General features: G+C 71.0%; 54 protein-coding genes and 1 pseudogene (1 of these 55 cut by a window edge). 16 read left to right on the plus strand and 39 right to left on the minus strand.

The window, feature by feature from the left end; genetic code table 11:
* Window positions 1-327: pseudogene (locus tag EW117_RS07895) on the minus strand (UDP-glucose 6-dehydrogenase); the annotation flags it as partial.
* Window positions 328-478: 151 nt separating this feature from the next.
* Here EW117_RS07895 and EW117_RS07900 point away from each other — a divergent pair.
* Window positions 479-1279: a siderophore-interacting protein gene (locus EW117_RS07900; protein ID WP_242504153.1), complete on the plus strand. Its 801-nt coding sequence runs from the start codon at window positions 479-481 to the stop codon at window positions 1277-1279.
* 23 nt (window positions 1280-1302) lie between these two features.
* Here EW117_RS07900 and EW117_RS07905 read toward each other — a convergent pair whose 3' ends face one another.
* The gene (locus EW117_RS07905; RefSeq protein ID WP_129785444.1) at window positions 1303-1914 is read right to left on the minus strand and encodes a DUF402 domain-containing protein; all 612 of its coding nucleotides are present in this window, start codon (window positions 1912-1914) and stop codon (window positions 1303-1305) included.
* A gap of 139 nt (window positions 1915-2053) precedes the next feature.
* On the opposite strand from EW117_RS07905, the gene EW117_RS07910 reads away from it, so the two are divergent.
* Window positions 2054-4813, plus strand: coding sequence for a glycosyltransferase (locus EW117_RS07910; protein WP_129785446.1), 2760 nt, complete (start codon window positions 2054-2056; stop codon window positions 4811-4813).
* Window positions 4814-4916: 103 nt separating this feature from the next.
* On the opposite strand, the gene deoC is transcribed toward EW117_RS07910, so the two are convergent.
* From deoC to EW117_RS07970, 12 genes are all read right to left on the minus strand, one after another.
* Complete coding sequence (gene deoC / locus EW117_RS07915; protein ID WP_129785448.1) at window positions 4917-5666, minus strand: deoxyribose-phosphate aldolase; 750 nt, start codon at window positions 5664-5666, stop codon at window positions 4917-4919.
* The gene (locus tag EW117_RS07920; protein ID WP_129785450.1) at window positions 5663-6814 is read right to left on the minus strand and encodes an adenosine deaminase; all 1152 of its coding nucleotides are present in this window, start codon (window positions 6812-6814) and stop codon (window positions 5663-5665) included. Before EW117_RS07920 ends, deoC begins: the two co-directional genes overlap by 4 nt.
* A gap of 36 nt (window positions 6815-6850) precedes the next feature.
* Window positions 6851-7120 carry a hypothetical protein gene (locus EW117_RS07925; protein WP_129785452.1) on the minus strand — a complete coding sequence of 90 codons (270 nt, stop codon included), beginning with the start codon at window positions 7118-7120 and terminating at the stop codon, window positions 6851-6853.
* A 13-nt stretch (window positions 7121-7133) separates the two neighbouring features.
* A complete protein-coding gene (locus tag EW117_RS07930) occupies window positions 7134-7949 on the minus strand; it encodes a hypothetical protein (RefSeq protein WP_129785455.1) in 816 nt (271 codons plus the stop codon).
* A 202-nt stretch (window positions 7950-8151) separates the two neighbouring features.
* On the minus strand, window positions 8152-9540 hold the full coding sequence (locus tag EW117_RS07935; protein ID WP_129785457.1) for a thymidine phosphorylase: 1389 nt from the start codon (window positions 9538-9540) through the stop codon (window positions 8152-8154).
* Window positions 9537-9965, minus strand: a complete 429-nt coding sequence (locus EW117_RS07940; protein ID WP_165362575.1) for a cytidine deaminase — start codon at window positions 9963-9965, stop codon at window positions 9537-9539. Before EW117_RS07940 ends, EW117_RS07935 begins: the two co-directional genes overlap by 4 nt.
* 11 nt (window positions 9966-9976) lie before the next feature.
* Window positions 9977-11260, minus strand: coding sequence for an ABC transporter permease (locus EW117_RS07945; protein ID WP_129785865.1), 1284 nt, complete (start codon window positions 11258-11260; stop codon window positions 9977-9979).
* A gap of 11 nt (window positions 11261-11271) precedes the next feature.
* A complete protein-coding gene (locus EW117_RS07950; RefSeq protein ID WP_129785461.1) occupies window positions 11272-12639 on the minus strand; it encodes an ABC transporter permease in 1368 nt (455 codons plus the stop codon).
* Window positions 12636-14165, minus strand: a complete 1530-nt coding sequence (locus EW117_RS07955; protein WP_129785463.1) for an ABC transporter ATP-binding protein — start codon at window positions 14163-14165, stop codon at window positions 12636-12638. Before EW117_RS07955 ends, EW117_RS07950 begins: the two co-directional genes overlap by 4 nt.
* A gap of 124 nt (window positions 14166-14289) precedes the next feature.
* The gene (locus tag EW117_RS07960; RefSeq protein ID WP_129785465.1) at window positions 14290-15366 is read right to left on the minus strand and encodes a BMP family lipoprotein; all 1077 of its coding nucleotides are present in this window, start codon (window positions 15364-15366) and stop codon (window positions 14290-14292) included.
* Window positions 15367-15506: 140 nt separating this feature from the next.
* The gene (locus EW117_RS07965) at window positions 15507-16721 is read right to left on the minus strand and encodes an amidohydrolase (protein WP_242504155.1); all 1215 of its coding nucleotides are present in this window, start codon (window positions 16719-16721) and stop codon (window positions 15507-15509) included.
* 262 nt (window positions 16722-16983) lie between these two features.
* Window positions 16984-18117: a mannose-1-phosphate guanylyltransferase gene (locus EW117_RS07970; protein WP_129785467.1), complete on the minus strand. Its 1134-nt coding sequence runs from the start codon at window positions 18115-18117 to the stop codon at window positions 16984-16986.
* Between the two features lie 268 nt (window positions 18118-18385).
* On the opposite strand from EW117_RS07970, the gene sdhC reads away from it, so the two are divergent.
* From sdhC to EW117_RS07990, 4 genes are read left to right on the plus strand one after another with little or no spacing between them, the layout of a single operon-like run.
* Complete coding sequence (gene sdhC, locus EW117_RS07975) at window positions 18386-18769, plus strand: succinate dehydrogenase, cytochrome b556 subunit (protein ID WP_129785469.1); 384 nt, start codon at window positions 18386-18388, stop codon at window positions 18767-18769.
* The gene (gene sdhD / locus EW117_RS07980; RefSeq protein ID WP_129785471.1) at window positions 18769-19233 is read left to right on the plus strand and encodes a succinate dehydrogenase, hydrophobic membrane anchor protein; all 465 of its coding nucleotides are present in this window, start codon (window positions 18769-18771) and stop codon (window positions 19231-19233) included. Before sdhC ends, sdhD begins: the two co-directional genes overlap by 1 nt.
* A gap of 58 nt (window positions 19234-19291) precedes the next feature.
* Window positions 19292-21124, plus strand: a complete 1833-nt coding sequence (gene sdhA, locus EW117_RS07985; protein WP_129785473.1) for a succinate dehydrogenase flavoprotein subunit — start codon at window positions 19292-19294, stop codon at window positions 21122-21124.
* Window positions 21124-21882 (plus strand): succinate dehydrogenase iron-sulfur subunit, encoded by a 759-nt coding sequence (locus tag EW117_RS07990; protein ID WP_129785475.1) that lies wholly within the window; start codon window positions 21124-21126, stop codon window positions 21880-21882. Before sdhA ends, EW117_RS07990 begins: the two co-directional genes overlap by 1 nt.
* A 226-nt stretch (window positions 21883-22108) precedes the next feature.
* Here EW117_RS07990 and EW117_RS07995 read toward each other — a convergent pair whose 3' ends face one another.
* From EW117_RS07995 to sigE, 7 genes are all read right to left on the minus strand, one after another.
* Window positions 22109-22978 (minus strand): YihY/virulence factor BrkB family protein, encoded by an 870-nt coding sequence (locus tag EW117_RS07995; RefSeq protein WP_129785477.1) that lies wholly within the window; start codon window positions 22976-22978, stop codon window positions 22109-22111.
* 94 nt (window positions 22979-23072) lie between these two features.
* Complete coding sequence (locus tag EW117_RS08000; RefSeq protein ID WP_129785479.1) at window positions 23073-23609, minus strand: 2'-5' RNA ligase family protein; 537 nt, start codon at window positions 23607-23609, stop codon at window positions 23073-23075.
* Window positions 23606-24679, minus strand: coding sequence for a tryptophan--tRNA ligase (gene trpS / locus EW117_RS08005; protein WP_129785481.1), 1074 nt, complete (start codon window positions 24677-24679; stop codon window positions 23606-23608). The genes EW117_RS08000 and trpS overlap by 4 nt, the downstream gene beginning before the upstream one ends.
* Window positions 24680-24719: 40 nt before the next feature.
* Complete coding sequence (locus tag EW117_RS08010) at window positions 24720-25097, minus strand: twin-arginine translocase TatA/TatE family subunit (protein ID WP_129785483.1); 378 nt, start codon at window positions 25095-25097, stop codon at window positions 24720-24722.
* A gap of 55 nt (window positions 25098-25152) precedes the next feature.
* The gene (locus EW117_RS08015) at window positions 25153-26568 is read right to left on the minus strand and encodes a trypsin-like peptidase domain-containing protein (protein ID WP_129785485.1); all 1416 of its coding nucleotides are present in this window, start codon (window positions 26566-26568) and stop codon (window positions 25153-25155) included.
* Complete coding sequence (locus EW117_RS08020) at window positions 26565-27518, minus strand: zf-HC2 domain-containing protein (protein ID WP_129785487.1); 954 nt, start codon at window positions 27516-27518, stop codon at window positions 26565-26567. Before EW117_RS08020 ends, EW117_RS08015 begins: the two co-directional genes overlap by 4 nt.
* Window positions 27515-28048, minus strand: a complete 534-nt coding sequence (gene sigE / locus EW117_RS08025; RefSeq protein ID WP_242504181.1) for an RNA polymerase sigma factor SigE — start codon at window positions 28046-28048, stop codon at window positions 27515-27517. The genes EW117_RS08020 and sigE overlap by 4 nt, the downstream gene beginning before the upstream one ends.
* Window positions 28049-28183: 135 nt before the next feature.
* On the opposite strand from sigE, the gene EW117_RS08030 reads away from it, so the two are divergent.
* On the plus strand, window positions 28184-28870 hold the full coding sequence (locus EW117_RS08030) for an O-methyltransferase (protein WP_207211804.1): 687 nt from the start codon (window positions 28184-28186) through the stop codon (window positions 28868-28870).
* Window positions 28871-28945: 75 nt separating this feature from the next.
* Here the strand turns inward: EW117_RS08030 and EW117_RS08035 are convergent, their stop codons facing one another.
* From EW117_RS08035 to dapE, 4 genes are all read right to left on the minus strand, one after another.
* The gene (locus tag EW117_RS08035) at window positions 28946-29113 is read right to left on the minus strand and encodes a DUF3117 domain-containing protein (protein ID WP_119138860.1); all 168 of its coding nucleotides are present in this window, start codon (window positions 29111-29113) and stop codon (window positions 28946-28948) included.
* A gap of 185 nt (window positions 29114-29298) precedes the next feature.
* Window positions 29299-30285: a dihydropteroate synthase gene (folP, locus tag EW117_RS08040; protein WP_129785491.1), complete on the minus strand. Its 987-nt coding sequence runs from the start codon at window positions 30283-30285 to the stop codon at window positions 29299-29301.
* Complete coding sequence (locus tag EW117_RS08045; protein WP_129785493.1) at window positions 30286-31140, minus strand: LOG family protein; 855 nt, start codon at window positions 31138-31140, stop codon at window positions 30286-30288.
* 9 nt (window positions 31141-31149) lie between these two features.
* Window positions 31150-32277: a succinyl-diaminopimelate desuccinylase gene (dapE, locus tag EW117_RS08050; RefSeq protein ID WP_129785495.1), complete on the minus strand. Its 1128-nt coding sequence runs from the start codon at window positions 32275-32277 to the stop codon at window positions 31150-31152.
* Window positions 32278-32315: 38 nt separating this feature from the next.
* Between dapE and dapD the strand changes: the two genes are divergently transcribed.
* Together dapD and EW117_RS08060 are read left to right on the plus strand one after the other, a co-directional pair.
* Window positions 32316-33263 carry a 2,3,4,5-tetrahydropyridine-2,6-dicarboxylate N-succinyltransferase gene (gene dapD, locus EW117_RS08055; protein ID WP_129785497.1) on the plus strand — a complete coding sequence of 316 codons (948 nt, stop codon included), beginning with the start codon at window positions 32316-32318 and terminating at the stop codon, window positions 33261-33263.
* Window positions 33264-33412: 149 nt separating this feature from the next.
* Complete coding sequence (locus EW117_RS08060) at window positions 33413-34381, plus strand: hypothetical protein (RefSeq protein WP_129785499.1); 969 nt, start codon at window positions 33413-33415, stop codon at window positions 34379-34381.
* A 102-nt stretch (window positions 34382-34483) separates the two neighbouring features.
* Here the strand turns inward: EW117_RS08060 and EW117_RS08065 are convergent, their stop codons facing one another.
* The 5 genes from EW117_RS08065 to EW117_RS08085 all read right to left on the minus strand — a co-directional run bounded on the left by EW117_RS08065 (window position 34484) and on the right by EW117_RS08085 (window position 41550).
* Window positions 34484-36301, minus strand: a complete 1818-nt coding sequence (locus tag EW117_RS08065) for an ABC transporter ATP-binding protein (RefSeq protein WP_129785501.1) — start codon at window positions 36299-36301, stop codon at window positions 34484-34486.
* 2 nt (window positions 36302-36303) lie between these two features.
* The gene (locus tag EW117_RS08070; RefSeq protein ID WP_129785503.1) at window positions 36304-37302 is read right to left on the minus strand and encodes an ABC transporter permease; all 999 of its coding nucleotides are present in this window, start codon (window positions 37300-37302) and stop codon (window positions 36304-36306) included.
* A 27-nt stretch (window positions 37303-37329) separates the two neighbouring features.
* The gene (locus tag EW117_RS08075) at window positions 37330-38850 is read right to left on the minus strand and encodes an ABC transporter permease (RefSeq protein ID WP_129785505.1); all 1521 of its coding nucleotides are present in this window, start codon (window positions 38848-38850) and stop codon (window positions 37330-37332) included.
* A 193-nt stretch (window positions 38851-39043) separates the two neighbouring features.
* Entirely contained in the window at window positions 39044-40861 is a 1818-nt protein-coding gene (locus EW117_RS08080; RefSeq protein WP_129785507.1) for an ABC transporter substrate-binding protein, read from the minus strand.
* Between the two features lie 239 nt (window positions 40862-41100).
* Complete coding sequence (locus EW117_RS08085) at window positions 41101-41550, minus strand: cold-shock protein (RefSeq protein ID WP_129785509.1); 450 nt, start codon at window positions 41548-41550, stop codon at window positions 41101-41103.
* A gap of 217 nt (window positions 41551-41767) precedes the next feature.
* Between EW117_RS08085 and EW117_RS08090 the strand changes: the two genes are divergently transcribed.
* A complete protein-coding gene (locus EW117_RS08090) occupies window positions 41768-42331 on the plus strand; it encodes a histone deacetylase (protein WP_242504156.1) in 564 nt (187 codons plus the stop codon).
* 9 nt (window positions 42332-42340) lie between these two features.
* A complete protein-coding gene (locus tag EW117_RS08095; RefSeq protein WP_129785513.1) occupies window positions 42341-42895 on the plus strand; it encodes a GNAT family N-acetyltransferase in 555 nt (184 codons plus the stop codon).
* Here the strand turns inward: EW117_RS08095 and EW117_RS08100 are convergent.
* On the minus strand, window positions 42855-43643 hold the full coding sequence (locus EW117_RS08100; protein WP_129785515.1) for a GNAT family N-acetyltransferase: 789 nt from the start codon (window positions 43641-43643) through the stop codon (window positions 42855-42857). The two genes, EW117_RS08095 and EW117_RS08100, sit on opposite strands and share 41 nt — an antisense overlap.
* Window positions 43644-43771: 128 nt before the next feature.
* Window positions 43772-45631, minus strand: coding sequence for a BCCT family transporter (locus EW117_RS08105; RefSeq protein WP_129785517.1), 1860 nt, complete (start codon window positions 45629-45631; stop codon window positions 43772-43774).
* 301 nt (window positions 45632-45932) lie between these two features.
* Here EW117_RS08105 and EW117_RS08110 point away from each other — a divergent pair, with 301 nt between their 5' ends.
* Together EW117_RS08110 and EW117_RS08115 are read left to right on the plus strand one after the other, a co-directional pair.
* Entirely contained in the window at window positions 45933-46370 is a 438-nt protein-coding gene (locus EW117_RS08110; protein ID WP_242504157.1) for a ribonuclease domain-containing protein, read from the plus strand.
* A gap of 85 nt (window positions 46371-46455) precedes the next feature.
* Window positions 46456-46866, plus strand: a complete 411-nt coding sequence (locus EW117_RS08115) for a barstar family protein (protein WP_129785518.1) — start codon at window positions 46456-46458, stop codon at window positions 46864-46866.
* 19 nt (window positions 46867-46885) lie between these two features.
* On the opposite strand, the gene EW117_RS08120 is transcribed toward EW117_RS08115, so the two are convergent.
* From EW117_RS08120 to EW117_RS08130, 3 genes are all read right to left on the minus strand, one after another.
* Window positions 46886-49225, minus strand: a complete 2340-nt coding sequence (locus EW117_RS08120; protein WP_129785520.1) for a beta-L-arabinofuranosidase domain-containing protein — start codon at window positions 49223-49225, stop codon at window positions 46886-46888.
* 79 nt (window positions 49226-49304) lie between these two features.
* A complete protein-coding gene (locus EW117_RS08125) occupies window positions 49305-49490 on the minus strand; it encodes a nuclear transport factor 2 family protein (RefSeq protein ID WP_129785522.1) in 186 nt (61 codons plus the stop codon).
* The gene (locus EW117_RS08130; RefSeq protein ID WP_129785524.1) at window positions 49487-50290 is read right to left on the minus strand and encodes a methyltransferase domain-containing protein; all 804 of its coding nucleotides are present in this window, start codon (window positions 50288-50290) and stop codon (window positions 49487-49489) included. Before EW117_RS08130 ends, EW117_RS08125 begins: the two co-directional genes overlap by 4 nt.
* 97 nt (window positions 50291-50387) lie before the next feature.
* Here EW117_RS08130 and EW117_RS08135 point away from each other — a divergent pair, with 97 nt between their 5' ends.
* Window positions 50388-51971: a helix-turn-helix domain-containing protein gene (locus EW117_RS08135; RefSeq protein WP_129785526.1), complete on the plus strand. Its 1584-nt coding sequence runs from the start codon at window positions 50388-50390 to the stop codon at window positions 51969-51971.
* Between the two features lie 657 nt (window positions 51972-52628).
* On the opposite strand, the gene EW117_RS08140 is transcribed toward EW117_RS08135, so the two are convergent.
* Both EW117_RS08140 and EW117_RS08145 read right to left on the minus strand, forming a co-directional pair.
* Window positions 52629-53102, minus strand: a complete 474-nt coding sequence (locus tag EW117_RS08140; protein WP_129785528.1) for a hypothetical protein — start codon at window positions 53100-53102, stop codon at window positions 52629-52631.
* 78 nt (window positions 53103-53180) lie between these two features.
* Window positions 53181-53660 carry a helix-turn-helix transcriptional regulator gene (locus tag EW117_RS08145; protein ID WP_129785530.1) on the minus strand — a complete coding sequence of 160 codons (480 nt, stop codon included), beginning with the start codon at window positions 53658-53660 and terminating at the stop codon, window positions 53181-53183.
* 85 nt (window positions 53661-53745) lie between these two features.
* Between EW117_RS08145 and EW117_RS29360 the strand changes: the two genes are divergently transcribed.
* On the plus strand, window positions 53746-53886 hold the full coding sequence (locus EW117_RS29360; protein ID WP_165362577.1) for a hypothetical protein: 141 nt from the start codon (window positions 53746-53748) through the stop codon (window positions 53884-53886).
* On the opposite strand, the gene EW117_RS08150 is transcribed toward EW117_RS29360, so the two are convergent.
* Window positions 53883-55154: an MFS transporter gene (locus EW117_RS08150; protein WP_129785532.1), complete on the minus strand. Its 1272-nt coding sequence runs from the start codon at window positions 55152-55154 to the stop codon at window positions 53883-53885. The two genes, EW117_RS29360 and EW117_RS08150, sit on opposite strands and share 4 nt — an antisense overlap.
* On the minus strand, window positions 55151-56518 hold the full coding sequence (locus EW117_RS08155) for an MBL fold metallo-hydrolase (protein WP_129785534.1): 1368 nt from the start codon (window positions 56516-56518) through the stop codon (window positions 55151-55153). Before EW117_RS08155 ends, EW117_RS08150 begins: the two co-directional genes overlap by 4 nt.
* Window positions 56519-56611: 93 nt before the next feature.
* Between EW117_RS08155 and EW117_RS08160 the strand changes: the two genes are divergently transcribed.
* On the plus strand, window positions 56612-56806 hold the 5' portion of the coding sequence (locus EW117_RS08160; RefSeq protein WP_242504158.1) for an ArsR/SmtB family transcription factor. Its footprint extends 510 nt past the window's final position; the window shows 195 of its 705 coding nt (coding positions 1-195); its start codon is at window positions 56612-56614; its stop codon lies off the right edge, out of view.

Here is a 56806-nt window from a genome sequence, read left to right on the forward strand (position 1 = left end):
GGGGGCCCAGGCCAGGACGTCATCGATCACGGACTCGACCGACGACGTGTCGAAGAAGTTGGTGACCTCGTCGTAGTTCGTCGGGGTCGCGACGACCACCAGACCGACACCCGCGTACGCCGCGTCCTTGTCGAGCGTGGCGGTCAGGTCCAGCGGCCTGTCCCGCAGGTACTCCTCGAGCTCGGGGTCCGCGATCGGGGAACTGCCCTTGTTCACGAGATCGACCTTGACGGGGTCGATGTCCAGCGCCCACACCTCGTGATGCTGCGCGAGCAGCACCGCATTGGACAGGCCGACATACCCCGTACCGGCAACAGCGATCTTCACGACGGGACTCCTGACAGGAAAGGTCGATGACGGACCCATGCTAAAGCGCCGCGCGCCGCCGCCCCGGCGTCCGGGTGCCGACCAGGGCCTTTCATCCGTGACGCACGCCACACCGGCGCTCGCCCGCTCACGAGGTTAGGCTTACCTCACCATGTCGCAGACCACGAACGCACCGACCGGCAAGCCCCGCAAGGCGGTCCGCACGACGGCGACCGTGACCGCTGTCCGGCACCTCACGCCGCACATGATCCGGGTGACGCTCGGCGGCCAGGCCCTGGCCGACGTCGACCCCACCCCGCAGACGGACCGCTACATCAAGCTCGTGATGGCCGAGTCCCCCGAGCCCGAGGGCCGTCCCGTCCTCCGCACCTACACGATCCGCAACGTCGCCGAGTCCAGCTGGGACATCGACATCGTCACGCACGGCGACGTGGGCTACGGCGGCCCCTGGGCCCAGCGCGTCCAGCCCGGTGAGGAGGTCTCCTTCGTGGGCCCGGGCGGCGACTACGCGCCCTCCCCCGACGCCCCGTGGCACCTCCTGGCCGGCGACGAGTCCGCCCTGCCGGCCATCGCCGCCGCCTGCGAGGCTCTGCCCGACGACGTCGTGGCGCACGTCTTCATCGAGGTGGCCGACACGTCCGAGGAGCAGGAGATCGCGAGCGCCGCGGACCTGCGCCTCACCTGGGTGCACCGGTCCACGGGAGCGAGCCTGGCCGACGTCGTGCAGGCCGCCGAGCTGCCGGACGGCGTGCCCCACACGTTCCTGCACGGCGAGGCCGGCTGCGTGCGCGACCTGCGCCGCTGGGCACGCGGGACGCTGGGCGTGCCGCGCGAGCTGCTGTCGGCGTCGGGCTACTGGCGGCTCGGCCGCGACGACGAGCGGTGGCGCGCCGAGAAGGCCGAGTGGCGAGCCGCGGTGGAGCAGGACGACCTGGTGCTCAGCGCGCACTGAGCTCGGCGCACTGAGCTGAGAGCTCAGAGTGCGTCGAGCACCGCGAACCAGCGCTGGGCGGTCGCGCCGTCGTAGGGCGGCTCCCCGGCTCGGACTGCGGCGAGCAGGGCGTCGGCGTCCGCGCGGACGCGGGCCACGACGTCCGCCGGGTACCCGTACTTCACGGTGTGCTCGGCGAACTCGTCCTCGTCGTCGATGGAGTACTGCTCGCCTCTCTTGCCGTCCACGTGCCCGTCCTTCATCGCGATGACGTCGAGGTCCATGTCGACGCTCGTCGCCTCCCAGGCCGGCGCGCGACCTGCTCGCCCGCCGTCGTACCGCCACTCCGGCACGGTGGCGAGGTCGATGTACACGGCGGTGTCGTGGGGGTGCCCGTTGAACGACGGGACCCAGCCGAAGTCGCCGACGAGCACCACTCCCGGCGACTTCGCGTGGTAGCGCAGCCCAGGCCGCGAGTGGAGCGTCCCGGTCGGGTAGCCCAGCCACGCGCCGTGCTCGTCCGAGCCCAGATATGCACCGTCCAGGACCCAGTGCGGGGTGCCGTCCCACTTGCGAAAGCGCACCCGCACCGGCGTGCCCGGCTCGGTCGGCAGTGACGGCGAAAAGCCCTGGTCAGCAGGTTGTTGCGCAGACATGTCCGGGAGCCTACCGAGGCGTCGCCGGGCCGTAACCCAGGGGCACTACGCTCTGGCCACCGTCGGCTGCTCGCGCACGCTCGGATGCTCGCTGGGACGACGGTATCCGCCTTACCTGTCGACCCCACGAGGAGCCTTCATGTCCCCTGCAAGCCGCCGTCTCGCCGCGTCCGGTGAGACTGCGCACCAGGTCCCGTCCGCTGACGAGATGATCGCCGAGGCGCTGCTGGACGCCGCCGCGATTCCCCTCCACAACCCGCATCCCGATCGGCCCGACCCGATACCCGATGCCCGCCCCCTGCCGCTGCCCGACCAGGAGACCTGGGCGGCCGCCAAGGAGGCGAACCGTCAGCCGCGCGAGGTGTGGTCCGCCCCCGACCGCGCCGCGGACCGCCCCTTCCAGGAACGACCCGAGCCGCCGTCGGGCGATGCGGTGCTCACCGCCGCTCTCCGTCGTGGACTGCCCATCGACGAGGCGGTCACCACGTCCATCCGCACCACGCGCAGCCTGGACACCGCCCAGTGGCGGTCGCTGTGCCACTCGCTGATGGCCCAGCCCGACACGCGCCGCGCCGGGGTTGCCGGGGCAGCGCTGATCGCGCAGCGGGTCGGCCTGCGCGAGCTGGCGTGGGACCTGCTGCGCCAGCTCGGGCCCGACGACGCCGCGCGGCTCGCCCCCGCCGAGTACCTCCGGGCGGGCATCGCCATGGCCAACCCCGACGTCGCCCGGACGGCGGCCACCTGGGTGCGGCACGGGTTCGTGGCCGACGCCGCGGTGCTGCTGGAGATCGCGAAGCTCCTGTTCATCGCGGACGAGCCCGAGTCGGCCGCCGAGGCGCTCGACGCAGCGCGGCACGGTACCGACCTGACCGATCAGGTCCAGGCGTCGATCGACCACCTGGCCCCGTGGATCGACAAGGCCCTGCGGCCCGCCGCGCCGGCGCGGGTGCCGACGGGGCACGTGTCGTTCGCCGTCATCGACTACAAGGCGCCGGACGAGAACGTCGCGTCCAGCAACATCGGCGACACCGTGCAGACCATCGCGAGCCTGGGTCACCTGCTGCGGCACGAGGGCCTGCGCCTGCACGGCGCCGACGCCGTCGCCGAGCCCGTGCGGTTCCTCGCCGGCCGGGTGCGGCCTGAGCATGTGGTGCCCGGGCCGGGCGCCGACGTACAGCTGACCCTGGTGCAGCGCGACATGTCGCGGCTGGACGCGGTGCCGGAGAACACGTGGATGCTCGCGTTCGGCTGGTACATGCACAGCCAGTTCGACCTGCGCTTCGACTTCCCGTTCCACGAGAACCTGCAGCCGCTGTTCGTGTCGTTCCACGTCAACAAGCACGCGATCCTGACGCCCACTGCCGTCGACTACCTCAAAGCCCACGGGCCCATCGGCTGCCGCGACTGGACCACCGTGCACCTGCTGCTCAACGCAGGCGTCCCCGCGTTCTTCAGCGGCTGCCTGACCACCACCATCGACACGGTGTTCCCGGCGGGCTTCGTGCCAGCACCGGCCGATTCTCCCGCCGTGTACGTGGACACGCCCGTCCCCGAGCACGACGCCGGCAGCGAGCTCGTCACCCACCTGCACCCCTCGGTGCGGCGCAACGAGTTCGGCCAGAACCTGCACACCGCCGTCGACCTGCTCGACGCCTACCGGACCCGGTTCTCCCGCGTGGTCACCTCGCGCCTGCACGCGTTCCTGCCGTCATGGTCCATCGGGGCGGACGTCGACTTCCAGCCCCGGAACGACGCCGACATCCGGTTCGCCGGCCTGCTCGACGCCGACGAGGCGGGTCGCCGGGCCATGCAGGAGCGGATCCGGGCCGCCGTCGCGCCGGCCATGGCCAAGATCCTCGCCGGGGCCTCCCGCGACGAGGTCTACGCGACCTGGCGCGCGACGGTGGCCGACGAGGTGGAGCGGGCGCTGGCGGTGCACGACGCGCCGGTGCCCGCGCCGTCGGGCACCTGCTCAGTGGCCGACGTCGTGGCCGGCGTGCGCGCCACGCGGGTCGTGGTGCAGGCCGCCGAGCCGCGCGCCGTGCACGCGACCGGCGGGCCTACGAGGCCGCTCAACGTCGCCGTGGCCCTCGACGGGAACCTGCGCTCCCAGATGGAGGTGGTCGTCGCCGGGGTGGTGCGGCACACGGAGCGGCCTGTGCGGGTCATCGCCCTCACGCGCGACCACACGCCCGCTGACCACGACCGGCTCGCCGGGCTGTTCCCCGAGGTCACGTTCGAGTGGTACGCATGCGACGGCATCGACTACGGGACGGTGCTCGGCATGCTCAAGCACATCACCGTCGCGACGATGGACCGCCTGCTGCTGCCCGAGCTGCTGCCCCACCTCGACCGCGTGCTCTACCACGACCTGGACGCACTGTCCGTGGTGGACCTCGCCGAGCTGTACGACGCCGACCTCGGTGGCGCGCCACTGGCGGCCCGCCCGTCGGTCTCGTACAACTACCGGCACGGCATCGGGAACGTCATCCGGTCGACCCGGCTGCTGGGGCACGCCCCGGAGGCCGCGCGGGACCTGGTCCGGGCCATGACGCAGCGGCACCGGTACGGGTACCAGGGCTTCAACGCGGGCATCCTGCTGCTCGACCTGGCAGTCATGCGCGCCGACCGGTTCACCTACGAGTACGTGCCGTACGCCGAGCGGTACGGGCTGAACGACCAGGACGTGCTCAACGCGTACGCCGGGTCGCGCTACCGGCCCCTGGACCCGCGGTGGAACGCGTGGCCCACGCAGGAGATCGTCGCCGAGCCGGGACTGATCCACTGGGCTGGCCCGGTCAAGCCGTGGCACGACGACCGGTACGTGCTCCTGAAGGAGCACTGGACGACCACAGAAACCTGGCTCGCCACCCGCCGAGGTAGAACTGCAGCGAGGTAGGGCCCTGGCGAGGTAGAACCGCAGCCGGGCTGCAGTTCTACCTCGCCCTGGTTCTACTTCGCCACGGTTCTACCTCGCCCTGGTTCTACCTCGGCGAGAGGGGTCAGTAGGTGTCGGTGGAGGCGGGCGCCGGGGTGTCCCTGTCGAAGCCCGACAGGACCGCCGCCGTGCCCGACAGGCCCAGGCGTGTCGCGCCCGCCCCGATCATCTCGAGCGCGGAGTCGAAGTCCCGGATGCCGCCCGAGGCCTTCACCCCGAGCTTGCCGCCGCCCGCGACGCCGACGGTCCGCGCCATCAGCGACACGGCGTGCACCGAGGCGCCGCCGGCCGGGTGGAAGCCCGTGGACGTCTTCACGAAGTCGGCACCCGCGGCCTCCGCCGCCCGGCACGCGCCGATGATCTGCTCGTCCGTCAGCGCCGCCGACTCGATGATCACCTTGAGCACCCGGTCGGCCGGCACGGCGGCGCGGACGGCCGCGATGTCCGCCTGCACGGCGTCGAACCGGCCCGCGCGCGCGGTCCCGACGTCGATCACCATGTCGACCTCGTCCGCGTCGTCGGCCACCGAGCGGGCCGCCTCGAAGGCCTTCACGTCACTCATGTGCTTGCCCGAGGGGAACCCGCACACCGTCGCGACGGCGAGCCGCCCGGCCGCCATCTCGACCGCGAGCGAGACGAACGAGGGGGACACGCAGACCGAGAAGACCCCGAGCGCCACACCCTCCTCGACGAGCACGGCGACGTCGGCCGCCGTCGCCTCCGGCTTGAGCAGCGTGTGGTCCACGAACGCGGCGAGCGCCGCCTTGTCGTGCGGCGGCCGCGGGGGCTGGGTCGCGTCAGGCTGAGCGGTCATACGAGGGCACCTTCGACTTTCTGGAATCCGGGCACGAGTACCTGCTCCACGAGGTCACGTCGCTCGTCGTGGTGCATGAACGCACCCCAGGCGGCGGTGACGGTCACGTCGACGAGGTCGTCGAGCGTCCATCCGGCCTCGTCGACGAGCAGCTTCATCTCGTGCGTCATCGACGTACGAGACATCAGGCGGTTGTCCGTGTTGAGCGTGACGGCGAAGTCCAGCTCCTTGAGGCGGGTGATCGGGTGCTTCGCTATCGACTCGGCGGTCCCCGTCTGCAGGTTCGAGACGGGGCACAGCTCGAGCGGGATCTGGTGGTCGCGCACCCAGTGCGCGAGGCGCCCCAGGTCGGCGGCGCCGCCCCGGCCGTCGCCCGAGAGCCCCTCGGCGGCGGGGTCGCCGTCGACCACGAAGGCGATGTCCTCGATGATCCGGGCGCCGTGGCCCAGGCGGTCCGCCTGCCCCAGGTGCACGGCCTGCGCGATGGAGTCGAGGCCCGCGGCCTCGCCCGCGTGGATCGTGACCGGCAGTTCGTACTCGGCGAGGTAGCGCCACACCGGGAGGTGGCGCGACGGCAGGAACCCGGCCTCGGGTCCCGCGATGTCGAACCCGACCACACCACGGTCCCGGTAGGCGACGGCCAGCTCCGCGATCTCCTGCCAGCGGTCCCCCTGCCGCATGGCGCCCACGAGCTGGCCCACCCGGATGATGTGACCGTCGGCCGCAGCGGCGGCGATGCCGTCGTCGATCCCGGCCTGCACGGCCTCGACGGCCGCGGGCAGCGAGAGCCCGCCGTCCTGGTGCTGCTCGGGCGCCCAGCGCTGCTCGGCGTAGACGATGCCGTCTGCCGCGAGGTCCAGTACGGCCTCCCGGGCGATGCGGGCCAGGTTGTCGGCCGTCTGCATGACGGCGATCGTGTGCTGGAAGGTCTCGATGTACCGGACGAGCGAGCCGGAGTCGGCGGCGTCGCGGAACCAGGCCGCGAGCGACTCGGCGTCGGCGGCGGGCAGCTCGTGGCCGGCCGCGTCCGCGAGCTCGAGGACGGTCTGCGGGCGCACGCCCCCGTCGAGGTGGTCGTGCAGCACTACCTTGGGCAGGGCGCGGATCAGCGCCTCGCCGGGGCGTGCCCCGGGGTCTTGCGTGGTCATGCTCACAACCTACCGCCAGGCACCGACAACCGGCCGTCAGCCGGTGCCCCCGACGGCCTCTGGACCGCTCTCCTCGTCCTCCTGCACGGGGACGTCGAGGGCCTGCTCGACGACGTCCGCCTCGTTGGCCGAGCCGTCGGTATCGGGGCGCGGCGTGTCCGGGACGTACTCGTCGGGCTCGTGCGTGGGGTCGACCTCGGGAGGCGGAACGTACTCGTCGGGCTCGTGCCTCGTGTCGACCTCGGCATCCTCGGAAGGTTCCAGGCCGGCGTCGCGCCACGAGTCGCGACCAGGGAGCGTGCTCATGAGAACCTCCTCGTCAGCGGGCTTCCATCGTCTCCCGCGTACGGTCCGCTTGCCACTGCCCGGCGCGTTCGGGCAGCAGCACCCAGGCGATGTGCGGCCAGCCGCCGAGCGCCGCCGTCAGCGCCTTGCGGACGCGCGCGGCGGTGCGGTCCGCGGTGGACTGCGACGTCTCCGACCCGCCGGACGGCACGGGCGGCGGGTCGAGCAGTGCGGCCACCGGGACCGTGTGCAGCCCCGCGCCCGACGGCTCGTACAGGACGGCGCTGCCCTCGCTCCCCTCGCCGTCGGCCAGGGTGAGCAGCACCACGTGGCGCGGGACGGCGGAGTCCCAGCCGCCCGTGACGTCGCCGCCCGTGTACAGGGGTACCGGGATGCCCGCGCGGGCGCTCGCCACCGCGGCCTCCAGCAGGGCGCGGGTCCCGGCGACCCGGTGGGTGTAGCGGACGCCGCCGTAGCTCGCGAACCGCGCGGCGCCCCACGGCGGGGTGCCGTACGTGCGCGGCCAGCCCGCCACCACGAGCCCACGCCGGTTGGTCGCCGCGTGGATGGCGTGCTGCAGCCGCACGAACCGCCCCGCCGGGTCCTCGCTCGCGAGCCGCAGCGCCGCCCGGGGGTCACCGGCCAGCCCGAGCATCGCCAGCACCGCCGACCCGCACGTGGTCTCGTCCACCTGCACCGCGGCGGCGATCGTGCCGTCGAGCGACGGCAGGTTCAGCCGCCGCGGGAAACCCACGGTGCCGGTGCCCCGCTCGCGGGCCAGCGGGTCCAGCACGGACCGCCGGGCGCGCGTGGTCACCGACTCGAGGTGCCGGTCGACGTCGTCGGGCACGAGTGGTCGTTCGAACCGGCCCTGGGGTGGCGGGTCCGGCACCGGACCCCGGAAAGCACGCATAGCGCCGAGCAGGGACGAAAGGCGCAATGTCGACGACATTTCGTCAGGCTAAGCCGGGCCGGAGCGACTCGCCGGTCCGCCACGCTGACGGACGCGGGTGACCCGGGCGGGCGCCGGCCGACGGCCCGCCCCGCCCGGGTCAGCCGATCCGGTCCAGCACCACCGACCCGTCCGCCGCCAGTGCGGCTCCGACGAGGGCGCCCGCACCCACGTCCATGGTCGGCACCGAGCCGGCCATGCCGGCCAGCCCGCTGCCGAGCACGCCGGCCCTCGCACCCTCCGGCTCCACCGTCCAGCCGCCCTTCAGCGCCTCGCGCGCCCGGCCGAACCGCTCCGGGGTATCGGTGTGCAGGGTGAACAGCGGCTGCCCGGCAACCACCGGCTCGCCCGGTTTCACGTGAATCTCGATGCCGGCCGCCGCCTGGACGGCGTCCTCCTTGCGTACCCGGCCGGCGCCCAGGCGGTGGACGGCGACCCCCACCGCGTAGGCGTCGAGCGAGGCCAGCACGCCGGACTCCGCCGCGACGACCGTCTCGGTCTCCTTCGCGACCGGTAGAGGCGCGTCGACGTCGCCGCCCTGCGCCGCGATCATCGCGCGCCACTTGTCCATGGCCCGGCCGTCGGCCAGGGCCTCGCGCACGTCCGCCTCGGAGGCGGGGCGGTCCGCGGCGGTCAGCATCTCCATCGCGAGCGCCACGGTGAGGTCGACGACGTCGGACGGCCCGCCACCCGCGAGCACCTCCAGGGACTCGCGCACCTCGAGGGCGTTGCCGGCGGTGCGCCCGAGCGGCACCGACATGTCGGTGACCAGGGCGACGGTGCGGACACCGGCATCGGTCCCGAGGTCCACCATGGTGCGGGCGAGCTCGCGCGCGCTGTCCAGGGTCTTCATGAAGGCGCCGGAGCCGACCTTCACGTCGAGCACGAGGGCGCCGGTGCCCTCGGCGATCTTCTTGGACATGATCGAGCTGGCGATGAGCGGGATCGCCTCGACGGTGCCCGTGACGTCGCGCAGGGCGTACAGCTTGCGGTCGGCCGGGGCGAGGCCCGCGCCGGCGGCGCAGATGACGGCGCCGACGGAGTCCAGCTGCGCCATCATCTCGTCGTTCGACAGCGAGGCCCGCCAGCCGGGGATGGACTCCAGCTTGTCGAGCGTGCCGCCCGTGTGGCCCAGGCCGCGGCCCGACAGCTGCGGCACGGCGACGTCGAACGCCGCCACCAGGGGCGCCAGGGGCAGGGTGATCTTGTCGCCGACACCGCCGGTGGAGTGCTTGTCCGCCGTCGGCCGGGAGAGGCGAGCGAACGACATGCGCTCGCCGGACTCGATCATCGCGTGGGTCCACCGCGAGATCTCCGCGCGGGACATGCCGTTGAGCAGGATCGCCATGGTCATCGCGGACATCTGCTCGTCGGCCACCACACCACGCGTGTAGGCGTCGACGAGCCAGTCGATCTGCGCGTCGGTCAGGGACTCCGCGTTGTCGCGCTTGGTCCGGATGATGTCGACGGCGTCGAAGGGCTCGGTCATCGCTGTGCCTCCCGCACGTGGTCCAGGTCGCCCGGCCCGAAGGCCTGCGGCAGTACTTCGGTCATCGGGACGACGCCGATCGGGGTGTCGACCAGCAGCTCGGGCCCGCCGTGCTCCCAGAGGATCTGGCGGCAGCGGCCGCACGGCATGATCGTCTCGCCGAGCGCGTTCACGCAGGTGAAGGCGGCGAACCGCCCGCCGCCCGACATCACCAGCGCGCTGACCAGCGAGCACTCCGCACAAAGGGTGACGCCGTAGGCGGCGTTCTCGATGTTCGCGCCGGTGAGCAGGCGGCCGTCGTCGGCGAAGGCCGCCGCACCGACCTTGAAGTCGGAGTACGGCGCGTACGCCTGGTCGACCGCGTCCCGGGCCGCCGCCCGCAGGCCCGCCCAGTCCACCGCGCCCGCGGGATCCGCAGCGTCCACGTCCGGCCTCCTCAACCCTTGATGTACGGCTCGCCCGAGGCGGCCGGCGGGCGCGAGCGCCCCACCAGGCCCGCGACGGCGAGCAGCGTGACCACGTACGGGATCATGAGCATGAACTGGCTCGGGACGGGCGAGCCGACCACGGACAGCACGTTCTGCAGGTTCGACGCGAAGCCGAACAGCAGGCCCGCGAACGCGGCCCGGATCGGGTCCCACTTGCCGAAGATGACGGCGGCCAGCGCGATGTAGCCGGCGCCCCCGGTCATGTTCTCGCCGAACTGGCTCAGCTGGACCGTGGTGTAGAACGCGCCGCCCAGCCCGGCCACGGCGCCCGCGACGAGCACGGCGTTGTAGCGGGTGCGCACCACGTCGATGCCGACGGTGTCGGCGGCCTTCGGGTGCTCGCCCACGGCACGTAGCCGCAGGCCCCATTTGGTCCGGTTGAGCGCGTACCAGACGGCGGGCACGGCGATGAACATCAGGTAGATCAGCGCCGGCTGCCGGAACAGCACGGGGCCGAGCACAGGGATGTCGGACAGGATCGGGATCGGGATCGCCGAGAACCGGGTGGTCGAGTTCAGCGTCTCCGCGGCGGGCACCAGCACCTGTGAGTACAGGAAGCTCGTCAGGCCGACGACCAGCACGTTCAGCACCACACCGACGATCACCTGGTTCACGTGGTACGTGATCGCGAACAGGCCGAGCACGAGCGACACGAGGGCACCCGCGACAACGGCGGCGACCAGGCCGGCCAGGGCGCTACCTGTGATCGAGGAGACGACCGCCGCGGTGAACGCGGCGCCGAGCAGCTGCGCCTCGATGGCGATGTTGACCACGCCCGCTCGCTCGCCGATCACGCCGCCCAGCGCGCCGTACACGAACGGCACGGACCAGAGCACGGCGCCGCCGAGCAGACCTACGATCGACAGGTCGCGCGGGCTGCCCGCCCCGGCCCAGGCCAGGAAGCCCGTCAGACCGGCCAGGACGAACAGGGACACCAGCCACAGCGGCGTCCTGGTCCCGCGCGCCGTGAGCACGACGACGGCCGCCGTCACCGCGAGCAGGATCGCCCCGCACACCCACGCGAAGGCCACCGCGGGCACCACGATCACCGGGATCTGGAAGAAGTCGCTGCGCTGGGACAGCAGGAACCTCGTATCGCCCGAGTGCGGGACCGCGACGAGAAGCAGCGCGTACAGCACGGTCACGGAGAGCAGCACGCCCGCCGTCTTCCAGGACACGACGGTCACGGTGCGCGTCGTCTCCGAGAGCGGCGCGTCCAGCTGGGTGGTCATGTGGTCGGCGCTCACGCGGCCGCCTCCTTCCGGTTCCGGGTCGCCTTCGGCTTCTTCTTGGGTGCCCGACGCCGGTTGGGGTCCGGCAGCCGGAAGATCGCCCGGATCAGCGGCGGCGCGGCGATGAACAGCACGATGAGTGACTGGACCACGAGCACGATGTCGCTCGGGACGCCCTCGGCGGCCTGCATGGTGGTGCCGCCGGCCTTGAACGCGCCGAACAGGATGCCTGCCGCGAGCACGCCCCACGGGCTGGAGCCACCGAGCAGGGCGACGGTGATCGCGTCGAACCCGATGCCCGCGTCGATGTCGGAGCTGAAGCCCGTGGTGACACCGCCCAGCACCTGCGACGCGCCGGCCAGGCCGACGAGCCCACCGGCGACGAGCATCGAGCTCACGGTGGCGCGGCCCGTGTCGATGCCGGCCACCCGCGCGGCGCGCGGGTTCTCCCCCACGGCACGGAACGAGAAGCCGGCCGATGAGCGGTTGAGCAGCCACCACACGCCGACCACGGCCAGCAGCGCCAGCACGAAGCCCCAGGTCAGGTTGAACCGGTCCCCGAGCAGGGGCGGCAGCTGCGCCGACTCGGGGGTCGGCGGCGTCTTCGGGTTGGACGATCCGGGCGCCTGCAGCAGGCCCGGCGTCGCCAGGAGGTAGGCGATCAGGTAGAACGCCACGTAGTTCAGCATGATCGTGACGATCACCTCGTGCGCCCCGGTGCGAGCCTTGAGCAGGCCCGCCAGCCCCGCCCACAGTGCACCCGCCGCGATACCTGCGACGAGCGCCATCAGCAGGTGCAGCGGGAACGGCACGCCGCTGACGCCGAAGCCGACCCAGCCGGCTGCCGCGGCGGCGACCAGCATCTGTCCCTGGCCACCGATGTTGAACAGGCCGGCCCGGAACGCGAGCGCCACGCCGAGGCCCGCCGCGATGAGCGGGGTCGCATAGCTCAGCGTCTCCGTGAGCGGGCGGATCGCGGTGACGAAGTCCGTGGCCTGCAGGTTCACCACCGAGCCGCGGAACAGCGCCGAGTACGCGCCGCCGATCGCCTGGCCCAGCGCGACGAAGGTGTCGAGGGGCCGCGCGAAGAAGTACGCCGAGGCCTCCTGCACCCCGTCGTTGGTGAAGGCGATCATGATCGAGCCCGCGGCGATGGCGAGCAGCACGGCGCCCACGGACACGGTCCAGGGGCTGCTCATGGTCTGGTGCAGGGCCTTGGCCAGCCGGCCGGCCGTGTCGACGGCGGCGTCGCCGACCGGCCCGGTGGCCTCACGCGCCCGCTCTTGTTCCAGCTCCTCGGCGGTGCCGGGGTCGAGCCCGGGCTCCTGCTCGGGGCCCGACCCCGAGCTCGATGCCGTGTTGGACTCCGGCGCGCTCACGCGACCTCACCTCTTCCCTTCGCTTCTTCCGGGGAGATCCCCGCCATCATCAGGCCCAGCACGTCGCGCGGGGTGTCCGCGGGCACGACGCCGACCACCGTGCCGCGGTACATCACCATGATCCGGTCGGCGAGGGCCACCGCCTCGTCCAGCTCGGTGGAGACCACGACCACCGGCACGCCGGCGTCGCGCGTGGCGACGATGCGTTTGTGGATGAACTCGATGGAGCCCACGTCCACGCCGCGCGTCGGCTGCGCCGCGACGAACAGGCGCAGGTCGCGCGACAGCTCGCGGGCGAGCACGACCTTCTGCTGGTTACCGCCCGACAGGCGTCCCACCGGCGTCGTGATGCCCTGCGTGCGGACGTCGAACTCGGCCACCTTTTCCTCGGCGAACTGGTCGCGGTAACCCAGCTGCAGGGCGCCGCCCTTGACGAAGGGCGGGCCGTCGGAGCGGTCGAGCATCAGGTTCTCGGCGATGGTGAACTCGCCGATCAGGCCGTCGAGCGTGCGGTCCTCTGGCACGAAGCCCACGCCCTCGTCGAGGATGTGCCGCACCGAGCGGCCGACCAGCTCCTTGCCGTCGAGCGTGATGCTTCCGGACACGTCGGGCTCCAGGCCGAGGAGCGCCTCGGTGAGCTCCGTCTGCCCGTTGCCCTGCACGCCCGCGATCACGAGCACCTCGCCGCCGCGCACCTCGAAGGTCACGTTGTCCACCACGACGGTGCCGGACTCGCTGGTGACCACCAGGTCGCGGACCTTCAAGCCGTTGTCGTGCAGCGTGGGTGCGTCCTTGTGCACCCGCAGCTCCACGGAACGGCCCACCATGAGCGAGGCGAGCTCGGCGTCGGACGCCGTGGGCAGGGCCTCGCCCACGACCTTGCCGTGCCGGATCACGGTGATGCGGTCCGCCACCTCGCGGACCTCCCTCAGCTTGTGGGTGATGAACACGATCGCGGAGCCCTCGTCGCGCAGCTGGCGCATGATCGCCATGAGCTCGTCGGTCTCCTGCGGGGTGAGCACCGCCGTCGGCTCGTCGAAGACCAGCACGTCCGCGTTCCGGGAGAGCGCCTTGATGATCTCGACGCGCTGCTGGACGCCGACCGGCAGGTCCTCGACCACGGCGTCCGGATCCACGTGGAACCCGAACCGGGCGGAGATCTCGTGCACCTGCGCGCGGGCCGCCTCCAGGTCGAGCCGCCCGCCGCCGCGGGTCTGCTCGTGGCCGAGCATGACGTTCTCCGCGACGGTGAAGACCGGCACGAGCATGAAGTGCTGGTGCACCATGCCGATGCCGGCGGCCATCGCGTCACCGGGGCCGGCGAACTCCTGGACGACGTCGTCCAGGAGGATCTCGCCCTCGTCTGCGTCGTACAGGCCGTAGAGCACGTTCATGAGGGTCGACTTGCCCGCCCCGTTCTCGCCCAGGAGCGAGTGGATCTCGCCCGGCTGGACGACCAGGTCGATGTGGTCGTTCGCGACGAGCGCGCCGAAGCGCTTGGTGATACCGCGCAGCTCGAGCCGCATGGTTGTCCTTCCTGACGGAGGTCCTGCTCATAACAGGTCCCGGGGCACACGGCGTGAGCCGTGCCCCCCGGGACCATCTTGCGTCAAGTCTCGGTCACTGACCGATCAGCCCGTCAGAGGCTGGTCACTCGGCGAGGTAGGACTTCACCTCGACCTCGCCGTCGATGATCTGCTGCTTGAGCGTCTGGACCTCTTCCCAGAGGGCCGGGTCGACGTCTTCCTCGAAGTTGTGCAGCGGGGCGAGGTCGACGCCACCGTTCTCGAGGGTGCCGACGTACGGCGCCGGGTCGAACTCGTCGTTGCCGGAGGCGAGCACGGCCTCCTCGGTGGAGACGTCCATCTTCTTGAGGATGGAGGTGAGCACCAGGTCCTGGGTGGTCGGGTCCGTCTCGTAGAAGTCGGCGTCCACGCCGATCAGGGCGACGTCCTCGCCCGAGTCGGCGATCGCGTCCATCGCCGACTGGTAGATCGGGCCGCCGACCGGCAGGATCACGTCGACGCCCTGGCCCAGGATGTTCTCCGCAGTCTGCTTGGCCGCGGGGTCGGCTGCGAAGCCTCCCGTGAACGAGCCCTTCTTGCCGTCCCAGCCGACCAGCTCGACGTTCTCGTCGTTGGTCTCGTTGTAGTAGTCGACGCCCTGCTTGAAGCCGTCCATGAAGATCGTCACGGTCGGGAAGTCCATGCCGCCGAACGTGCCGACCTTGCCGGCCTCCGAGTAGCCCGCGGCGAGATAGCCGGCGAGGAACGCAGCCTGCGCGGTGTCGTACAGCAGCGGCTTGATGTTCTCCGCGTCGGCCTCGCCGTCGAAGTCCGCGTCGGCAGCGTCGTCGACGAGGATGTAGTCGATGTCGGGGTTGGCCGTGGCCGACTCGATGGTGGCGGCCGAGAGCGCGAAGCCGACGGTCACGATCGCGTTGCAGCCCTCGCCGACGAGCGACTCGATGTTGCCCTTGTAGTCGCTCTCCGACGTCGACTGGACGTCGACCAGCTCGGTACCGAGCTGGTCGGCCGCAGCCGTCGCGCCCTCGAAGCTGAGCTGGTTGAAGCTCTTGTCGTCAAAGCCGCCGGCATCCGACACGATGCAGGGCTTGAAGTCGCTCGCGGTCTCGCCGCCGGTGGACTCGGTGGGGGCCTCACCGCATGCCGCGAGCGCGAGCGCCGCTGCTCCCGCAAGGGCGGTGAGCCGAACAGCCTTCTTCACTGGTGCTCCTTCGATGGTCCAGACGGGTCTGGGGACCCTATATCGCACCGAGGGTAGCCAGCGCATCCCGCATTTCGCGTTTCGAGACGGTAACCGGAGTAAGTCGTTACCGAAGCGTCATCGGCAGGAACATCTGGCGGTCAGCGCGCCGCAAACTGGGCAAGGGCCCGCACGCCGACGCCGATCGCCCGCTCGTCCACGACGAGGTCGCCCTGGTGCAGGTCATAGGTGCGGCCGCCGGGCGTACGCACGCCGAGCCGCGCCATCGTGCCCGGCACCTTGCGGAGGAACCAGGCGAAGTCCTCCCCGCCCATCGACTGCTCGGTCAGCTGCACCGCATCGGGGCCGACGGCGTCGCGGATCGCGTCCTCGAGGTCGCACGTGGCCTCGGTCTGGTTCTCGACCGGGGGCACCCCGTGCGTCACCGTCACCGAGACCCCCACGCCGTACGGGGACACGATCTCCTCCACCGCCTCGCGGACCAGCTCGCCCGCCTTCTCCCAGGCGCGCACGTCGAGGCAGCGCAGCGTGCCCTTGACGATGCCGGTGGACGGGATGGCGTTCGGCGTCGAGCCGGCCTGGACGGCGCCCCACGTCAGGTTGACGCCGGAGCGCGGGTCGAGCCGCCGGCCCAGCACGGCCGGCGTCTGCGTGATGACCTGGCCGAGCGCGAACACGACGTCGCCCGTGAGGTGCGGGCGGGAGGTGTGGCCGCCGGGCGACGAGATCGTCACGCTCACGGAGTCGCTGGCCGAGGTGATGGGCCCGATGCGGGTGCCGACGTGCCCGACGTCGAACTTCGGGTCGCAGTGCAGCGCCGCCATCCGGTCGACACCGTCAAGCTCGGAGGTGCGGTTGATGATGTCCTCGGCGCCGCCGGGAAACACCTCCTCGGCGGGCTGGAAGAACAGGCGGACGCCGCGTCGCAGCCGCCCCTCTTCCTGCAGCCGGGCGAGCACCAGGCCCGCACCCAGCACGACGGTGGTGTGCACGTCGTGCCCGCAGGCGTGGGCCACGCCGGGCTCGGTCGAGGCGTACTCGACGCCGCTGGTCTCGTGCAGCGGGAGGGCGTCGAGGTCGGCGCGCAGGCCGACCCGGCCCTCGCCGTCCGGCCCGTGGTCGGGACCGATGTCGCAGACCAGGCCGGAGCCGATCGGCAGCAGGCGCGGCTCCAGCCCTGCGGCCCGCAGGCGGTCGGCGACGACCTGCGTGGTGCGCTTCTCCTTGCGGGAGAGCTCCGGGTGGGCGTGCACGTCGCGGCGGAACGCGATCAGCTCGGCGTCGAGGCCCCCGGCCAGGTCGCCGACCCGTGCGGCGAGGCCGGCGACGACGTCCGTCGCGTTCCCTCCGGGCATGTCGCCGACCGGCAGCTGACCGTTCGAAACGATCTGATCGAAATCGGCAAGACTGACGGGTGGCTCGGTCGGGTTCACGTGACCCACGGTAGCGCTGTCCGCCCCGCGAGACACGGTTGCGCAAGATACGTCCCACCATACGGACACCCCTGAGACGCTGCCTCCGACATGTCAAGACGCACGCGCTCTTGGTTGTGGGCGGGATCGTTGCGACTATGCGCCCGCTTTAGGCGCAACGATCACGCCCACAACCAAGGACTCGTTAGAGGAGGTCGTCGCGGCCGCGGTCGCGGACGGCCGCGACGACCTCCTTCACCTGCTGCGCGCGGGCGCGCGTGGTCACGAGCAGCGCGTCAGGCGTGTCGACGACGACGACGTCGTCCAGCCCCAGCACCGTCACCAGCCGGCCCGACGCCGGAACCACCACCGAGCCGGCGCTGTCGATGCGCAACACGTCGGCGGGATCACCGAGTACCTTGGCGCCCCTGTCGTCGTCCGACGGCAGGAGCACCGCGAGCGAGTTGTAGTCCCCGACGTCGTCCCAGCCGAACGTCCCGGGCACGACGGCGACGCCGCCCGCCTCAGCCACGGGCTCGGCCACCGCGTGGTCGATGGCGATCTTCTCGAGGCCGGGCCAGACCTCGGCGAGGACGGCGGCGCGCCGCGGGGTGTCCCACGCGTCGGCGACGAGCCGCAGGGCGTCGTGCAGCGCGGGCCGCTGCTCGGCGAGGTGCCCCAGCAGAACGGAGGTGCGCGCGACGAACATGCCCGCGTTCCACCGGTACTCGCCCGAGGCGAGGTAGGCGCGGGCGGTGGCGGCGTCCGGCTTCTCCGTGAACCCGCGCACGTGCAGCGTGTGCGGGGCGCCCTCGACCCCGAGCGGCTCGCCCGAACGCACGTACCCGAACGCCACCGAGGGCCGGGACGCGGCGATCCCCACCGTCGTCACGTAGCCGGCGCGCGCCGCGGCCACCGCCTCCCGGACCGCCAGCTCGAAAGCCCGCGTCCCGTGGATCACGTGGTCCGCCGCGAACGACCCGATCACGACGTCGCCGTGCCGCTTCTCCAGCACCGCGGCCGCCAGGCCGATCGCCGCCATCGACTCACGCGGCGACGGCTCGGCGAGCACGGCGTCCTCGGACAGGCCGGGGAGCTGCGCCCGGCAGGCGGCCACGTGCTGCTCGCCGGTGACCAGGACGACGCCGTCCGGCCCGGCCAGGGGGCGCAGGCGGCGTTCGGTGGCCTGCAGCAGGGACTCGCCCGAGCCGACGAGGTCGTGCAGGAACTTGGGCTCCCCGCCGCGGGACAGCGGCCAGAGCCGCGTGCCGGACCCCCCGGCGGGAACCACTGCGAAGAAGTCCTCGATCGGGGACGATGGGGCGGCGGCCGAAGTCATGCCCCGCAGGATGTCATCCGGACCACGTTCCCGCAGCGATAACCCGCCGATCCCGACAGGGTGATCGGTCGGGTGGGGAGCCGGATCCGCCAGCAACGCACGAGCAACCTGACGGGTGCCCGAAGCGACGACATCTCCCCTGTGGGATCAGTCACAAATGCCGCGTCTTGATGCCCGTGAGGGCTGCCGGGCGGCGATCGAGGCGACCAGTTGTCATTACAGTGGGGACCAGCCACCCCCAGCCGGACAGCCATAGGAGGCTCCCGAAGTGCCCACCGCACCAGCAGGCACGTTATACCGCGGCCGTGAAGGCATGTGGTCGTGGGTCGCGCACCGCGTGACCGGCGTGCTGATCTTCTTCTTCTTGCTCGTGCACGTGCTCGACACCGCGCTGGTGCGCGTGTCTCCCGAGGCGTACAACGCAGCGATCGGCACGTACCAGACACCGATCATGGGGCTGGGCGAGGCGGGCCTCGTGGCCGCGATCGTCTTCCACGCCTTCAATGGCATCCGCATCCTCCTGGTGGACTTCTGGGCCAAGGGCCCCAAGTACCAGAAGGTCATGCTCTGGGTGGTCGCCGGTCTCTTCGTCGTGACGATGGCGGGCTTCCTGCCGCGGCACCTCATGAACGTCTTCGGAGGTGGCCACTGATGGCACACGGAACCGCAGCGGTGGCGAAGGTCGACTCCCCGCGCTCCCCGTACGTCCGGCGCAAGACGACGCGCGGCAACTACGAGCTGTACTCCTGGATCTTCATGCGGGCGTCGGGCGTCGTGCTGCTCGTCCTCATCTTCGGCCACCTGTTCGTGAACCTGATGGTCGGCGAGGGCGTGCACGCCATCGACTTCGCCTTCGTGGGTGGCAAGTGGTCGAACCCGATGTGGCAGGTCTGGGACCTCCTCATGCTGTGGCTCGCCATGATCCACGGCACCAACGGCGTGCGCACCATCATCAACGACTACGCCACCCGGGACATGACGCGCCTCGTCCTCAAGGGCCTGCTCTACCTCGCGTTCACCGTCGTGGTCGTGCTCGGCACCCTGGTGATCTTCACGTTCGACGCGTGCCCGCCCGACGCTCCCGCAGAGCTGCTCGCCTCCTTCTGCACGGCCTAGCACGGCACTTCCCCCAGCCCCACACTCCGAAACTCTTCAGCAGGAGGCATCGAGCCCGATGCAGACCCATCAGTACGACGTCGTCATCGTCGGCGCCGGCGGCGCAGGCATGCGCGCCGCCCTCGAGTCGTCGAAGGAGGCCCGCACCGCGGTGATCTCCAAGCTGTACCCCACCCGCTCCCACACCGGTGCCGCCCAGGGCGGCATGGCGGCAGCCCTCGCGAACGTCGAGGACGACAACTGGGAATGGCACACGTTCGACACCGTCAAGGGCGGCGACTACCTCGTCGACCAGGACGCGGCCGAGATTCTCGCCAGGGAGGCGATCGAATCCGTCCTCGACCTGGAGCGGATGGGCCTCCCGTTCAACCGCACCCCCGAGGGCAAGATCGACCAGCGCCGGTTCGGCGGCCACACCCGCGACCACGGCCAGTCCGCCGTCCGCCGCGCGTGCTACGCGGCCGACCGCACCGGCCACATGATCCTCCAGACGCTCTACCAGAACTGCGTCAAGCAGGACGTGGAGTTCTTCAACGAGTTCTACGTGCTGGATCTGATCACGGACCACGACCTCACCACCGAGGAGATCGCGGCGGGCGAGGAGGTCAACGCGACCGGCGTCGTCGCGTACGACCTCGCGACCGGCGAGATCCACGTGTTCCAGGCCAAGGCGATCATCTTCGCGACCGGCGGCGCCGGGAAGATCTTCAAGACCACCTCGAACGCACACACCCTCACGGGTGACGGCATGGCCCTGGCGTACCGCCGCGGCCTGCCGCTGGAGGACATGGAGTTCTTCCAGTTCCATCCGACGGGCCTCGCGGGCCTGGGCATCCTCCTGTCGGAGGCCGCCCGCGGCGAGGGCGGCATCCTGCGCAACTCGGAGGGCGAGCGCTTCATGGAGCGCTACGCCCCCACCATCAAGGACCTGGCGCCGCGCGACATCGTGGCCCGGTCGATGGCGAACGAGGTGCGCGAGGGCCGGGGCGCCGGCCCGAACAAGGACTACGTGCTGCTCGACCTGACGCACCTGGAGCCCGCGCACATCGACGCGAAGCTCCCGGACATCACCGAGTTCGCGCGGACCTACCTCGGCATCGAGCCCTACACCGAGCCCGTGCCCGTCTACCCGACGGCGCACTACGCCATGGGCGGCGTGCCGACCAACGTCAAGGGCGAGGTGCTCCGCGACGGCGTCAACGTCGTCAAGGGCCTCTACGCCGCCGGCGAGGTCGCGTGCGTGTCCGTGCACGGCTCCAACCGGCTCGGCACCAACTCGCTGCTCGACATCAACGTGTTCGGCAAGCGCTCCGGCCGCGCGGCCGCCGAGTACGCCAAGACGGCGTCGTTCCACGAGCTGCCGGACGACCCGACGGTCCGCGTGGTCGCGCAGCTCGACGAGATGCGCAACCGGCCCGAGGGCGAGCGCGTGGCGGACATCCGCAAGGCGCTCCAGGACACCATGGACCTCAACGCCCAGGTGTTCCGCACCGGCGACTCGCTGAACGAGGCCCTGTCCGACATCCGCGAGCTGCAGAAGCGGTACCGCAACGCGTCGGTGCAGGACAAGGGCAAGCTGTTCAACACCGACCTCCTCGAGGCCATCGAGCTGGGCTTCCTGCTCGACATCGCCGAGGTCACCGTGGTCGCGGCCATCAACCGCAAGGAGTCGCGCGGCGGTCACTACCGCGAGGACTACCCCAACCGCGACGACGCGCACTACATGCTGCACACGATGGCCTACCGTCGTCCACCCGAGGCGTCGGACCAGGCCGAGGGCCACATCGAGGGCTACTTCGACCACGTCGAGGAGTTCGACGGCTACAAGGTCGTCCTGGGCTCGAAGCCCGTCATCCAGACCCGGTACGAGCCGATGGAGCGAAAGTACTGATGACTGCCACTCTCGAAGCCGCCGCACCGTCACCCGCGGGCGAGATCCCCTCGTTCACGGTCACGATGCGGATCCGGCGGTTCAACCCCGAGGTGTCCGACGAGCCGACGTGGGAGGACTTCACGGTCGAGGCCCACGGCACCGACCGCGTGCTCGACGCCCTGCACAAGATCAAGTGGGACATGGACGGCTCGCTCACGTTCCGCCGGTCCTGTGCGCACGGGGTCTGCGGCTCCGACGCGATGCGGATCAACGGCCGCAACCGGCTGGCCTGCAAGACTCTGCTCAAGGACGTCAACCCCGACAAGCCGATCACGGTCGAGCCCATCAAGGGCCTGCCGGTCGTGAAGGACCTCGTCGTCGACATGGAGCCGTTCTTCGCCTCCTACCGCGAGATCATGCCGTTCCTTATCACCACGGGGAACGAGCCCTCCAAGGAGCGCTACCAGTCCCCCGAGGACCGCGCCCGGTTCGACGACACCACCAAGTGCATCCTGTGCGCCGCGTGCACGTCGTCCTGCCCGGTGTTCTGGACGGACGGCCAGTACTTCGGCCCGGCCGCGATCGTGAACGCGCACCGGTTCATCTTCGACAGCCGCGACGAGGGTGGCTCGCAGCGGCTGGAGATCCTCAACGACAAGGAGGGCGTGTGGCGGTGCCGCACGACCTTCAACTGCACCGAGGCGTGCCCGCGCGGCATCGAGGTCACGAAGGCGATCCAGGAGGTCAAGCGCGCGATGATCACTCGCGCGTTCTGACCTCTTCGCTTGCTCCCGCCGAGGCGGGCGGCTGACTTCGGTCGGTTGCTCTGAGATCGGTCGTTTGATTGACCGATCTCATAGCAACCGACCGAAGTCACATCAGCCGCTGTGCAACCGACCGAAGTCAGGGACCGGCCTGGCGAGTTCCGTCTCGCCGAGCAACGAGTGGTCGAACCGGAACGATCGCGGACTGGTTGGACGGCCTGAACCACGTAGGGAAGACCTACGTGCGCGACCCCGGCTCCGCGATCCACGCGCTTGCCAGGAGGAGGACTCGGGCCAGGAGGTTGACCAGGATCAGGATCGTGACGACCACCGCGAAGGAGGCCAGGAGGGCGTTGCGAGTAGCCGCTCCCGAGATGACCTCGGTGCCCAGGTAGCGGAGCGCACCGGCGACGACGCCCACTGCGAGTGAGCCGAGCAACAGGTCGCGGCCCGGTGGGCGCACCCCGCCGACGTATCGGATCACAGCGGCGACGACGGCGGCGTCGAGCAGCACGGTCAGGAGCAGGCCGACCCCGCGCACCGCCCAGACCGCACCCTCACCCAGGCCCACGAGCTCAAGCGCCCACGGCACCGCTGCCGACACCGCCACGCTCGCGGCCGCGGTGACCAGCACGCCGACCCCGAGCAGCACGAAGCCCAGGAGCTGGCGCAGGCGGTCGGTCACCGGGTTGCCGACGCTCGCCGGCTCGCCGAACATAGCCCGCACCGACGTGCGCAGCGCGCCCATGAACCCCGTGGCGGACCAGAGCAGCACCAGCGCCGCCACGAATGACGTCCAGTTCAGGCCCGGGGAGAGCACCAGGTCCGACGGCGACAGGATGCCCCCGTCACCGGTGTCCACCAGTCCGGGCACCCACGTGTCCACCTGGGCGAGGAGCGCGTCCCGCAGCTCGGTGTCGCCGAGCACCCGCACGAACACCGTGTACCCGATGGCGAGGGCGGCGAACAGCGAGAAGAGTGCCGCGTACGCCATGCCGCCGCTCAGCACCGCGCCGTTCGATGCGTCGAACCGGGACACCGCACGGCCGGCGCGCGTGGACTCCCACCACGCCCAGACCTTTTTCCCGAGCTCGATCAGCCGCTTCATCGCGTCGAGCCTATGCACCCGCTTCGTTGTGGGCGCGATCTTGGCGACTACGTGCCCGCTTTAGGCGCAACGGTCACGCTCACAACCAAAGACGTCAGCCCAGGGGGAAGGCCGCCTGAGGGCGCCAGATGCCGTCGTCGCCGTGCTCGTACTGGTAGAAGCGGTCGACGTCGAACTCGGCGGAGTAGTCGGCCATCGCCTCGAACGCCTTGTCGAGGGCGGCGTCAGGCACCTCGTGAGCGATGGTCACGTGGGGGTGGTAGTTGAACCGCAGCTGCCCGTCGAGGATCCCCGTCCGCACCGTCGCCTCGAGCCGCTCGCACTCGGAGATGCCCTGCGCGAGCGCCACGAACACCACCGGCGAGATCGGCCGGAAGGTGGCGGTGCCGCGCAGCTTCACCGTGAAGGGCGCCGCCCCCGCGGCGACGTCGGCCAGGTGCGCCCGCGCCTCGGCGAGCTGCTCGACGTCGAGCAGCGTGGGTCCCAGCAGCGTGATGTGCGGCGGGATGAAGTGCGCGAGCGGGTCGTCCGCGGCCACCCGCGCCGCGCTGAGCTCCGCGGCGTAGGGCTCCGGGATCTCGATGGCGATCCCGATACGGGTCTGCCCCGGTCCCCGCTCGGGAAGGTTCACCGTTCGCCTCGGGACGGAAGCAGTCCGAACCGCTCGTACATCCGCCTCAGCACGGGCCGGGCGATGGAGCGGGCCCGGTCGGCGCCGTCGGCCAGCACCCGGTCCAGCTCGGCGGGGTCCGCGAGGTACATGTTGGCCCGGGCCTGGAACGGCTCGAGGAACGCGACGACGGCGTCGGCCAGGTCGACCTTGAGGTAGCCGTAGCCGCGGCCGTCGTACTCCTTGGCGATCTCGTCGATGCCCCGGTCGGTCACGGCCGAGAAGATCGTCAGCAGGTTCGAGATGCCGGGCTTCTCGACCGGGTCGAAGCGCACGCCGTAGGTCTCGTCGGCGTCGGTCACCGCCGACTTGATGGCCTTGACCGCCTTCTTCGGGTCCTCCAGCAGCCAGACGACGCCCTTGCCGCCGGCGCTGGACTTGCTCATCTTGGCGCTCGGGTCCTGCAGGTCCTGGATCTTCGCCACGCCCTTGACGATGTGCGCGTCCGGCACGACGGCGGTGCCCTCGCCGAACCGGGTATTCAGCCGCTCCGCGAGGTCGCGGGTGAGCTCCAGGTGCTGGCGCTGGTCCTCGCCCACGGGGACGAGGGCGGCGTCGTACAGCATGATGTCGGCCGCCATCAGCACGGGGTAGGTGAAGAGCCCGACGGTGGTGCCCTCGCTGCCCTGCTTCGCCGACTTGTCCTTGAACTGGGTCATCCGCCCGGCCTCGCCGAACCCGGTCTGGCAGCTCAGGAGCCACGCCAGCTCAGCGTGCGCGGCCACGTGGGACTGCACGAACAGGATCGACCGCTCGGGGTCGACGCCCCCGGCCAGGTACTGCGCCGCGGTGCGGCGGGTGCGGTCGCGCAGCAGCGCCGGGTCGGGGGCCACGGTGAGCGCGTGCAGGTCCACCACGCAGTAGAGCGCGTCGTAGGAGTCCTGCAGCGCGACCCACTGGGACAGGGCACCGATGTAGTTGCCCAGGTGGAGCGAGCCGTCGGTCGGCTGCATCCCGGAGAAGATGCGCTTCCGGGTGGGGCGGTGGGCAGAAGTTCCGGCGCTCACCGCGGTCGGGGTTTCGGACGACATGGCGAACATTCTGGCAGGTCCATGCGCGCTCACCGAATCGTCAGGTCGCTTCGTCGTCGTACGGCGCCTTCCCGGGTTCCGCTACTGCTCCGGCGCGCGGCGCCGGGGTTCCGTTCCGTTCTGCGGCCTGGGCTGCGGCGGTCGCGGCATAGGCGGACGGCGGGCCGTCGTCCAGCAGCGCGTCCCGCACGATCTTGCGCGGGTCGTACTGCCGCGGGTCGAGCTTGGACCAGTCGACGTCGCTGAACTCCGGGCCCAGCTCGTCGTCCACCCGCGCCTTCGCGTTCTGGAGCAGGTCGCGGCCACGCCGCACGAGGGAGCCGAGCTGCTCCGCGTAGACGGGCAGTCGCTCCGGGCCGATCACGAGCATCGCGACCACCAGAATGATCACGAGCTCCCAGCCATTGATGCCGAACACGGTCAGAGCCTACTCGCGTCGCAGGACTCGCCGGAGAACACCGGATGAACCCCGTTCATTGGCCGCTCGACCGCTCTTCGAGGACCACTCGAACCTCGCGCTCGTCGCCGCCGGAACGCACCTGCAGCGTCACCGGGTCGCCCGGCGCCTTGGCGCGGATGGCGACGATGAGCTCGTCGGCCACCGACACGGGCCGGCCGTCGATCGAGAGGATGACGTCGCCGGGCTCGACCCCCGCCTGGTCGGCGGGTCCGCCGGGCGTGACTGCCGGTGTGCCCTGCTGCGCCTCCTCGGAGACCTGCACGCCCTCGCCCTGGTAGCTGGGGTCGAGCAGCACGCCGATGATCGGGAACGTGGCGGTGCCCGTCTCGATGAGCTGTTCGGCGGTGTGCCGGGCCTGGTTGGACGGGATGGCGAAGCCGAGCCCGATGTTCCCGGTGGCCGCCGTCGTGCCCGGCCCCTGCGCGATGGCGGAGTTGATGCCGATCACCTCGCCCGCCGAGTTCACGAGCGGCCCGCCCGAGTTGCCGGGGTTGATCGCGGCGTCGGTCTGGATGGCGTCGATGAACGCGGCCTCGGCCGCCTCGCCCGCCTTCACGGGACGGTGCAGCGCGCTGACGATCCCCGTGGTGACGGTGGCCTCCAGCCCGAGCGGGGACCCGACAGCGAGCACGGAGTCGCCGACCACCACCTCGTCGGAGTCGCCCAGCACCAGCGGTTCCAGGCCCGACTCCTCGACCCGGATCACCGCGAGGTCGTAGTCCGGCGTCGCACCCACCAGCTCGGCGGGCTGCTCGTGGCCGTCGGAGAACGTCACGGTGACGTCGGCCCCCGACGCCGCCTCCGCGACCACGTGGTTGTTCGTCAGGATGTAGCCGTTGGCCTTGAGGATCATCCCGGATCCGGTGGCCACGCCCTGCTCGGCACGCACCTCGATCGAGACGACGCTCGGCAGCGCGGCCGCCGCGATGGCGGCCACCGAACCCTCCGGGCGCTCCACCTGGGTGGCCCCCGCCGGCGGCTCCGGCAGCGCGGCGTCCGCCGGTCGGGCCGACTCCTGGGCGTCCAGCAGGGCGAAGGCGGCGACACCGCCACCAGCACCGGCGAGCAGACCCAGCAGCACGACGGCGGACACGGCGCGGGCGCCGAGCCTGCCGCGCCGGGGCCGTCCGGCATGGGTCGTGGGGTGCGGGTCGCTCGCGTGCGGGGCGGCTTGCGACGACGAGTGCGACGGGTGGGTGCCCGCCGCCTCCGCCTCGGCTGTGGACGCGCCGTCCGCGGACGGAGCGGCCACGGTGGTCAGGTAGCTCGACGCCGGGAGCTGCGCGGTAGGCCGCTCGACCGGCTGCGCGGGAAGCTGCTCCGTGACCCGCTCGTGCTCCTGCTCGGCGGCGGGATCCGGCTTCGGTTCGGTCGGTGTGGGCACTGCTGCACGCGGTGTAGGCGGCGCGAACGGGTTCTCGTCGGTCATGGGCTTTCGATGGCTCCTGTCACGGTATGCCACCCGCGGGCAATGCGGGGCAGGACCCCGGCATCGTAGCCATGCTCACCAAACGATGCCACGAGCTCGCTCAACACCTCCTCCGGTGCGTCCGCCACGACGTCGACCACCATGTCGTCCGACTGCCACGCCACATGGGCCGGCTCGGAGGCGAGCACCTGCACTCCCCCGACGGCGGTCGCGCCGTCCTGGGCGAGCTGCCCCGGGCGTTCGCGGACCACCGCGTGACCCGACGGGCCGACCAGGTCGATCTCCAGCGTCTGGCCCTGATCACCCACGAGGCGCATGGCCGAGACGGTGTACCCGTCGGGCAGCTCGGTCGGCGCTGCCCAGCCGTTGTCCGTCGCCCAGTCGAGCGCGGCTGGCGTGAGCTGGCCGGGGGGCGCGTCGAGCGTCGCGAGCACGTCCTGCCCGGCCGCCGTCGTGTCCGGGCCGGTGCGGCCCAGCATGGTCATGCTGGTCTGCGCGGAGAGCTGCGGGGACACCACGGGGACGTCCCCGAGCGTGAAGAGGGCGAGCCCCAGGACGCCCGCGCCGCCCACCCCGAGGGCCGTGATCCGCGCGGCACGACGTCGGCGCGCCGGCCGGTCGAGGCGTCCGTCGAACCCGTCCCCGCCGTCGAACGCCGCCGTCTGCCAGACCCGCGCGGACAGCGGGTCGGGGCCGAGGAACGGGCGGCGAAGGGGATCGTCGGAGGTGGGCGGGATGCTCGCCTGGAGCGCCATGAGGCGCGCGGTGAGCGCCGGGTCCGGCACCACGTCGGCGGCGGACGAGAGGGCGCGCCGGGCCGCGCGGGCAGTGTCCAGCTCACGGGCGCACAGGCGGCACATCGTCACGTGGGAGAGGGCACGCTCGGTCTCCGCCGGCGAGAGCTGACCGTCCGCCAGGGCGCTGATCAGGTCGCCGAGGTGACCGCTCATCGCAGGCCCCCGCGGGTCGGCGCCAGGTGCTCCAGGGCGTCGCGGAGCTGCGCGCGGGCCCGGTGGATCCGGGAGCGCACGGTGCCCAGCTTGACGCCCAGGGTCACGGCGATCTCCTCGTAGCTGAGGCCCTCGATGTCGCACAGCACGACGGCGGCGCGGTACTCGGGGCGCAGCGCGTCGAGCGCCTTCTGCACGTCCTCGTCCAGGTTGGCGTGCTCGAAGCCGCGCTCGGGGCGGCCGAAGTCGCCCGTGTCGGCGACGTGACCGTCGTCGTCACCCATCGCCTCCATCCGGATGCGCTTCTTACGGCGCGCGCCGTCGAGGAACAGGTTGGTCGTGATGCGATGCAGCCAGCCCTCAAACGTGCCCGGCGTATAGCTGGACAGCGAGCGGAACACCCGGATGAAGGTCTCCTGCGTGAGATCTTCGGCGTCCTGCTTGTTGCCGGTCAGCCGGTAGGCAAGGCGATAGACGCGCGCCGAGTGCTCGCGCACGATCTCTTCCCAGGTAGGCGGCTGCCACGGCATGTCGGCCGCGCCGGCCCCGGAGGGTACCGACGCGCTTGCGTCCGCTGCTGCACGAGTGCTCACAGTGCTCATCGTCCTCTCAACGTCGATGGAAGCCCAGTCGTTCCCACGGGCTGTACCCTGACGCCGCACGGGATGCTCACATCTACACAGCTCCTTCCGGAGGAACCCATCAGCACAGCGGAGCCGTCGGGCCACGGCAAGGTCGCGGCCTGGGTATACAGCGAGGCCTTCGTCCCCGAGGACGAGGTACTGCTGCGCGCCCGGGAACGTGCCTCCGAGCTGGGCTGCCCGGCCGTGCTGCCCGGCGTCGGCGCGGTGCTGCGGGTACTGGCCGCCGCCACCAACGCGCACGCGGTGGTGGAGGTCGGCACGGGAGCGGGGGTGGCGGCGCTCTGGCTGCTGCGGGGCATGCCCTACGACGGCCAGCTCACCACCATCGACCGGGAGGTGGAGCACCAGCGGGCCGCGCGTACGGCCTTCGCCGAGGACGGCGTGGCGCCCCAGCGCACCCGGATCATCCCTGGGCGGCCCGGGGACGTGCTGCCCCGGCTGGCGGACGGCGCGTACGATCTGGTGCTCGTGGCGAGCGACCCGCTCGGGTATCCCGAGTACGTCAACGAGGCCCTCCGGCTGCTGCGGCCGGGCGGCGTGCTCGCGGTCGACGGCGCGCTGCTGCGGGACCGGGTGGCGGACCCTGCCCGCCGTGACGAGCTCACCACGGTGGTGCGCGAGGTGGGCCGGACGCTGCGTAACGACGAGCGGGTGCTGCCTGCCATGCTGCCGAGCGGGGACGGGCTGCTGCTGGCCGTCCGCCGGTGACCCGCCGGGTGGCCGGTTCGCGCGGCGGACGGCCGGGAGACGTTCAGGCGGTCTGACTGTCGCCTGAGATTCGGCTCAGGCGACGACGGTCTGGAGAGCGTCGCCGAGCTCGCTTGCCTCGGTCGCGTTCAGCTCGACGACGAGCCGACCGCCGCCCTCGAGCGGCACACGCATGACGATGCCGCGCCCCTCCTTGGTGACCTCGAGCGGTCCGTCACCCGTTCGCGGCTTCATCGCAGCCATGTGTGGCTCTCCCATTCCGTTGTCCGGTGTGTAGCAGCATTCATGTTCCCGGCGAACGCCGAGGGCACGGACCCATTCTAGTTCAATTGGCGCCCCTTACTTTCCACGCACCAATTCCCCGGCGTCCGTCGGATCAGTCCGTCGGATCAGTTCGTCGGATCAGTTCGCCGGGTCAGTTCGCCGGGTCAGGCGATACCGCGTAGCGCGGCGGCCGGCGGAGCCTCGTCGCGGACTGCCGCCACGAGGTCCAGGACGCGTCGGGTGGCCGTCACGTCATGGGCGCGGAACACCCGGGCGCCCAGCCATGCCGCCACCGCAGTCGCGGCCAGCGTGCCCTCCAGCCGGTCCTCGGGCGGGAGGTCGAGGGTCTCCCCCACGAAGTCCTTGCGCGACAACGCCATCAGCAGCGGAAAGCCCAGCCCGGCCAGCGCGCCGGTGCGGCGCAGCAGGTGCAGGGAGTGCCAGGTGTTCTTGCCGAAGTCGTGGGTCGGGTCGACGAGCACGGACTCGCGCGGCACGCCGGACGCCACGGCACGCTCGGCGGCGGCCCGAAGCGTCGCCAGAACGTCGTCCACCAGCCCGTCGCGCCCGTCCCTCGACGTGTCAGATGCCTGGGTCACCCCGGTGACCTGGAGGTCTGACAGGTCGGGGTACTCCACGCGGTACGGGTCGGTGCGCGGGATGGCGCCTCCGGTGTGGGAGCAGACGACGCCGACGCCGGCCGCGCCCGCCACCTCCACCAGTGCCGGATCGTGCCCGGCCCAGGTGTCGTTGATCAGGTCCGCGCCGACGTCGATCGCCGCGCGAGCCACGCCCGCGCGCCAGGTATCCACCGAGACCAGGAGGTCCGGCACGGCCCGGCGGACCGCCGCGACGAACGGGACGACGCGCCGGATCTCCTCGGCCTCGTCGACCGGCGAGCCGTTGCCGGCCCGCACGCCGCCGACGTCGAGGATATCGGCGCCGTCCGCGTACGCGCGCTCGGCGGCGGCCAGCGCTGCCGCGTCGTCGGGCACCCGGGCCGGGGCGTAGAACGAGTCGGTGGTGCGGTTCAGCACCGCCATCACGACGGGGCGCACCGCGCGTCCGTCGCGCCCCACCTCGCGCCCACGCAGCACCAGCGGCGCGGACGCCTCGGGAACGACGGTGCGGACGACGTCCGGATCGTCCACCTACGCGCCGCCCAGGGTGCTCGGCAGCCCCGGCCCCTGGACCGCCGCCTCCTCGGTGGCGCGCTCCGCGGCCACCGCCGCCTGCAGCGCCGCCTGCTCCGCGGCGATCTGGTGAGCACGCTCGATGACATGCCGCACCGCGTCGGCCGGGTCGTCGGTGAGGTGGACGATGTCGAGGTCCACGTCACTGATCGTGCCGTGCTCCAGCGCGGTCGACCGGACCCACTCCAGGAGGCCACCCCAGTACTTCTTGCCGACCAGGACGATCGGGAACTGTGTCACCTTGTGCGTCTGAACGAGGGTGACCGCCTCGAAGAGCTCGTCGAACGTGCCGAATCCTCCGGGCATCACGATGAATCCCTGTGCGTACTTCAGGAACATCGTCTTTCGCGCGAAGAAGTACCGGAAGTTGATGCCCAGATTCACGTACTCGTTGACACCCTGTTCGAAGGGCAGCTCGATTCCGAGTCCCACAGAAGTGCCACCTGCCTCTGCGGCACCCTTGTTCGCGGCCTCCATGACCCCGGGGCCGCCACCGGTGATGACGGAGTACCCGGACTCCACCAGGAGCCGGCCCACGGTCTCGCCCGCGAGGTAGTCGGGGTGGCCCGGCTTGGTCCGCGCCGAACCGAACACCGAGACCGCCGGCCCCAGCTCCGCGAGCGCACCGAAACCCTCGACGAACTCGCTCTGGATGCGCATCACGCGCCACGGGTCGCTGTGCAGCCAGTCGGCTTCCTGGTCGGGAGCCAGGAGGCGCTGGTCCGTGGTGGTCTGCGGGATCTGGTTCCCGCGGAGCAGTACCGGGCCGCGGCGGTAACCGCGGCCGGACTGTGGAATGCCGTCGTCGCTCATCCCACCAAACTATCCGCCGAGCAGCCATGCTCGCAGGGCGTCCCGGCACTGCGCGAGCTGTGCGACCGGAAGGTGCTCGTCGTCCTTGTGCGCGAGCAGCGGGTCGCCCGGGCCGAAGTTGACCGCCGGGACGCCCAGCTCGGCGAACCGGGCGACGTCGGTCCACCCGTACTTGGGGGCCGGCACGCCCCCGGTCGTGGCCAGTACCGACTTCACGAACTGGGCGGCCAGCGGGTCGTCGAGACCCGGGCGGGCGCCGCCCGCGGCGTCGGTGACGACCACGTCGAAGCCCGCGAAGACGTCCCGCAGGTGCGCCTCGGCCTCCTCGACGGAGCGCGACGGCGCGAACCGGTAGTTCACCTCGACGGTGCACGCGTCCGGGATCACGTTGCCGGCGATACCGCCCTCGATCCGCACGGCGTTGAGGCCCTCGCGATAGACCAGGCCGTCGACCGCCACCTCGCGCGGCTCGTACGCCGCGAGCCGGCCCAGCACCGGGGCGGCCGCGTGGATCGCGTTCTCGCCGGTCCACGCGCGGGCCGAGTGTGCCGCGACGCCGCGGGTGCGCACCTCGACGCGCATGGTCCCGTTGCAGCCGCCCTCGATCCCGGCGTTCGACGGCTCGCCCAGGATCGCGAAGTCGCCGCGCAGCAGCCCGGGGTGGTTGCGCGCGAGGCGGCCCAGGCCGTTCAGGGCGGAGTCGACCTCCTCGTGGTCGTAGAAGATCCACGTCAGGTCGTGCGCGGGTGCGCTGCCCGGCGCGCCGAGCTCCGCGGCCAGCGCGAGGGCGACCGCGACCCCGCCCAGCATGTCCACGGTGCCGCGGCCCCAGAGCACCGCGTCGTCGCCCGTGCCGACCAGCCGGGTCGGCAGGTTGTCCGCGATCGGCACCGTGTCGATGTGGCCGGCCACGACCACCCGCCGGTCCCGCCCCAGGTTCGTGCGGGCGACCAGGGCGTCGCCGTCGCGCACCACGTCCAGGTGCGGGCAGCCGCGCAGGAGAGTCTCGATCGCGTCGGCCAGCGCCTCCTCGTCGCCGCTGACCGACGGGATGTCGCAGATGGTCCGGGTCAGGTCGACGAGGTCAGCGCCCGGGCCGGACGGGTCGAGCAGGGCAGGGTCGATCACGGTGTGCACGCGGCAAGCCTATGGTCCAGGGCCGTTAGGCTGGAGGCATGACGACCGCATGGGGTTTCGGCCTTGCCACGATCGCCGACGACGGCACCACTCTCGACACCTGGTACCCGGCACCAGCCCTCGGCGAGGCCCCGGCCGACGCCGTCCCGCCCGAGGCCCTCACGGCGCTCGCCGGCGCGGACGAGGCGCGTCGCGTGCGGCTCGAGGTCGTGACGACGCAGATCGACCTCGCCGACCCGCCGAAGGACGTCTCCGACGCCTACCTGCGGCTCCACCTGCTGTCCGCCCGCGTCGTGCGCCCGCACGGGCTCAACGTGGACGGGATCTTCGGCGCGCTGACGAACGTCGTCTGGACCAGCGCCGGGCCCTGCGCCGTCGAGGGCTTCGAGGAGACCCGGCTCCGCCTGCGCGCCCGTGGCCACGTGACGGTGTTCGGCGTCGACAAGTTCCCGCGCATGGTCGACTACCTCGTCCCGTCGGGCGTCCGCATCGCCGACGCCGACCGGGTACGCCTGGGCGCCTACCTCGCCCCAGGCACCACCGTGATGCACGAGGGCTTCGTCAACTTCAACGCCGGCACGCTCGGCTCGTCCATGGTCGAGGGCCGCATCTCGGCGGGCGTCACGGTGGGCGACGGTTCCGACGTCGGCGGCGGCGCCTCGATCATGGGCACCCTGTCCGGTGGCGGCAAGGAGGTCGTGTCGCTCGGCGAGCGCTGCCTGCTGGGCGCCAACGCGGGCCTCGGCATCCCTCTCGGCGACGACTGCGTCGTCGAGGCCGGCCTGTACCTCACCGCGGGGACCAAGGTCACGGTGCTCGGCGCCGCGGCCGATCCGTACGGCGATGGCACGGCCCCGGTCAAGGCGCGTGACCTCGCGGGCCGCAGCAACCTGCTGTTCCGCCGGAACTCCACCAACGGCGCCGTCGAGGTGCTCGACCGGACCGGCGTCGGCATCGAGCTCAACGAGGCGCTGCACGCGAACTGACCTACCCGTCCTCGCGGCCCGGTCAGCCGTCCCGAGGCACCCACCGACCCATCGGGCATCCCGGCCCCCCATCCGGTTTGCACGAGCCCTGACCAGGCAGATTAGACTCTGCGATCCTCCTACACCGCCCCGGACGACATGGAGCACGCATGGCACTCCTGGCCCAGGCCGGCCCGCCGGCCCCACCGCCCGCCGACGGCTCCGCGCCGCGGCGTCCGGTGCGGCGCGCGCTCAAGTACGTCGTGGCGATCGGATCGGTGTGCGCGGTCGCGACGGTCGGCGTCGTCGTGGGCCTGAACCGCCTGACGGGCGCCGGACCGGTCACGGAACGCTGCACCGCCGAGCTCGACGGCTCCGACTGGTATCTCTCGCCCGACCAGGCGGACAACGCGGCGCTGGTGGCGGGCACCTCCGTCGCCCGCGGCCTGCCGGCCCGGGCCGCGACGATCGGGCTGGCCACGGCGCTGCAGGAGTCGAAGCTCATCAACATCGAGCACGGCGACCGCGACTCCGTGGGGCTGTTCCAGCAGCGCCCGTCGCAGGGCTGGGGCACCGTCCAGGAGATCATGGACCCGGTGTACTCCACGAACGCCTTCTACGACGTCCTGGTGAAGGTGGAGGGGTACGAGGACATGGCGGTGACCGACGCCGCGCAGACCGTGCAGCGCTCGGGCTACCCCGACGCGTACGCACAGCACGAGATGCGGTCGCGCGCCTGGGCCTCGGCGCTGACCGGCAACTCTCCCGAGTCCCTGTCGTGCGAGCTCGCGCCGGTCGCCGACGACGACCAGATAGCCCCCGACGCCGCCCGCGACGTCGTGGCGGGCCGGCTCGGCCGGGACCTGGGCCTCGCCCCGGCGGCGGGGTCGTCGGACCCGAACCGGCAGGATCCGGCGTCCTCCACCGTGACCGTGAACGCGACGCCGCTCACGCCGGACGACCCGGCGCGCGGCGCCTGGGCCACCGGCCAGTGGGCTGTGGCGACGGCGCACACCACGCGGGCGGTCCAGGTGCACGTGGGCGACCGGGTATGGCTCCGCGAGGAGGCCGCCTGGGTCCCGGCGGAGACCCGGCTGGACCCGGGCGAGGTCCGCATCACGGTAGACGCCGCCGAATAACCCACATCGCCGAGGTAGGACCAGGGCGAGGTAGAACTGCGGCGGACCGTGGTGCGCTGCAGTTCTACCTCGCCACAGTTCTACCTCGGCGGGACAGGCGGGTCAGTTGCCGCCGGCACCCATGAGGCCGCCCAGGCCCGAAGGGTTGCCGCCCTGGTCCTGGCGCGGCGTCGGGCGCTCGTAGTCGTCCTCGACGCGCAGCTCCGCGACGTCGTCGCCGAGCTGGGTCAGCAGGGCGTGCCGTGCCTCGCGGCGACGGCGCTGCTCCAGCGGCTCGGGCACGGGCGCCGCCGCGATGAGGCGTTGCGTGTACTCCTCGCGGGGGTGGTGCAGCACCTCCTCGCGGGGGCCCTGCTCCACGATCTTGCCGTTCTGCAGCACCACCACGCGGTGGGCGAGCAGGTCGATCACCGCGAGGTCATGGCTCACGAACAGGCAGGCGAACTTGTACCGCTCCTGCAGCGCCGTGAACATCTTCAGCACGTTGGCCTGCACGGACACGTCGAGGGCCGACGTCGGCTCGTCCGCCACCAGCAGCTCCGGGTCGAGCGTCAGGGCGCGAGCGATGCTGACGCGCTGGCGCTGGCCGCCGGAGAGCTCGTGCGGGTAGCGGTTGTACACGCTGCGGGGCAGCTCGACGGCGTCGAGCAGCTCCAGCACGCGGCGTCGCCGCGAACGCTCGTCGCCATCCTTGTGCACCACGAGCGGCTCCGCGATCACGTCGCCGATGGGGAGCCGCGGGTTGAGCGACGACGCCGGGTCCTGGAAGACGACGCCGATGCGCCGGCGCAGGGCCTTGAGCTCCTTGCCGCGCATCTTCGTGAAGTCGTTGCCGAGGATCGACACCGAGCCCGACGCCGCGGGGATGAGGCCCAGGGCGCACTTGGCGATGGTGGACTTGCCGGAACCCGACTCGCCCACCAGGCCCACGATCTCGCCCTGCGCCACGGACAGCGACACGTCGTCGACGGCCCGGAAGGTCGGCTTGCCCACCCGGCGGTACTCGATGACGAGGTTGCCCAGGTCAAGCGCCGGCAGGTCCTCGGGAGCCGCGGCCACGGGAGCGACGTCGCCGAACTGGCCCGGGCCGGAGCCCAGGTGGGGCACCGCGGCGAGCAGGCGTTTCGTGTACTCGTGGCGCGGGTGGTTCAGCACCTGGTCGGCGGTGCCGGTCTCCACGAGGTCACCCTTGAGCATGACGGCGACGCGATCCGCCATGTCCGCCACGACCCCCATGTTGTGGGTGATCAGCAGGATGCCGGTGTCCAGCTTGTCCTTGAGCGAGCGCAGGAGGTCGAGGATGTCGGCCTGCACCGTGACGTCGAGGGCGGTGGTCGGTTCGTCGGCGATGATCACCTTGGGATCGCACGCGATGGCCATGGCGATGACGACGCGCTGGCGCTGACCGCCGGAGAGCTCGTGCGGGTACTGCTTGAGCCGGCGCTCGGGCTCGGGGATCCCGACCATGGTGAGCAGCTCCACGGCGCGGGCCGTGGCCAGCTTGCCGAACGCGATGCCGTGCAGCTGCAGGCCCTCGGTGAGCTGGTCGCCGATCGTGAGGACCGGGTTCAGCGCGGTCATGGGCTCCTGGAAGACCATCGCGACGTCGTTGCCGCGCATGTTGCGCAGCCCTCTGCCGTCGAGGCCGCCCACCACCTTGTCGCCCACGCGGATGGTGCCGCTGACGCGCGCGTTGCGGGGCAGCAGCCCGAGCGCCGTCATCGAGGTGACCGACTTGCCCGAACCGGACTCGCCCACGAGCGCGACGACCTCCCCGGGCCGCACCTCGAGGTCGATGCCCTTGACGGCGTGGACGTCGCCGAACTCGGTCTTGAACGTGACGGCGAGATCCTCGAAGGAGAGGACGGCGTCGCCGGCCGCGGAGACGGAACCGGGAGCGCTGATGTCGAGAGTTGTCATGCTCAGTCCTTGTTCCGGTTCTGGCGGGGGTCGAACGCGTCGCGCAGGCCGTCGCCGATGAAGTTCACGCACAGCGCGATCGTCAGGATCATCAGGCCGGGCCACCAGAACAGCCACGGCCGGGTGGTGAAGGCGGACTGGTACTCGGAGATGAGCGTGCCGAGCGACGTATCGGGCGGCTGTACGCCGAAGCCCAGGTAGCTCAGCGAGGTCTCCAGCAGGATCGCGCTGGAGATCGAGAGCGTCGCGGAGACGATGATGACGCCGACCGCGTTGGGCAGCACGTGCTTGCTGATGATGCGCCACGGGCTCGTGCCGACGGCCTGCGCGGCGAGTACGAAGTCGCGCTCGCGCAGCGAGAGCACCTCACCGCGCACCAGGCGGGCCAGCCCTGTCCAGGTGACCAGGCCGAGCACGAGGGCGAGGCCCAGGATGCCGGACCCGCCGGCCATCTGACCGAGCACCGCGGCGACCGCGAGCAGCGGGATGACGATGAAGACGTCGGTCATGCGCATGAGGACAGACTCGATCCACCCGCGGTAGAAGCCGGCCAGCGCGCCGATCAGCGTGCCCACGATCGTGGAGATGATGCCGACGCTGAACGCGATGATCAGCGAGAACTGCGTGCCACGCATGACCAGGGCGAAGTAGTCCTTGCCGCCGGTGTCCTGGCCGAACGGGTACTCCCAGGTGGGCGCACCGTCGCCGATCTTGTCGTACTGGAGCGTGTAGCCCTTCGGCCACCAGCCCGGGATGGGGCCGACGCCGATGGACGTGAACGCCACGACGATGACGACGCCCAGCACGATCATCGAGGCGAGCGCGCCCCGGTGCCGGAAGAAGCGGCGCGCCACGAGCTGACCCTGGCTGTAGGACTTGTCCTCGCCGGGCAGCGGGCCGGCCGATCCGCCGGCCGCGAGGCCTACGGCGTCGGTGCTGGTGGCCGACAGCTGGGGCTCGTAGTCCTCGCCGCCGGAGGTGCTGTTCCTGATGTCACTCATGTCTGTGTCTCCTGCCGTGGCCCGCGCTCAGCGCCGGATCCGGGGGTCGAGGGCCGCGTACGCAAGGTCTGCCAGCAGGTTCATCAGCACGGCGGCAATGCCCGTGACCAGGAAGAACGCCATGACCGGCGCTGGGTCGACGGCTGCCAGACCGTCCTGGAACAAGGCGCCCATGCCCTTCCAGCCGAACACCTGCTCGGTGATGATCGCGCCGCCGATGAGGGCGGCGAAGTCGAACGCGACGATCGTCGTGATCGGGATCAGCGCGTTGCGGAACGCATGCTTGACGATGACTTCCCGCTCGGACAGGCCCTTCGACCGTGCGGTGCGCACGTAGTCCTGGTTCAGGGTCTCGAGCATGGAGGACCGCGTGTACCGGGAGTGCGTGGCCACCGAGACGAGGGTGAGCAGGACGGTCGGCAGCAGGATCTGCGTGCCCGCGTCGAGCGTCCGCTCCCAGAAGTCGCCGGTGAAGTTCGGCGTCTGCGATCCGATGGTGGAGATGGGGCGCGACTTGATGCCCAGGAAGCCGGCCCAGTGCGCGATCAGGATGTCCGCCACGACCATGATGCTGGTGATGACGCCGGTGATGCCCGTGACGAGCATGGCCTGCTTGCGCGCATAGCCGCCCCAGGCTGCCCCGATCGCGAGCGAGACCGCGACGGCGACCACGAAGAGCCCGGCGAGCAGCAGCCAGCTCGGCTCGTTGACCAGCAGCGGGGCGGTGAACCAGTAGGCGATCACACCGACGACGGCGGTGGTGAGCGCCGCGTACAGCGCGCGCCGGTTGCGCAGGCCGGCGACGAGCGCCGTGACGAGCACGCCGGCGGCGGCCGAGACCACCAGCACGCCGCCGATGCCGAACATCGGGTTGCGCCACCAGTCGAGCGCGTTGAAGACGAAGAGCACGACCATGACGAACGCGAACACGGTGGCGGCTGTGATCAGCCGTCGCCTCGCGGTCCCGCCGAGCACGGCCTGGAGCAGGAATGCCGCCACTACCGCGACGATCACTATCGTCAACGGGGCGTACTGGCCCTCCGCGATCCAGTCGTTGTACCGGATGGCCGCGAACTCCTTGAGCAGCGTCGCCGCCCAGAACACCGGCAGCGAGAAGAAGAGGAACGCGCTGAACGTCACCGTGTAGTCGAACCCGGAGTACTGACGGATCGCGGTGAGGATGCCGAGCGCTACGCCGACGACGATGGCGAGCAGCGTGGCCAGGGTGACGAGCCGCAGGGTCGACGAGGCCGCCTGCTGCGTCAGGCCCAGCACGTCGACGCCGTTGATGGTGACGCCGAGGTCGCAGTTGCCGGTGAAACAGCCTCCGACGCCCCTGAGCCAGTCCCAGTAACGCTCCCAGTCGGAATCGTTGAGCCGCATCCGCTCGGTGCGCTCGGCGATGAGCGCATCGCGGTTCGGGTCGTTCGACTCGCGCAGGTCCTTCAGGGGGTCACCTGAGTTGACGGTCAGGATGAACATGAGCAATGAGGCGCCGAGCAGGACGAGCGCCGAGACGCTGATGCGTCGGAGGATGAACTTGAGCACGGGTTGGCCCTTCGAGGCGGACGCAGCACGGCGTCTGCTGGGGGAAGCGATCAGCGTGTCACTATAGGACACCGGATGAAAATTGCTGCCATCTGAGCAGGTCAGACCAGGAAATAATCCTGAGCGGCAATGGACAGCCCTGCGGGGAAGGGAACCGACGCTCCCTTCCCCGCAGTCCTGCGTCAGGCTCGCGTCAGTTGGCGGCGCGTGCCCACTGCTCGGCGTTCCACAGCACGCCGGTCTGGGCGGCCGAGTTGTGCACGTTCTCCAGGCTCGCGCTGCTGGCGATCACACCAGGGTGCGCGAACAGCGGGATGCCGTAGAGCGTGTCCCAGAGCTGCTTCTCGATGATCGGCAGCTGCTGGGCGTGCACCTCTTCGTCGACGGACGAGGAGAGCGTCTTCCACGCCTCGTCGACGACCTCGTCGGAGTACCCACCGTAGTTCTGCGTGCCGGGCGTCGAGTAGATGTTCTCGCCCGAGGCGATCTGGCCGGAGCCGGCCCAGGCGAAGAGCGCTACCTCGTAGTCACCGTTCGGCAGGGCCTTGTCGAAGAAGTCCGGTGAGGCGGAGTCGACGATGTCGAAGCCCACCTGGTCGCACGAGGACTTGATGGCCTCGACCTCTGCGGCACGACGCGGGTTCGGCGCGGCGTAGCCGATGCGGACCTTCTCGCCCTCCTCGAGGCCGGCGGCCTCGAACTTCTCCTTGGCGGCCTCGAGGTCGACCTCGTCGTACCGGCCGTCGTAGGACTCGGACACGACGTCCTCGTAGTTCTCCTGGAACGGGAAGACCTCGCGGGCGTTCATGACGACGGCGTCCGGGGCGATCGGCTTGATCAGGTCGTCCACGATCTTCTGGCGCGGCACGCAGAGCGCGAACGCCTCACGCGCCTCCAGGCTGTCGGCGAAGATGCCCGACTTGAAGTTGTAGTCGAGGTGCTCCCAGGTCAGGTTCTGGTTGGTGTCCACGTTCACGGCGTCACCGAGCTGCTCGAGCTGCGTCGTCGTGTCCACGGTCGGGCCGCTCGGCTGGATGACGTCGAGGTCGCCGTTGGCCAGGGCCTGGATCTGGGCGTCCGCACCGATGAAGCGGAACGTGAGCTCCTTCGTGGCGGCCGGCGTACCCCAGTACTCGGAGTTCGCCTCGAGAGTGATGTAGTCCCCGCTCTTCCAGCCGTCGGCCTTGAAGTCGTACGGGCCGGTGACGGGAGCGACCGCCGGGTCCGGGATCTGGCCCGGCTGCGTCAGCCAGCCCTCGTTCCAGAACTTGGCGGCCTTCTTCAGGACCGGCAGGTCGAGCTCCTGGATCGCGGTGACGAGCTCCTCGGTGGAGACGCCCGCCTGCTCAGCGACGACGTGCGCCGGGAGCGGCGGGTACGCGTGGATCTTCCAGTCGGCGTACACCTCCTCGTAGTCGTACGTGAAGGTCTTGGCGTCCGGGGAGTCCGCCTGCGGACCCTCGGGCACGTAGTCACCCAGCGACAGGCCGTCGATGTGGTTGAAGAGGGGCTTCTCGGTCCCGTCCTCCGTCACCTTGCCGTCCGTGGTGACCGCCCGGGCCGCCCAGTCGAGCGCGTAGTCCGCGTAGGTGACCGGCGTGCCGTCGGACCAGGTTGCCTCGTCGTTGAGGGTGTACTGGACCTGCAGCGGGTCCTCGGAGACGGCCTCGTAGGTGCCGTAGTTCTCGTCGGCGCAGATCGTGCCGTCAGTGCCGAAGTACCAGAAGTTGCCGAACAGCTGGTCCACGACCGCGCTGTTGTAGACGGAGTAGGCCTCGGGGGTCAGCCCGTTGTAGCTGAGGAACTCGTCCTCGATCGACATCTTGATCTCGCCGTCGGCGGTCTCGATGTCACCGAGATCGGCCTTGCACGGACCGGCGGTCGAAGCCGCGGTCGCGGTGGACTCCTCAGCTGGCGGGTCGTCATTGCCTGCCGGGCTGGTGCACGCCGAGAACAGCAGCGCGCCAGCGGCGGCCCCTGCGACGGCGGCGCTCAGTCGCCTGATCTTCAATGTTCCTCCTCAAGGGGATGCCGGCGTCGGACTACCTGCCGTGCGCCGCAGCGCGCGCCGGGGTGAGACGTCCGTCACCGTCATGGTTTCCGCTCACGCTACTCACGCGATGGGAGGGTTTGCCCGACTTGGCGTGGGGCGAATCTGATCGTTACCGACCTGATATCGGTCCGTAGCGGCTTACCTGAGACCCGAAACAGGGCGGTAACACCCCGGGTGCCTGCGCACGTCCAGACGTGTCACACCCAGCCGTGCGAGCGCGCCACCGCGACGAAGGCGCCGCGCGTGGCGAGCACCTGCTCGGCGGTGAGCGTGGGCACGCCGGCCAGGAGCACCTCGGTGACCTCGACGGCGAGCTCGCGCTCGGAGGGCGCGTCGCCGTCGGGCCGCGTGGCGGCGTCGGGCAGCGGCGGGAGGAAAGCGGGAGCCGGTGTGGCGACCCCGCCCGAGCCAGTGCTCGCCCCCACCATCGCCGGAACCGGTGCCGGCGCGACCAGGGTGACCGTCGAGGCCTTCAGGCCTCGGTCCCCGTCCTCCACCTTGAAGTCCACGACCGCGCCCACCGCGAGGTGGCGCTTGTCGAACTCGAGGTCGTTGACGTGGATGAACACGTCGTCGCCACCCGTGTCGGGCGCAACGAACCCGTAGCCGCGAACCTCATCGAATCTGATGACCTTGCCTTGAACCACGACACACACTCCGCCTCGTAAGAATCCCTGCGCCACAGAGTTTAGGACGCTTGTCCAACTCTGCCCTGTGAAACGCGCGTAAACCAGGCCTGGTTCCCTCACGGACGGCCACCACTTATCATGTATATCGTTTTGTGCCGTGCACCGGCACCGCAAACGATGCCGAGGAGATCGCCCGCTGAGCACCGAAGTCTGGTACGTGAGCTACGGGTCCAACATGGCCCGCGAGCGTCTGACCTGCTACTTGGCAGGCGGGCGCCCGCCTGGCGCGCGGCGGCACTACGCGGGCGCGCGGGACAGCTCCCCGCCCCGCGAGGACCGGGCGGTCCACCTGCCCGGACGTATCTGGTTCTCGGGCGAGTCGTCCGTGTGGAGCGGCGGTACGGCGTTCTACGACCACGACGCCGTCGGCCCGACGCCGGCGCGGGCGTACCGCATCACCGCGGGCCAGCTCGTCGACGTCGCCGCGCAGGAGATGCACCGCACCCCCGCGCACGACGACCCGCTGGAGGCGGTGCTCCTCGAGGGTCTCCACGGGCGGCATGCGGCAGGGCCGGGCCGGTACGAGACGCTGGTCGCCGTCGGACGCCTGGACGGCCTGCCGATGTTCACCTTCACGGCGCCGCACGGGCACACGGACGTGCCCCACGCGCCGCCGTCCGCCGCCTACGCGGCGATGATCGGGGCGGGCCTGCGCGAGGCGCACGGCTGGTCCGACGCCGAGGTCGCGACCTACCTCTCGAGAGTCGCCCCTCGCGACGGCGCCGCCCGGCGGCGTTAGCGTTCCTGCATGACGATCCGCGCGCTGGAGACCTCCGAGGTGCTACGGCGCGCGGACGAGATCGCGCGGATCTTCCAGCGCGCCTTCGGCTACTCGGACGAGCGCCGCGACCACTTCCGGGACACGCGGCTCGCCTACCTCCCGCTGTACGACGGCGCGCTGACGCTCGGCGCGTTCGACGGCGAGGCGCTCGTCGGATTCGTGTACGGGTTCGACTACCAGCCCGAGCACTGGTGGCCGCAGCAGGTCGGGCCTGCGCTCGCGCGAGCGGGCCTCGACGCCTGGACCCAGGACGCGTTCGAGCTCAACGAGCTGGAGATCCTGCCGGAGCACCAGGGCCGGGGCCTGGGCACCGCCCTGATGACCGAGCTGCTCCGCCGGACCCCGCACCGGCACGTCCTGCTGTCCACCACCGCCGACCCCGCCGACCGCGCCAAGGTGCTCTACCGCCGGCTGGGGTTCGTGGACCTCGTGCCGGGATTCCGGTACGCCGGTGTGTCGGAGCCGGCGAACATCATGGGCTTCAGCGCGCCCAGACGTAGGGCGTCGTCGTGGACACCTTGACGAAGCCGTAGCGTTCCAGGATGGGCCGCGAGTACTCGGTCGAGTCGCTGTGGATCAGGGTCTTGCCAACCGCCAGGGCGGAGCGCGCGCGGGCCGCCGTCAGCGCCCGGTAGATGCCGCGCCCGCGCCACTCCTGCCGGGTGCAACCGCCCCAGATCCCCGCGAAGTCCGTGTCCGCCACCGGCTCCAGCCGGCCCGCGGTGACGATCTGCCCCTCGGCCTCCGCGACCCAGAGCTCCATGCCGTCGTCGAGAGCCTGGCGACGCAGGATCGCGTTCGCCGTCCTGTCGGACGGCGGGTCGCCGAACACCTCGTCCGCCATCGCGGACATCGCACGGACGTCGGGTTCCTCCGTGATACGGCGCAGGGTGACGCCGTCGGGCAGCGGGACCTCCGCCGCGAGCGCTGCCGCCTCTCCGATCATGATCGACTCGGGCTCCTCCGGGACGAACCCGTGCTCGAGCAGAGCTTCGTGCAGGCCCGGGGCCTGGTCGTGGCCGCGGGTCTTCCACTCGACCTTGGTGATGCCGCCGTCGGCCCGGAAATGGGCGGCGGCCCCGGCGACGAGCTCGCGAACCCCTGCCTCGCCGGCCCCCTCGAGGCCGCGGTAGGTGACGAATCCGCGCCCGCCCAGGAATGTCACCACACGCAGCGGCCCGAGGCGCGCGACGGAGATGGCGCTCGGAGTCTCGGCATCGGTGCGGAGCTGCTCGTCGTAGGCCCGGAGCAGGTGGGCGGCGTCGGTCATGGGCCCACGGTCCGCCGTCGGCCCGGACCGCAGCAAGCGATTAATGCCGGCTTGGTTGTGGGCGTGATCGTTGCGCCTATAACGGGCGTGTCGTCGCAACGATCCCGCCCACAACCAAGCCGGGCGGGTCAGTCCTTCGCCAGCGTGCCGCTCTCCGCGACGACAGGCACGCCGTTCGCCGGCGTCGTCGGGGTGTCGTCGACGTCCTCCTCGGCGTCCTCCTCGGCGGCCGACGCCGACGTGGAGAGCTCGAACGGCTCGCCGTCGTGCTTCTCGACGCCGGTGTCCACGGTCTCGCGGAGCACGTGTGCGGCCAGCTCACCCTTGAGGACGAGCGGGTCGCGCGACAGGTCCTTCCACAGCGCGACGCAGAGCACGAGCATCACGACGACGAACGGCAGCGCCGAGACGATGGTGATGTTCTTCAGGCCGGTCAGGGCGGCGGTAGGGTCGTTGCCGCCTGCGAGCAGCATCGCGGCCGCGACGGCGCCGGTGCTCACGCCCCAGAACACGACGGACTTCCTCGTGGGGTGCTCGGCGCCGTTCTCGGCCAGCCCGCCCATGATGATGGAGGCGGAGTCCGCGCCGGTGACGAAGAAGATCGCCACGAGCACGACCGCCAGGCCCATCAGGACGAGCCCGACCCAGCCGGGTACCGACAAAGCGCCGAGCGTCTGGAAGAGGATGAGGTCGAAGTTGATGTCGGCCCCTGCCTCACCGATGGCCGCTAGCGCGCCGCCGGCGTCCCGCGCCTGCTCGGCCCGCTCCTGCAGGCCGATCGCCCCGCCGCCGAAGATAGCGAACCACAGCGTGGAGACGATGGACGGCACCAGCAGCACGCCGACGACGAACTGGCGCACGGTGCGGCCGCGCGAGATGCGCGCGATGAACGGGCCGACGAACGGCGTCCAGGAGACCCACCAGGCCCAGTAGAAGATCGTCCAGGTGCCCATCCAGTCGGACAGGGACTGGTCGCCGGAGGCCGCGGTCCGCGACGCCATCTCGGGCAGGTCGCCCACGAAGGCGCCCAGCGATGCGGGCAGCACGTTCAGGATGAACAGGGTCGGCCCGCCGATGAAGACGATGATCGCGAGCACCAGGGCGAGCCACATGTTGGCGTTGGACAGCCACTGGATGCCTCGCTCGATGCCGGAGACCGCCGAGATGACGAACAGGGCGGTCAGGATCGCGATGATGACGACGAGCCCGGCGGTGCCGACGGTGCCCAGGAAGCCGGAGTGCTGCAGCCCGCCGCCGATCTGCAGGGCGCCGAGGCCCAGCGAGCAGGCGGAGCCGAACAGCGTCGCGAGGATCGCCAGGATGTTGATGACCCGCCCGCCGACGCCGTTGACGGCCTTGCGCCCGAACAGCGACGTGAACATCGAGCTGAACAGCTGCGCGCGGCCTAGCCGGTAGGTGCCGTAGGCCATGCCGAGGCCGACGATCGCGTACATGGCCCACGGGTAGAGCGTCCAGTGGAACAGCGTGGTGCCCATGGCGGTGGCCGCGGCCTCGGGGGTGGACCCCTCGACCGTCCCGGGCGGCGGCGACATGTAGAAGTACAGGGGCTCACCCACGCCGTAGAACATGAGGCCGATGCCCATCCCGGTCGCGAACATCATCGCGATCCAGGAGGAGGTCTTGTACTGCGGCTTCTCGCCGTCCTGGCCGAGGGTGATCCTGCCGAACCGGCCCATCGCGACGACGAGCACGAACACGGTGAACACCGTGGCGGCGATCACGAACAGCCAGCCGAAGTTCTGGAGCACGCCGGCCAGGGCCGAGTCGGCCACCGTGCCGAGGGAGGTGGGGCTCGCGAAGCCCCAGACGATGAACGCGACGGCGATCAGGCCGGCGACGCCGAACACGATCTTGTCGACACCGACGCGCTGCTCGGACTCGGAGCGACCCAGCGCCGCCCGCTCGACACGACGCGCGGCGCGTTGGACCTGGCCAAGTAAGGACTTTGTGGATTCTGAAGTACTCATCACAAGGGCACCCCTTCCGCCCTCTGACTACGAGCGGTCACACCGGGGTGCCATGACTCCTTTACGTATGACGCGGCGAACACAGAGCGCTTCACGCTAACACCACATCGATTTTCACCCCTCACCGGCCGGAGGGTCCCTTGCAGGAGGGCTCTGTCAAGGACTCGCGGCTGAGATCCAAGCACCAGAACCGGACGTAACGGACAGGTAAAATTCACCCGCAGGTGGGTGCGTCGTCGGGTCCGCGTCGACTGGGCGGGTGAAGATTTCCCCGGTATTCCCAACCGAGAGGGAGATCAGCGTGTCCGAGAAGAACAGCGGCCTGTCCGAGAAGAACAGCATCGTGTCCAGCCTGGTCAGGATGATCGTCGTCCTGACCACCATGGTCGGCTTCGTCGCCGGCGGCGTCTCCGCCGCTCCCGCGGCCGAGGCGGACGTCTTCGACTCCTGCACGCACAGCGGCTGTGCGGAGGCGTACTCGTCGAACTCGATCTGGAGCTCCAAGGGCTACCCGAGCACGCGCGGCTGGGTCAGCTGGCCCGACGGCCAGTGCAACTTCGCGGGCGGCGTGCACCGCAACGCCGAGGGCCAGCTGCCCGCCGGCCACTCCTACCTCGAGTTCGACGTCACGCCGCGTGCCTGCGGCGCCGCGCGGCAGTCCTACCGGCTCGTCCTGGACCGCACCACGGGCGTCGTCTACTTCTCGCCCAACCACTACGGCGACTTCTACCGGATGTGACCCGGCCCGTGTGCTGCGTCCGGCCCGACAAAGGCCGGACGCAGCACACGGTTTCGGCCCTGAGCAGGACGGATAGCCTCGGACCATGACTCGTGACCTCCCCGTGCTCGTCATCGACGGAGCGCGGTTCAGCGACCTCGACGGCTTCGCCCGCGAGTTCTCCCAGCTGCTGAGCGGGTACACCTGGCGAGGAAACCTCGATGCCCTCAACGACGTGCTCCGCGGGGGTTACGGGACCCCCGCGGACGGCTGGGTACTGAGGTGGGTCAACGCGGACACGTCCCGGGCGGCACTCGGTCACGCAGAAACGGCCCGGCGGCTAGAGCGGCTCCTGCCCTCCGTCGACCCCTCGAACCGCGCGGCCTTCGAGGCGCGGCTCGATGATGCACGCCGCGGCGAGGGCCCGACATTGTTCGACGAGATCGTCGCCATCATCCGCGAGCACGGACCGGGTGGCCGGGAGTCGGAGGACGGGATCCGGCTCCAGCTGAGCTGAGGGTCCGTCCGGATCTGCGTCAGCTCTCCTGCAGGACCAGCTCGACGGCCAGCAGGTCGCCGCTGTCCGCGCCGTTTACCGCCTCGACGCGGAACGTCACCTCGCCCGGGGCGCCCGCCTCGCGCACGACCGACGTGAGGTCGTACTCGTGCTCGGCGGCGCCCTCGCCGTCGGCCGGCGCGGTCAGCGTGCGGGACGGGCCCACCTCGACGCCGTTGAGGAGGATCCTGCGCCGGCTGGCGGCGCGGTCGACGAAGCGCGTCCGCACCACGGCCGCGCCGTCGGGGCAGCGGAGCCGGTACTGGAACCAGCCCGTCGTGCTGCGCCAGTGGATCCCGTCGGCCCCGCCGGCACGGGTCCGCTCCCCCGCGAACCCGTGGTCCACCTCGGGCTGCTGCTCGCCGGCCGCCACTTTGTCGAAGACCGCGGACGCGGTATCGGCGTCGTCGAGGTCCCGGAGCACGGCCAGGGCAGGAGACGGGTCGGCGTCGGCCGCGAAGTAGATGCTGTAGCGCTCGTCGTGGATGCCCGCGAAGGGTTCGAGCAGCACGGTGGAGGGAACGAGCTCGCCGGACCGTTCGCGAAGCACCTCGAGCTCGAAGGTCAGCGTGCGCTCGTCGACGGCCGACACTGCCGCCTCCGGCGGCTCGGCGGCCACGATGCCGCTGCGCCGCAGCGGCACCTTCCGGCCGTGGGCCACGTGGTCCATGCGGCCCGGCCCCGCGACGAGCCCCTTGAGATCTGCGCCGCCGTCGCGCGACGCGAGCACCACGGGGCCGTAGCGGAACGCCACCCAGCCGGACCCGTCGGGCAGCTCCTCGGCGACCAGCCGGGGCGCGAGCCGGATCGTGACCGACGTCGTGCCGCTCCAGGTCCGGGCGACCTCGGCGTAGCCGTCGACGACGACCGCGTCGACCGGCTCGTCGTCGACGCTCAGGCCTACGAGCTCCGCCCACGACGGGACGCGGAGGCGCAGGCTGCGGGCCTTCGGTGCGGCCGACGTGACGACAACGCGGGCCTCGTCGCGGAAGGGCAGCTCGGTCGACAGCTCGACCCGCAGGCCCTCCTCCGTCCAGTCCAGAACCGACGGCGTGTAGAGCTCGACGCGGAGGTCGGGCCCGTCGTGGGTATAGATCAGCTCGTTGTACCGCGTGTGGCCCTCGAGGCCTGACCCGACGCAGCACCACATCGACAGGTGCGGGCGGGAGTACACCCGATAGTGCGCCGGGCGCATCGGCGTGAAGTACACGAAGCCCCCGCGCCGGGGGTGGACGGACGAGACCACGTGGTTGAACAGCGCCCGCTCGGCGAGCTCGACGGCGGCGCCGTCGTGCCGGCGATCGAGCCGCAGGCGTGCGAGCTCGACCATGTTGTGGGTGTTGCAGGTCTCCGGCCCCTCGCGGTCGGTCATCACCTCGGTGAAGTCCGACGACGGATGGAAATGCTCACGCACGCTGTTCCCGCCGATCGCCAGCGTGCGGCGCTCGACCACCGAGGACCAGAAGGCATCGGCCGCGGCGGCGAACTGCGCGGCGCCCGGGTCGCCGTCCAGGTCGCCGTTCTGTGCCAGGTCGGCCAGGCGCTGGTAGCCCAGCACCTTGGGGATCTGCGTGTTGGCGTGGAGCCCGTCGAGCGGGTCGCCGCCGTCGGCCAGCGGGTCCAGCAGCCTGTGGTGGGCCAGCCGCTGCCCCTCGGCGATGAGGTCCTCGCGGCCGGTCAGTACGCCCAGCTCGACGAACGCCTCGTTCAGCCCGCCGAACTCGGCGGTGAGAATCTGCTCGACCTGCTCGTCGGTGAGGGCCTTCGTGACCGACAGCCACCAGTCGGCCCACCGCGTCGCCATGGTCAGCGCGCGTTCGGACCGGCCGTGGGTCGCCGCGTCGATGAGGCCCGCGAGCGTCTTGTGCAGGTTGTAGACGGGGACCCACCGGCCGTTGAGGGAGAACAGGTCGGCGTCGATGCGCCCGGCGGCGAGCTCGTCGCCCAGGGTGGGTCCGTCCGGCACACCGCCGACATAGCCGGTGCCGACCGCGTCCTGGCAGCGCTCCAGCACGTCGAGCAGGTGCTCCATGCGGTCGTGCAGCACATCGTGGCCGGTCACCGCCCACAGCTTCGCGTGCGCGGACAGCACGTGACCCCCGATGTGGCCGTCGAGGCCCCCGCTCTCCCAGTCGCCGTACGGCTCGGCCCGGCCGTCGATCCCCGCCGCGGCAAGGAACGGGGCGAGGAGCCGGTCCAGGTCGATGTCGAGTACCGCCTCCAGCGCCCGCTGCTGGACGGTGGCGAACGGTCCGGGGCCGAGCCGGACGGTTCCCAGCGGGAACGTCCGGCCGGTGGTTACGGGGTATGCGGTGCTCATGGACGGTCTGCCTCCTTGCAAGGTCGCACGGCTCCGTCGCCGGGCTGTGCTGAGAACGGCGCGACTCTACTGGGAACGATCACGGCCGGGTATCCGTACCAAGATCCGAGCCACCTCCACGGGCTTGCCGGAACAGGTCGTGGACGATGCGCCAGTTGCCGCTCGTCTTCGAAAGGTGCAGGTGGTCCAGGTATTCCGCGGTCGCGACCTGGGCCGAGGCGATGTTTCCTTCGACGTGATGCAGCGCACCGATGGCGGTGTTCACTCGGGCGTCGCGACCAGCACGTAGCCGGTCAGCGGAATCGTCAGCCGCTCCTCGCCCTCGGTGCGGAACGGCTCGTAGACGGCATAGGAGTCCGAGATGATCGCGTCCAGTTCGGCCTGAGACAGCCGGTCGGCGAGAGGTGTGGCATTCACCTCGGTGTGCACCATCGCCTCCACGGACGGGAAGCTCGCCGGCCGCTCGTAGTCGTGGACCGCGGTCACGCGAAGCCGTGCCGCCGCGCACCGCTCGCGCATGAGGTCACGGTCCCCGAGCACCCAGTAGGTCCCAAGCATCCGCAAAGCGTCCTCTCCGGCATGCCGGGCCACCATCTCTATCCACGGACCGTAGGCAGGCTGGTCCTCGCGGAGGTCGAACACCTGCACCGCGACCCTCCCGCCCGGTCTGGTCACGCGTCCCATCTCACGCAGCGCACCGACAAGGTCAGGGAAGAACATGGCGGCCGACTGGCAGGTGACGACGTCGAAGGAGTCGTCCTCGAACGGCAGCGCCGCCACGTCGCCCTGCCGCCAGGGCAGGTCGGGTCGAAGTCGGGATGCCACCGCGAGCATGGCCTGGTTCAGGTCGAGCCCGGTGACGTGCCCGGTCGCCCCGACGCGCTCCGCGGCACCCCGAGCGACGATCCCGGTCCCGCAGGCGACGTCCAGTACGTCCTGGCCGGCCCGCACGCCGACGGCGTCCAGTACGGCGTCGACCCAGTGGCCGAACAGGGCAGGGACGAAGCGTTCCTCATAGAGCTCGGCCTGCTCGGGGGTGATCTGGAAGGTTTCGGTGGTTGCCATGGTGGCCTCCTTTGCCGGGTACTCCTTACGGTGGCCGATCGGGGCTCGCGCAGCATCGGGCAGATGACCCATTCGACATCCGGCCCATAATGAGGGCGTGGGCGAGGAGGACCCCCGTCTGCTCGAGCGGCGGGCGGAACAGTGCGCCGAGGCCGGCGACTATGCGGCGTCGTTGGCCCTGCGCGAGCGCGCCTTCGCCCAGTGGCGAGAGCGTGGCGACCTCCGCCGCGCGGCCTACCTCGCGGCCTACCAGATCGCCTTCGACCATCTGGCGCTCTTCGGCAACCTGGCGGTCGCCCGGGGCTGGATCGAACGCGGCACGCACCTGGCGGAGCAGGCGGGCGACTGTGCCGAATCCGGCTGGGTCGCGCTGTCCCGAGCGCTGTACACGGCAGACCCGGCGGTACGAGCGGAGCTCGTCGGCGAGGCGATCCGTCTCGCACAACGTTTCGGCGACGACGACCTCGGGTTCGACGCGCTCGCATACGCCGGCCTGGCCCTGGTCGAGGAAGGAAGGGTCACCGAGGGGATGCGCCACCTCGACGAGGCCGCAGCCGCTGCTCGCGGAGGCGAGGTCAGGAGTCCGGTGGTGGCGGGGGAGATCTACTGCAAGCTGCTGGTCGCCTGCGAGAGCACCCTCGACGTCCGACGGGCCGAAGACTGGCAGCCAGTCACGTCCCCGCTCGGGGCCCGGCCCGCCGTGGCGTGGGCATCCGCGATCTGCCGCACGCACTACGGAGGCATCCTGGTGGTTGCCGGGCGCTGGGACGAGGCCGAGCACGAGCTCGAGGAGTCGCTGCGTCTCTACGACGCCAGCTATCGAGCGCTCCGCTCCGCGGCGCTGGCGCGGCTCGCCGAGCTCCGGACACGGCAAGGACGGCTGAGCGAGAGCCGCGAGCTGCTCGCCGGGCAGATCTTGGACGCCTACGCCGTGCGGCCACGGGCGCGGACGGAGTGGTTGGCCGCGGGCGACGCCGCCGAGCGCGGTCTGGTGGCCGCACGGCTGGAGCGTGCGTTGGACCGGCGCAGCATGCGTCTGCTCGACGTGCCGGTGCTGGCTCTCCTCACCGAGATGCAGGTGGCCTGCGGTGACGTGCCCGCAGCGACGCGGACCGCGCGAACCATGGTCCAGCTGACCTCCGCCGACCCGGTCGACGCTCTGGTGGGCTACACCTGCCAGAGCAATGCCTGCGTGGCCGCAGCCGCAGCCGGAGGTCAAGGATCGGCGCACGAGGTCGTCGTGGACGAGATGGAGAGCGCGATCGCCAGCTTCGCCGCGGCACGACTCCCGTTGGAGTCAGCGACGGCCAGGCTCCGGCTCGCCGAGCTCGTGCACACCGAGGACCCGGCGCTGGCGAGGGCGGAGGCCAGGACCGCTGCGGAGTCTTTCGCCTGGCTCGGCGCGAACATCGAGCTGGACCAGGCCACCGCGCTCCTGCGCAGGCTCGGCGGCCCGGGGCGAACCGGCATACGCCGTGGCGAGGTGCTCACCGACCGCGAGGCGGAGGTGCTTGCCCTCGTCTCGCAGGGTCTGAGCAACCCGCAGATCGCCCAGAGGCTCTACATCAGCCCCAAGACCGCCTCCCACCACGTGAGCAACCTGCTGGCCAAGCTCGGGGTCCGGAACCGCGCGGAGGCGGCCGCGTGGGCAGCCGCACGCGACGGAACCGGGCGTCGCTGAGGGGTTGTGCGCCGACCGGTCGGTCGCCGGGCTGGCGACGGCGCGACTGTGCGGGAACGGTGACAGGCCGGGGGTCCGTGCCGCTAGCCAGGGCCCTGACCTGCGCCGGAGCCCCAACAGTCAGACGTTGAACTGTGCATGGTCGCTCTGACCTGCTGGTTCACCGTCAGATGGAGCACCATGGGGGGAATCAGGGCGTCCGCTCGCGATGGATATGCAGGACTGGCTTTCACCGGAGCGAGGCCGACGACGAGGACCGGGTCAACCATCATCTGGTGTGTGGCGTACGGTTTTGGGCCGATCGTGTCGACCACCGGCGCGGCGAGCTCGTCGAGAGCCTTCAGCGCTTCGGCTCCGGCCTGCGCCTGCCCCGCACAGGTCGCCACGAGCGCCACGACCGGCGTGCCGCGTCGCTCATGGGCCACATCCGCGTTCCGGCCTGCACGAGCAGCCCGAGCGGATGCAGGAGGAACTCGAACGAGGTGACGATGCCGAAGTTCCCGCCACCGCCCCGCAGCCTTCCGCCCGGATGGTCTGCCGCGGTACATCCACGCGAGCGGCGCGCAGGTCGGACAGGTCGATGACGATCCCGTCGTCGCAGAGGGCGTGACCGGCGACCGCGTGCCTGCCCCGCGGACGGTCACGTCCAGGTCGTTGTCACGCGCGTACCGCACGGCGGTGATGACGTCCGCGACGCCGCGACACCGTGCGATCAACGCGGGACGGCGATCGATGTGACCGTTCCAGATCTTGCGCGCCTCGTCGTAGCGCGGGTCGCCAGGCCTGATCAGATCGCCTGCTATCTCGACGTTCATCGGTTGACTCCCCATCGTGCGGGGTGTGGTCAGAATCGACCGCAAGCAGGTAGTTGCGTACCTGGACAGCGCCCGAGGCGAGGCAGCCGGGGACAAAACCCCACTGGCCGGTCGCCACCGCGTAGGCGATCCATACAGGCTGCACACCGCCGCCGACCAGCCAGGCCCAGGAGTGGTGTCGACCGGCCGCCCACAGCGCCAGCACTTGCAGCCCGGTCAGCACCCAGGCCCACATCCGGCTGGACTGCGGTGTGCTCAGCACCAGCGTGGACACGCAGGCGCTCAATGCCAGCGCTCCAGTCAACCGGAAGATCATGCCGTTTACGCTACGGATCCCCGGTGCTCGTCCGCTTCACCAGAAATCACCAACTGCGCGCGGACCCCGCTGGTTAATTCAGGCCAGGTCATGTTCGTAGGCATAGGAGGCTGCCGCTGACCGCGACGTGATCCCGAGCTTGCCGAAGATGTTGGCCACGTGGCGGGCGACGGTGTGCTCACTGATCACCAGGTCCGTCGCGACCTGCCGGTTGGAGCAGCCCTTGGCGATCAGGCGCAGCACCTCCATCTCGCGTGCGGTCAAGCCGCCGCGGGTAGCCGGGCTCGAGGGAACCCGCAGCGCATTGACGCGCGCGACATCTGGAGCTGCGCCCAGCCGCCCGAAGGCCGCCCCCGCTGTGTCGAACTCCCGCTCGGCCGTAGCAAGATCGCCCAGCTCCCGCGCGGCCATGCCGACGTGCACCTGCGCCTCGGCAGCCTCGTACGGGCAGGACAGCTCATGGAAGATCGCACGTGCGTTGCGCAGGAGAGGCAACGCGGCTTCGGCAGCGCCCAACACGCTCAACATCTCCATCGACGGGGCGCGTGCGCTGACCATGCTGGCGGACCTTCCCGGTGTGGCGGCCTCGGCCGGCTCTGCCTGCCACGCCGGGCAAGACACTCCCTCCACGGTCCTGACAGCCATGGGCATCCCCGCCGACCGGGCCCTGACCGCGATCCGGCTCTCCGTCGGGCGCTGGAGCACCCTCGACGAGGTCGAGCAGGCGGCGACACAGATCGCCATCGCGGCGTCCCGACCACGGCGTCCCACCGCAGTCGCCTAAGTGGCGCGCTGGTGGGTCTCGTACATGCGTACCGCCACGACGACGGCCGAGACGGCGCTGACGGCAGCGGCCGTCCAGACGGCGGCGTGCAGGCCCATCAGGTCCGCGACGATCCCGCCGAGGACGGCGCCCACCGTGTAGCCCAGGTCGCGCCAGACCCGGTAGACACCCACGGCCCGGCCACGCCACGCGGGGTGGGCGACGTCGCCGATCACGGCAAGCAGGGTCGGGTAGACCAGCGCCGTGCCGGCGCCGAGCAGCACGGTGCCCGCCGCCCAGCCGCCGAACCCGTCGGCCATCGCGATGATCGCCAGGGCGGTGGCCTGCGTCGCCATGCCGGCGGTGATCAGGTGCTTGCGCCCGATCCGGTCCGACAGCGCCCCCGTGGCAAGCTGGCCCGCGCCCCACACCGCCGGGTAGAGCGCGAAGAGCAGCCCGATCCGGTCCACCGGCAGGTCGGCGGTGGCGAACAACAGCGGGAACAGGCCCCACGAGAGCCCGAAGTTGAGGTTGTTCACCAGCCCCGCCTGGCTCGCCGAGGACAGGGCAGGTTCCTTGAGACTGGTCTGGACGACGATCTGCCGGTCGGTCAGCGCGGCGTGCAGGTGGTCGTGCAGCCCGTCGGCGCGGGGCACGTGCCCGCCGGCCTCCAGCGTCGCGTGGTCACGGGTCTCGCGCACGAAGATCCCGGACAGCAACAGCGCCAGGGCGGTGTAGGACAGACCGAGCAGGAACGGGGCCGGCCGCAGCCCGTACTGCTCGGCAAGATACCCGGCCAGCAGCGACGTCACGGCCACCGCGCCGTAGCCGGCGGCCTCGTTCAGCCCCATGGCCAGCCCACGTTGCTTCGGGCCGACCAGGTCGATCTTCATCACCACGGTCGTGGACCACGTCAGGCCCTGGTTGATCCCCAGCAGCACGTTGGCCGCCACGACCCAGCCCCAGTCGGGAGCCCAGATCAGCAGGAGCGGGACAGGGACGGCGAACAGCCACCCGGCCACCAGGACGGGTTTGCGCCCGTACCGGTCGGAGAACGTTCCGGCGACATAGTTGGCGATCGCCTTGGAGATCCCGAAGGCGGCCACGTAGGTGAAGATGAACGTGTAGCCGGTCAGGCCGAACTCGTCCTCGGCGAGCAGCGGCAGCACTGTCTGCTGCTGCCCGACCATGCCACCCACGAGGGCGTTGATCGCCACCAGCAGGGTGAACTGGGCGGCGTTGGCGCGCAGCCCCAGCCGGATGGGCCGGCTCGTGGACGGGCGGTTCATGCCCCGACTTGCAACGAGTGGCCGGCGGCCGCGGCCCAGTCATCGGACCCGCCGGAAAGGACGCGGACATCGGTGTGTCCGGCGTGCTCCAGGATGCTGGCCGCGCTCATGGCACGTTCACCGTGACCGCACATCACCACCAGTGGCCCATCGGGCACCTCGGTGACCCGGCCGGGCAGCGCTCCGAGCTCGACGTTGCGGGCTCCAGGCACGTGGCCGCCGGCGAACTCCGCGCCCTGACGTACGTCGAGCACGGCAAGGTCCGGCTCGTCGGCCAGCTGCCGGGCGTCGATCAGCGCCGTGGTGGTCGGCTGTCCTGCCTGGGTCCACGCCGCCATGCCTTCGGCGAGCTCCCCGGCCAGGATGTCGAAGCCGACGTTGGCGGCGCCCCAGACGATGTCCTCCACGTCCTGGCCGGGGTCGCGGACGATGATCACCGGCCGACCGGGGTCGGCCAGCCACCCCAGCCAGGTGGAGAAGACCGGCCGCAGCGCGATCGACAGCGACCCGGGCACGTGACCGGCGGCAAAGTCGGCCGCTGCCCGCACGTCCGCGACCTGAGCCCCAGCATCGACCAGGTCCTGCACCCGCTCGACGGACAGGGGTTCCAGAGGTGGTGTGTCGCCCAGGACCGCCGGTCCCTGGCGGTTGATCGCTCCTAGGCGCAGGAAGTAGTCGGGGAAGGTGCCCAGCGATCCCAGCAGGGCCGCGACGAACGCGTCCTCGTCCGGGACCTGCAGCAGCGGGTTGGTGGTCCGTTCCTGACCGATCGTGCTCACCCGCTGCCCGCCGGTTGCCGCCGAGCAGAACGAACCGGCGCCGTGCGTGGGCCACACCGGGGTCTCGTCGGGCAGCTCCATCAGTCGTTGCAGCGAGTGGTACTGCGCCCGGGCCAGCGGAACCGTCTGGTCCGGACCGACCAGGTCGGTGCGCCCAGCGGTACCGACCATCAGCGAACCTCCCGTGAACACCCCCACGACCCGTTCGCCGTCCAGCAGCAGGTAGGACAGGTGCTCCGGGGAGTGCCCGGGCGTGTGCATCGCCTGCAGAGTCAACGCGCCGACCCGCGCGGTGTCCCCGTCACGCAGACCGGTGACCTCGAAGCCGCGCGGCCCGATCTCCGGAGCCACCACGCTCGCGCCCTCGACGGCGGCCAGCTCCCGGACCCCGGAGATGAAGTCGGCGTGCAGGTGGGTCTCCATCGCCCAGGTGATGCGCAGTTCGCGCCGCCGGGCCGCGGCACGGACCTGCCGCAGGTCCCGTTCCGGGTCGACCACCACGGCGCGCCCGTCGCCGACGTCGAGCAGATAGGTCGAGTTGCCCAGCCCCTCATCGATGACCGGGATCAGGTCGAACCAGCCCATCGCCACTCACACTCCCTGGTTCCGCACGTCGCCAAGTACGCTGATCTTCCAGAAGAACCTGGAATACGAACTCAGCCAGTGTTCCATAAAACCTTGGAGGACGGTGTGGGGGATCGGCAGAAGAAGGCCGAGCTGTTCGAGCAGCTCGCCCGGGTCGGCAAGGCCCTGGGCAACGGCAAGCGGCTGGAGCTGCTGGACCTGCTCGCCCAGGGAGAGCGGAGCGTGGAGAACCTCGCGGCGACGGCAGGCCTGGGCCTGACCACGGCCTCGGCGCACCTGCAGGTACTC

Origin of the sequence: Promicromonospora panici (genome assembly GCF_900608595.1) — a bacterium.
Classification (GTDB): Bacteria; Actinomycetota; Actinomycetes; order Actinomycetales; family Cellulomonadaceae; genus Promicromonospora; species Promicromonospora panici.

Bases quoted from the DNA above. Each gene is read 5' to 3' on its own strand.
- dapD (WP_129785497.1), top strand. From the start codon at position 32,316: ATGACGACCGCATGGGGTTTCGGCCTTGCCACGATCGCCGACGACGGC.
- sigE (WP_242504181.1), bottom strand. From the start codon at position 28,048: ATGCCGTGGCAGCCGCCTACCTGGGAAGAGATCGTGCGCGAGCACTCG.
- EW117_RS07910 (WP_129785446.1), top strand. From the start codon at position 2,054: ATGTCCCCTGCAAGCCGCCGTCTCGCCGCGTCCGGTGAGACTGCGCAC.
- EW117_RS08155 (WP_129785534.1), bottom strand. From the start codon at position 56,518: ATGGGCTGGTTCGACCTGATCCCGGTCATCGATGAGGGGCTGGGCAAC.
- EW117_RS07955 (WP_129785463.1), bottom strand. From the start codon at position 14,165: ATGCGGCTCGAGCTGCGCGGTATCACCAAGCGCTTCGGCGCGCTCGTC.
- EW117_RS07935 (WP_129785457.1), bottom strand. From the start codon at position 9,540: ATGACCGAGCCCTTCGACGCCGTCGACATCATCCGGACCAAGCGCGAC.
- EW117_RS07970 (WP_129785467.1), bottom strand. From the start codon at position 18,117: ATGACTTCGGCCGCCGCCCCATCGTCCCCGATCGAGGACTTCTTCGCA.
- EW117_RS07965 (WP_242504155.1), bottom strand. From the start codon at position 16,721: ATGCCCGGAGGGAACGCGACGGACGTCGTCGCCGGCCTCGCCGCACGG.
- EW117_RS08090 (WP_242504156.1), top strand. From the start codon at position 41,768: ATGGCCCGCGAGCGTCTGACCTGCTACTTGGCAGGCGGGCGCCCGCCT.
- EW117_RS08030 (WP_207211804.1), top strand. From the start codon at position 28,184: ATGCTCACATCTACACAGCTCCTTCCGGAGGAACCCATCAGCACAGCG.
- EW117_RS08065 (WP_129785501.1), bottom strand. From the start codon at position 36,301: ATGACAACTCTCGACATCAGCGCTCCCGGTTCCGTCTCCGCGGCCGGC.
- EW117_RS08015 (WP_129785485.1), bottom strand. From the start codon at position 26,568: ATGACCGACGAGAACCCGTTCGCGCCGCCTACACCGCGTGCAGCAGTG.
- EW117_RS08140 (WP_129785528.1), bottom strand. From the start codon at position 53,102: ATGATCTTCCGGTTGACTGGAGCGCTGGCATTGAGCGCCTGCGTGTCC.
- EW117_RS08150 (WP_129785532.1), bottom strand. From the start codon at position 55,154: ATGAACCGCCCGTCCACGAGCCGGCCCATCCGGCTGGGGCTGCGCGCC.
- EW117_RS29360 (WP_165362577.1), top strand. From the start codon at position 53,746: ATGGGCATCCCCGCCGACCGGGCCCTGACCGCGATCCGGCTCTCCGTC.
- sdhA (WP_129785473.1), top strand. From the start codon at position 19,292: ATGCAGACCCATCAGTACGACGTCGTCATCGTCGGCGCCGGCGGCGCA.
- EW117_RS08095 (WP_129785513.1), top strand. From the start codon at position 42,341: ATGACGATCCGCGCGCTGGAGACCTCCGAGGTGCTACGGCGCGCGGAC.
- EW117_RS08060 (WP_129785499.1), top strand. From the start codon at position 33,413: ATGGCACTCCTGGCCCAGGCCGGCCCGCCGGCCCCACCGCCCGCCGAC.
- EW117_RS07925 (WP_129785452.1), bottom strand. From the start codon at position 7,120: ATGAGCACGCTCCCTGGTCGCGACTCGTGGCGCGACGCCGGCCTGGAA.
- sdhD (WP_129785471.1), top strand. From the start codon at position 18,769: ATGGCACACGGAACCGCAGCGGTGGCGAAGGTCGACTCCCCGCGCTCC.
- EW117_RS07945 (WP_129785865.1), bottom strand. From the start codon at position 11,260: ATGACCACCCAGCTGGACGCGCCGCTCTCGGAGACGACGCGCACCGTG.
- EW117_RS08035 (WP_119138860.1), bottom strand. From the start codon at position 29,113: ATGGCTGCGATGAAGCCGCGAACGGGTGACGGACCGCTCGAGGTCACC.
- EW117_RS07900 (WP_242504153.1), top strand. From the start codon at position 479: ATGTCGCAGACCACGAACGCACCGACCGGCAAGCCCCGCAAGGCGGTC.
- EW117_RS08145 (WP_129785530.1), bottom strand. From the start codon at position 53,660: ATGGTCAGCGCACGCGCCCCGTCGATGGAGATGTTGAGCGTGTTGGGC.
- EW117_RS07995 (WP_129785477.1), bottom strand. From the start codon at position 22,978: ATGAAGCGGCTGATCGAGCTCGGGAAAAAGGTCTGGGCGTGGTGGGAG.
- EW117_RS07990 (WP_129785475.1), top strand. From the start codon at position 21,124: ATGACTGCCACTCTCGAAGCCGCCGCACCGTCACCCGCGGGCGAGATC.
- EW117_RS07905 (WP_129785444.1), bottom strand. From the start codon at position 1,914: ATGTCTGCGCAACAACCTGCTGACCAGGGCTTTTCGCCGTCACTGCCG.
- EW117_RS08120 (WP_129785520.1), bottom strand. From the start codon at position 49,225: ATGAGCACCGCATACCCCGTAACCACCGGCCGGACGTTCCCGCTGGGA.
- EW117_RS08045 (WP_129785493.1), bottom strand. From the start codon at position 31,140: ATGAGCGACGACGGCATTCCACAGTCCGGCCGCGGTTACCGCCGCGGC.
- EW117_RS08105 (WP_129785517.1), bottom strand. From the start codon at position 45,631: ATGAGTACTTCAGAATCCACAAAGTCCTTACTTGGCCAGGTCCAACGC.
- EW117_RS08070 (WP_129785503.1), bottom strand. From the start codon at position 37,302: ATGAGTGACATCAGGAACAGCACCTCCGGCGGCGAGGACTACGAGCCC.
- EW117_RS08020 (WP_129785487.1), bottom strand. From the start codon at position 27,518: ATGAGCGGTCACCTCGGCGACCTGATCAGCGCCCTGGCGGACGGTCAG.
- trpS (WP_129785481.1), bottom strand. From the start codon at position 24,679: ATGTCGTCCGAAACCCCGACCGCGGTGAGCGCCGGAACTTCTGCCCAC.
- EW117_RS08130 (WP_129785524.1), bottom strand. From the start codon at position 50,290: ATGGCAACCACCGAAACCTTCCAGATCACCCCCGAGCAGGCCGAGCTC.
- deoC (WP_129785448.1), bottom strand. From the start codon at position 5,666: ATGACCGCTCAGCCTGACGCGACCCAGCCCCCGCGGCCGCCGCACGAC.
- EW117_RS07920 (WP_129785450.1), bottom strand. From the start codon at position 6,814: ATGACCACGCAAGACCCCGGGGCACGCCCCGGCGAGGCGCTGATCCGC.
- EW117_RS08115 (WP_129785518.1), top strand. From the start codon at position 46,456: ATGACTCGTGACCTCCCCGTGCTCGTCATCGACGGAGCGCGGTTCAGC.
- EW117_RS08100 (WP_129785515.1), bottom strand. From the start codon at position 43,643: ATGACCGACGCCGCCCACCTGCTCCGGGCCTACGACGAGCAGCTCCGC.